We start from the raw sequence: 55941 nt of genomic DNA on the forward strand, positions 1-55941 counted from the left end.
CTCTTTCGTGAAGAAGATTAACTCTCTTTGTAGGGAGATAAGGCCAGGGCGCGTCATCCACCGCTGATACTACGGATGACGCGGGCCCTTCCCGTTCTGCGAAATCAGAACCCTAAGCTATCCAGCAAATCGTCAACCTGATCCTGGCTTGCGACGACGCCTGCGGCGCTGGTGTCCATCTGCGGGCCGTTGAGCAGGCCGTCGCCCGCGCGTTTGCTGCGCGCGTCCGGCTCCGGCATGTTTTCCAGCAGCACCATTAACAGCTGGCGCTCGATCTCCTGGATAACGTCCATCATGCGCTTGATGACCTGGCCCGTCAGATCCTGGAAGTCCTGGGCCATCATGATTTCCAGCAACTGGGCGTTGGTGAAGCTGGTGTGCTCCGGCACGCCCGACAGGTAGCTGCGGGTGTCGCTCACCAGCTCTTTGGCATCGCTCAGCTCAATCGGGTTTTCGAACCAGGCGTCCCAGCGCCCGGTGAGCGCCTTCGCGCCGGACTCGAGTTTGTTCTGGTGCGGCTGCGAAAGCTCGACGCAGTTCAGCGCGCGCTCTGCGGCCTGGGCGGTCATCTGCACCACGTAGTCCAGGCGGTCGCGGGCGTCCGGAATCGCTTCCGCCGCTTCGGCAATCGCCTGGTCCAGGCCCAGCTCGCGCAGGCTGTCGCGCAGCATGCGGGTCAGGCTGCCAATCCGCGCAATAATGTCATTTGGCGACTGATGAAGCTCCATCGCCGGGTTTGTGGATGAGTGCATCTGCGCCTCCTACATGCCAAGCTTTTCGAAGATCTTGCCCAGCTTCTCTTCAAGGGTTGCGGCGGTAAATGGCTTCACCACGTACCCGCTCGCCCCGGCCTGTGCTGCCGCGATAATGTTCTCTTTCTTCGCTTCCGCCGTGACCATCAGCACCGGCAGCGCCGCCATCGCGCCATCGGCACGGATGGTTTTCAGCAGCTCCAGCCCGTCCATGTTCGGCATGTTCCAGTCGGAGATAACGAAACCATAGCCGCCGGACTGCAGTTTATTCAGCGCGTCCACGCCGTCTTCCGCCTCTTCGACGTTGTTAAACCCCAGCTCTTTAAGCAGGTTACGCACGATGCGACGCATGGTAGAAAAGTCATCCACCACCAGAAACTTAAGCTCTTTGTCTGCCATAAAATTCGGGCTCCATTGTTAAATACGTATTGCCTGTCCGGCACTAATTTTCGCCAGCATCTGCTGGCTTATCTGGCTTAAATCGACCACTTCGCTGACGCCACCGCTGTTGATGGCCTCACGCGGCATGCCGAACACCACACAGCTTGCTTCATTCTGGGCGAGAGTCCACGCCCCGGCCTGGTGCATGGCCAGCATCCCGGCGGCACCGTCATTACCCATTCCGGTGAGGATCACCCCCACGGCGTTGCGCCCGGCAAACTTCGCCACCGAATGGAACAGCACGTCCACCGCCGGGCGATGCCGGTTTACGGGCGGGCCGTCATGTAATTTGATTTGGTAGTTTGCGCCGCTGCGCGACAGCTCCATGTGCTTATCACCGGGCGCAATATAGGCGTGACCGGGCAGCACGCGCTCGCCGTCTTCTGCTTCTTTCACCGCAATCTGGCACAGTTTGTTCAGCCGCTCCGCAAAGGAACGGGTGAAGCCAGGCGGCATATGCTGGGTAATCAGCACCGCCGGGCTTGAGAGCGGCAGCGGCTGCAGCACGTGGCGAATGGCCTCGGTTCCCCCGGTGGACGCCCCAATGGCGATCAGTTTTTCAGAGCTGAGCAGCGGCCCGGCTTTTAGCTGTGCCGGAGCAGCGGCAGGCGCGCGGGCCGCCAGTTTTGCGCGCGAGGCGGTGCGCACTTTCTCGGCGATCGTCTCGCTGTAGGCCAGCATCCCTTCACGAATGCCCAGCTGCGGCTTGGTGACAAAATCGATCGCCCCCAGCTCCAGCGCCCGCAGCGTCACCTCCGAGCCTTTGCCGGTCAGCGACGACACCATCACCACCGGCATCGGCCGCAGGCGCATCAGCTTCTCGAGGAAATCCAGCCCGTCCATGCGCGGCATCTCAACGTCCAGCGTCAGCACGTCCGGGTTAAATTTTTTGATTAAGTCACGGGCCACCAGCGGGTCCGGCGCGGTGGCCACCATCTCCATGTCGCTGTGGCTGTTAATAATTTCTGTCATGATCTGGCGCATCAGGGCGGAGTCATCGACGGACAGCACTCTTATTTTTGTCATGATCTTTCCTTACTCAGCCCGTACACCGTCTGCCCACGCAGCCAGAACTCACGACTGAGGTTACTGAAGTTCTCTGAATGCCCGGCGAACAGCAGGCCGCCGGGCTTCAGCAGAGGAACAAAGCGGCTCAGAATCTCCTGCTGCGTCGTTTTGTCGAAATAGATCATCACATTGCGACAGAATATGGCGTCGAACTGGCCGGGGATCGGCGCCTGCTTGTCCAGCAGGTTGATCGGCGCAAAGTCGATGTGGCCCGCCAGCTCGCTGCGCACCCGAACCAGGCCTTCGTGCGGCCCGGTGCCGCGCATGAAGTAGCGCTGCATCTGCTGGGGCGAGAGCGTTTTCAGCTCCTCCTGGCGATAGACGCCGCTCTGCGCTTTTTCCAGCACCTGGGTGTCGATATCGCTGGCAAAGACCTTCCAGCGCCCCGGGGCCAGTCCCAGCACGTCGGCAAGGGTAATGGCGATGGAGTAAGGCTCCTCGCCGGTTGAGGCCGCCGCGCTCCACACCCGGTATTCGCCGCCGCGCTTGCGGGCGTGGTCCGCCAGCACCGGGAAGTGGTGCCCTTCGCGGAAGAACGCCGTCAGGTTGGTGGTCAGCGAGTTAATAAACGCCTGCCACTCCGCGCTGTTAGAGTTCGCCTCGAGCAGGCCGAGGTAGCGCCCGAAATCATCCAGGCCCAGCGTGCGCAGGCGGCGGACCAGACGGTTGTAAACCATGTCCCTTTTGTGGTCCGCCAGCACAATCCCTGCGCGCTGGTAAATCAGTTGGCATATCCGACGGAAATGGGTGTCGGACAGCGGCAGACGCTGTGTCATCTGTAACATTAATGACGGTTGTCCATTAGACAGGGGTGATGTCATAGCGCCTTCTCAGTCACAATCAGGGGGTGACCAGCACCCCGGAGGTTTCAAATTCCCCGGTTTCGCGTTGGCTATCTACGCTAGCCAGTTTAAAGACGCTGACCACGCCAGACAGCTGTTCAGCCTGGTTTGCCAGCGCGTCGGTTGCGCCTGCCGCCTCTTCCACCAGGGCGGCGTTCTGCTGGGTAACCTGGTCCATCTGGCTGACCGCCAGCGCCACCTGCTCAATGCCGCGGCGCTGTTCGTCCGAAGCGGAGGCGATTTCACCCATAATGTCGTTCACCTGGGTCACGGAGCGGACGATCTCCGCCATGGTAGACGCCGCGGTATCGACGAGCTTCGAGCCCTGTTCGACACGATTCACCGACTCTTCGATCAGCACTTTGATCTCTTTGGCGGCCTGCGCGCTGCGCTGGGCCAGGTTGCGAACCTCTCCGGCAACGACGGCAAACCCCCGTCCCTGCTCGCCTGCGCGGGCGGCTTCTACCGCCGCGTTCAGCGCCAGAATATTGGTCTGGAAGGCGATACCGTCGATAACGCTGGTGATATCGCCAATTTTCTGCGAGCTGCCCGCGATGTCGTGCATGGTGCGCGCCACGTTTGCTGCCTGATCGCCGCCCTGCTTCGCGGTGTTGGCCGCGGCGCGGGAAAGCTGTGCGGCCTGGCGCGCATTTTCGGCGTTCTGCCCGACCGTGGCGGTCAGCTGCTCCATGCTGGCGGCCGTTTGCGCCAGCGACGCGGCCTGCTCTTCGGTCCGCGCGGAGAGATCGTTGTTCCCTGCCGCAATTTCAGCAATGCCGGTGTGCATCGCGCTGCTTCCCTGCCGCACCTGGCTGACCGTCTCTTTCAGCGCCTGCTGCATGTTTTTCAGGCTCTGGAAGATCTCAGAAATCTCGTTGCGCCCGAAGACCAGCACCGGGCTTGCTAAATCTCCCGCCGCAATGCGTTCGAAGTGGCTGCGCACGATGGCCAGCGGCTGCACAATCATCCTGCGTGACCAGAGAATGGAGCCGATCAGCAGCAGAATGGCAATCACCGTCGCGGAGCCGAACAGGACCGCCGAAATATGATAATTCTTCTGGCTGTCGGCGCTGGCCGCCGCCACGATGTCATTAATACTTTGCTGCCAGGCGTTGAAGTTGGCGTCAAAAATATCCTGCGACTTCTGCACCGGCGCGCCGAGGAAATCCGACAGCTGGTTGCTTTCAAGCCAGGTCGACTGGTGCTGTAAATCGTCACGATAGGCGCCGTAGCTTTGCTTCGTGGAGGCCAGCATCTCCTCGCCCTCTTTGCTGGTCGGCGGGATCGCGAGGAACTGGTTAAACAGCATGTCGGCCTGCTTCAGGCTGCCGCGCGCCGTGGCCATCAGACGCTTGATGTCTTCCGGCGGGTAGCTCAGGGCGGTCAGCGTTCCGGCACGGCTTAACGCGGTGCTGGCCTGCAGCAGCGCGGCCCGGCTTTGGGTCAGCGTATCCCGCTGCTGGTTGCTCGCCTCGACCATTTTGAGGTTCTGAAAATCATCGCGAAAAGCCCAGAAGGACAAACCATTACTGCCAATCTGCAGCGCGCCGCAGAGGATCAAAATCAGGATCAGACTGGTCGATAAACGGAGACGGTTTAACATCAAAGCTTTCCTCGGCCGGCACGTCTGCCGGCGTAATCAGTTGTCAGTGTGTAGTCAGAAAGTTTCCCAATTATCATCGCCACCGGCGGCTGCCGGTTTACGCAGGCTGAGCGCCGATGCGCTCTGCAACTCACGAGGGGCGGTTACTGCGGCAGTCCGTTGCGCGCCGCTTCCGCTTTTCAGGCGGAATGCAGCGACAGATTGAGTCAGCAGGCTGGCCTGCTCTTCGAGCGCGGCGGCGGCAGAGGCGGACTCTTCTACCAGCGAGGCGTTCTGCTGGGTTACGCGGTCCATTTCCGAAACGGCAAGCGCCACCTGGTCGATGCCGCGGCTCTGCTCGTCGGAGGCGGAAGCAATCTCCCCCATAATGTCGGTGACGCGGGTGACGGCGCTGACGATATCGCTCATGGTTTCCCCGGCGCTTTCCACCAGCACGGAGCCGGTATCCACGCGGGATACGGAGTCTTCTATCAGGGATTTGATCTCTTTGGCAGCCTGGGCGCTGCGGCTTGCCAGGTTACGGACTTCCCCTGCGACCACGGCAAAACCACGTCCCTGCTCTCCGGCCCGCGCGGCTTCTACCGCCGCGTTAAGTGCGAGAATATTGGTCTGGAAGGCGATGCCATCGATCACGCTGGTGATATCAGCAATTTTCTTTGAGGAACCCGCAATCTCGTGCATGGTCCTGACCACGCCATCAACAACTTTGCCGCCGCGAGAGGCGGTTTCCGACGCGCTTAGCGCCAGCTGCGAAGCCTGACGGGCGTTCTCGGCGTTCTGCTTCACGGTTGCGGTAAGCTGTTCCATGCTCGCGGCGGTTTCTTCCAGCGACGCGGCCTGCTGTTCGGTACGGGATGAGAGGTCGTTATTGCCCGCGGCAATTTCCGTGGCGCCGCTGTAAATCGCATCTGATCCGTCGCGCACGCTGCCGACGGTAACGATCAGCTCCTGCTGCATATGGCTGACGCTGGCGGCCAGCTGGCTGATTTCGTTGCGCCCGTCGCTGTTGATGTTTTCGGTCAGGTTGCCGTTGGCGATTTCGCGGATGTGGCCGATAACCACGGTAAGGGGTTTAAGCAGGATGCGGCGCATCCCCAGCCACACCAGCACGATAACGGCGGCCAGCGCCAGGGCAAGCCCGGCAATCTGCCATTTGGCGAAGCGGTAGTCGGCGGTGCTGGCAACGTAAGACTGCTCGTACATGCGGTCATTCAGGGCAATGTATCGTTTATAAACCTCTTCCAGCGCGTTTTGCTTACCCTGGGTGGCCTGGGCAAAATAGGCATCGAGGTTGCCGTTTTCCAGGAAACCAATCAGCTCGCCAAGCGCCTGATTATAGTTCTGAAAATCATCGTCAATGTCTTTGACTACCGCTTCCATCTCCGGGGAAATAGGCGCGATCTGCCTGAACGCCGCATAGTGCTTCTGGGCATCGGCCAGCGACGTTTTGGCGCCTTTCAGCAGTTCTGTTTTCGCCGCGCTTTGCCCGTTAGCGGCATCCATCATGGCGCGAGCCGAAGAGCGGCTGAGGTTGATGCGGGTTTGCAGCAGCAGGTTCCAGGTCTGGGTCAGCTCAGACTGCTGAACGCGCAGTTCGCGGGAGACTTTAAAGCTGTCGTTATTCTCTTTCAGAGCGTTAAAAAACATGCCGCCCGACATAAGCTGCAGCAGCGCGAAGACAATCAGCACCATCATCAGCATGGTGACAACGCGAATACGGTTCAACATATAACACCCTATGAATAACTTGATATCGGTGTTATCGGCATGGGGTGGCGGAACTTTACGTGAAATTAGCGTCAGGTGAGGCCCGCCAGCAGATAGCTGAATTCATGCCACCCGCACTGGCCATGCCACGCCAGATGAAGACTCAGTAATCAGAATGCAATATCCACCACCAGCGTATCCGTATAGGTCCCGGCAGGCGGCGTGGTCTGGGCTGTCAGCACTTTGGCGACGTAGTTGTAGCTGCGCAGCAGGCCGTCGGTGCTGACCGACGACGACACGCCGCTTGCCCAGCGCTCGGCGCCCAGGCTGCCCCAGCGGTCGGTGCCGTTGGATTTATAAACCTCATAGTTCATGAAGCTGCTGCCGCTCGCCATGCGTCTTACCGTGCCGCTGGGATGGATGCCGTTATCCAGCCCCACGGTATAGGTGCTGCCCTTGGTGCAGGTGATGCCGACGGTCTGGGAGACGCTTTTGAAGTTCTGCACCAGCGGCGCGCTGTCAAAGTTTACCGTCGGGGCGGAGATAGCGGTGCAGTCGTTGGTGACGGTCAGGGAGAGCGTGGTGGTCGGGGAGCCATTCCCCGACTGGTAGGCCAGGCAGACCGCCACCCCGAGGCTGCATATATTCCAGTCGACGCGAAAGTTAAGCACCACCCGATAGGGCCCGGCGCTGACGTTCTGCCCGGCTACCGTCCTGAAGTAGAGCGGCAGGTCGTAGCGCTTGCTGCTCAACAGGCCAAGCAGGGTCGCGCCGCTCCAGGTGTAAGTGCCGCCCACCTGCACCTCGCTGTTGTTGGCGCAGGCCGCCTGCCCACAAATAATCACGGGCACGTTATCGGTATTGGCCGGAACATCCGTTCTGCGCAGCGAGCCGCGCGTTCCGGTCGCCGCCGGGGTAGCGCTGACGTAGGTCAGCGTGACGCTGTCCGAGGTGAGCAGGTTCAGCACCGTATCGCAGCTCAGCGACAGCGTTGCCGAGGTGGACTGCACGGTGGTGTTAACCACAAACGAACTCTGCGTGCCGAACGATCCCGTATTCGACCCGCTTAAGGTGCAGGCCGCCCGCACCGGCGCTGCCAGGAACAGCAGCAGCAGCCCCAAAAGCAGGCAGATTTTTGTAGGGCGGCTAAGCGCAGCGCCATCCGCCAGCATGCCGCGGGCCGTCACGGTGCCTCCCGGCGGCAGGTCAGCGGCCCGTAGGTATTGAGCTTGTGATCGGTTTTCTGCGCCAGGGTAAGCGTGACGGTACAGCGCCTGCCGTCCGGCGTGGTGATGGTCAGCGGGTTGACGTCATGGAGATCTTCAAGGTAAGCGATGCCGTCATATCCCACCGGTACGGGCGGCTGCAGCCTGCGGTAGACCTGGCTCGATACCGGCAGCGGCCTCCCTGCTTCGTCGTGCAGCACCACGCTTGCCACCCGCTGCTGCTCCATCGGGAAATCGAGCAGGTATCCCGAGTGGCGACGCAGGGCAATACGCTGTTCGGTATGTTTCAGCGCGGTATCCGCAGGCAGGTTCAGCGTGTTAATGCTGTAGCTGGCGGGGTAGTAAGAGGAGACGCCGCTGATCAGCAGATAGCCGTCGTCGTCGGTGGTGCCCATCGGCTGGTTTTCATAATTCACCGTCACGTCACGATGGCCGTCGGTGCTCACCACCACAAACGCATCGTTAACCCGGTTAGCGGCGAACAGCGTGTTGTCCATCATCACCAGCGAGCCGGTCATTTCGCCCCACTGGGTATAGCCGTTGCGCTGGCCGTATGCGCCGCCCTGGAGTTCAACCTTATTGTTGCGCCAGCCAAGCGTAGCCTGCTGGTAGTCGTCGGTCTGGCTCTGGTGGGCATAGGCCATATTCCAGCTGAAGCCGCCGTCGCTCGGCATGGCGTGGCTGTAGTTCACCCGCTGGGTATTGCCCGCATCCGGCGTGTTTTCCACGCTGAACGCCACGTTGTCCTGGGTGCCGAACGGTACCTGCAACGAAAGCGCCATCGTCCAGCCGCTGGTCGCCGGATCGTGGCTGGCGGCGAGATAAAAGCTGCTGTTGCCCCACAGGTTTTTGCTCCACGACAGGTTGAGCAGCTGGGTTTTCTCATCGTCGAAGCTGCGCACGTCGATCCACGCCGCGCCAACGTTGCCGTAATCGCCCATGTTAAACGACAGCGAATACTGGTCGGTGCTGCGGCTCAGGCTGGCAATGGGCTGATGGTCGTCGTCGTAAAGATCGGGCGAGTCGTACAGCGCGAGGTTGCCGAAGGTGCGGTCGCGGTGGCTGTGCTGGGTGCCGATGTTAAACCAGTCGGTATTGTACTGATAACCCCAGTTTATCTGCTGGCCCCCTTTGCCGCGCATTTCGCTGCGGGAGTAAGCGCCGTTGACCACGCCGAAGCTGCCGAGCTTAACCAGCGTCCCCAGCCCGCCCAGCGCCAGAGATTCTGCCCCTTCCGCGTGGCTTTCCATCGTCCAGTAATCGCTGATGCCGTAGCGGTAAGAGCCGCTGGCCACCGCCGGGCCGTAAGAGAAGTTTTCCAGCCCGTAATCCCTGCGCAGGCTGCCGAGCGTGATGGCTCCGTCGCTGAGGCCGGGCTTCAGCAGCTCGCTGGCAACGTAGAACGGCAGCGTTGTGAAAACCTGACGGCCCAGCGCATCCGTCGTGACCAGTACCGCATCCCCCGAGCCGTTGACGTACGGCAGGTTGGTCAGGGTGAACGGGCCGGGCTGCAGGTCGGTGCTGCCGGTCCGGTAGCCGTTGATGAAGACGTCGACGGTGGAAGGCACGGCCGCCTCGCCGGAGAAGGCCGGGAGGGGATAGGTGATTAAGTCAGGGCGCAGGGTGAAGTCGCGCCCGAAAGAGACGCCGCCCATGCGCACGCTGCTGCTCCAGCTCAGGGCATCGCTGACCACGTCCCCCGCCGACCAGCTTAAAACATCGTCTTCGTCGGTGCCGGTCAGCGTGGTGTCATAGCGCCGGTAGCCGTCATTTTCACTGTCGTAGCCGGAGAATTGCTGGCGGAACGTGCCGGTGCTGGAAAGGCTGTAGCTGCCGCTGAAAATCCGCAGCTCGTGCCAGGCCGTGGCCTGGGAGCCGCCGTTTTGCGTGTTGCTGGCGTAGACGTCGTAGTTAAGCAGCGCGCCGGTTCCGCTCAGGGCTTTTACGCGCGAGTCGCGCTTGCCGAGCACCAGCGCCTGTTCGGGCAGCCAGGCGTTCGGTACCGTCAGCAGCAGCCGCTGGCCCGCGCTGTCGTAGCTGGATCTGACGGCGGCCAGCGAAGAGACGTTGACCTCCCCGACGGGGAGCTTGTCCGCCGGTAATCCGGCACGCTGCAGGTCGGCGCTGGCCACAAAGTACTGCCCGCTACTCTCGGTGACGGGCACCACCTGGCCGCTGTCCCACTGGTTAAACACCAGCGACAGATGATAGACCGTTGCGGCGTCTGACTCCTGTGCCCGCGGCGGCGGCGGTAGCACATCATCCCCGTCGTCGGCGCTGGCGCCGGGGGACAGGGAGGAGAGTAAGATCGCCATCGGCAGCAACCGGGTTAGTTGACCGGCGCGGATTGCCATACATCGTCAGGCGCATTGATCGAAGCGGACAGCTGCGTCGGACGCGTCATGGACGCAGGCAGCGGCCAGGCGCGCTCGCTGTTGGGCAGTACGTAGCCCATCAGCCCGTCCGCTAACACCCGCTGCTGGCTCCCCTGCGCAAGCGTAACTTTGCTCAGCCGCGCGTGGACGTTGCCCCGATTGGACACCTGAAGCGCGGGTTTGCCGCCGTCGTTGATGACGCGCCAGGAGAGCTGGCCGGGATCGGCGTTGGCGTGGTTGCTGGCCGCCTTTTGCGTGGCGATGCCGGGGCCGTAGGCGAACAGAGGGATGGAGTAGCGCATCTGGAGCTTCAGCCCCATCTGCGGCTTATTGTTGTCGGAAGGCTGGGGAATTTCATCCACCACGATGCGGTAGGCCTGCTCCTGATTGGGCGGCACGGTGCTTTGTTTAATCAGTCGAATAAGCTGTTTGCTGCCGCCACTGATGTTAACAATCGGCGGGCTGGCGACCACGTCCTGCTGCTGCTGATAGCGCTCGTGTCCGCCCTCCTGCTGCCAGCGCACCACCCTCACCTGCATGGTGGTGGCGCTGGTGCCCTGATTCTGGATCCACAGTTCCGCCGCCTTCGCGTCGGCGGCCAGAAACGGGTCAATGGGCCAGATGAGAACGTTGCTGGCGGCTCCCGCCTGCCAGGCGGCCAGTAAGCCCAGCGCCGCGCCGGCTCCCCTTATCCACTGCATCATGTTGCTTCTCCCTGATTACCATGACAGCGTCACGGTGAGTTGGTCGGTATAGGTTCCTGCCGGGCTGAACCCCGTTAGCTGCGCCGCGCCGAACAGGGGTAGCGTAATGTTATTGCTGTCGGTGTAGGCCACCGTCACCGCCTGGTTCACCAGAATTTCGCTGCTCGCGGTCAGCGAACTGGTGGTATACAGCCGGTACGGCACCGCGTCCGTTCCCCCGGTGCGCACCATGCGGCGCACGCTGGTGTAATTCCGCCCGCCGTCGATGGCCATGCTCAGCACCACGCCCGGCGTACAGGCAAGGGCCAGCGAACCGTTAGGCACGAAAGCCGCGCTGGTAATGCCGCTCTCGACGCCCGAGTGCGTGCCAAAGTTAAACGTCCCGAATACCGCGCCAGTCCCGGTGGTCACCGAACAGCCCGGCGTTATGGTCGCCCCTACCTGAAAAGACCGGCTGGTGACGGTCAGCGCGCTGGCAGAGGAGATAAAACACGCGGCAAGCAGCGTTAATCCGTGGATTTTAAGCAAAGCGAAGCCCCCGGCAGTCGCTGCTGCCTGTCCATTTCCTTTACAGATTGCGGTTGCTGCGTGGGCTAGTAAGTCACGCTCACGTTAATGGTGTCGGTGTAGGTGCCGGGGTTGACCGTTACGCTGTTTCCCCCGCCCTGAATGCGCCCGTAGACAATATAGTTGTCCACGCCTGCGGTAGTTGACGCTTTCGGAATAGCCGTATTGTTGGCGATCACGTTGGCAAAAGCGTTGTCGCTGTAGATGCTGTAGGCGACGCCCTGGGTCGCATCCGCCGTGTTAATCAGATAGCGGGCGGGCGTGCCCGGCGTGCCGACGGAGGTGGCTGGCGCGCCGTTGGTGCTGCCGGTCACCTGCACGGTATAGGTGGCCCCGTTAGTACATTGCACGCCGAAGCTGTTGCCCCCTGCCGCACCGGTAAGCGTAGTGGTCAGCGTTGAGAAGGTCGCCGGGCTGGTGCCGAAGTTCAGCGTACCGAAATTGATGCCGTTCTGGGCAGGCGAGCCGTTGATCAGACAGCCGTTAGTGAGGGTTAGCGTGGCGCCGATGGTCCCGCTGCTGGTCACGGCCTGAGCCGAGGTTGCGCCAAGTAACAGGCTACTGCCGCACAGCGTCAGAATAAGGATTTTATTCATTGTGTCGTCCCCAACGTGAATGAAATACAACCGCGAAGAGAAACCCAACGGTCGGCCAACGAAAACTCTCTAATAATTAGAAATTTAGTTTAGGGTCGGGGAATTAACCAGCGCGGCAGGTCAATACCAGTCGAATGGCGTATTGACACAATTAAACATTATTTTTCAGCGGGTTGGCTTGTTTTTAAGGGGCTGTAATTGCAACCTGAACAAGATATATTCATTCATGTGTGATCTGCGTCACGATATATCATCAGTGACGCTAAACAAACAAAACGAATAAAAAGTAAAAAAAAGTTGAAAATCATGTCCGGTTAATTCAATTTATTAAACGAATATATCCGAGCCAATTATAAATATTACATATGGTTCAATAAGTTAATGGGTTGTTAATCAGACAGGGGTTTCAGGCAAGTGGCAAGTTCAAACAAACTCACGCTGTTCATTATTCTTTTTATGATCGCGGGGATCTTAAGCGGTGCGGCTATTCATGAGTACGCGCCCGCAGAGTCAGTCAAAAGTTACGCCAACAACATCACGCTGTTCACCGATATTTTCTTACGCCTCATCAAAATGGTTATCGCACCGCTGGTCTTCAGCACGCTGACCGTGGGCATTATGAAGATGGGCGAAACCTCCACCATTGGCCGCATCGGCGGCAAAGCGATGGTCTGGTTTGTCTCCTCTTCCGTGCTGTCCATTCTGGTCGGCCTGTTTGTGGTGACGGTGACCCACCCCGGCGCGGGCATGAACCTGCAGGTTCCGGCGGGCGACGTGCAGACCGGCCTTGCGGTGAGCGGCATGTCCCTCAAGGCCTTTATTTCCCATACCATTCCCACCAGCATTGCCGGCGCGATGTCAGATAACGAGATCCTGCAAATCGTGGTGTTCTCTATGTTCTTCGGCATCGCGGGCGCGTCGCTGGGCGAGAAGTTCAACGCTCCGCTGGTTGCCGCCCTGGACGTGGTTTCCCATATCATGCTGAAGGTCACCGGCTACGTGATGTACGTTGCGCCGCTGGCGATTTTCGCCGCCATTTCGTCGGTGATTGCCACCGAAGGGCTGGGGATCCTGCTCAACTACGCGTCGTTTATCGGCGGCTACTATGTGGCGATTGTCCTGACCTGCCTGGTGCTGATAAGCGTGGGCTACATGGTGCTGAAGGCGGATATCTTCCGCCTGCTGACCATGCTCAAAGATCCGGTGCTGGTTGCCTTCACCACCAGCAGCTCCGAGGCGGCTTATCCTAAAACGCTCGATCAGCTCACGCGCTTCGGCTGCTCGCGCAACATCGCGTCGTTCGTGCTGCCGATTGGCTACTCCTTCAATCTGGTGGGGTCGATGGTCTACTGCTCGTTCGCGTCGATGTTCATCGCCCAGGCCTACAATATCCACCTTAGCTTCTCGGAAATCGTAGTGCTGATGCTGACGCTGATGCTCGCCTCGAAGGGGATTGCCGGCGTGCCCCGCTCCGCGCTGGTGGTGCTGGCGGCGACCATTCCGAGCTTTAATATCCCGGTGGCGGGCATTCTGCTGCTGATGGGTATCGACCACTTCCTGGACATGGGCCGTTCGGCCATTAACGTGCTGGGCAACGGCGTGGCGACGGCGATGCTTTCAAAAAATGAGGGGATGCTGGAAGAAGAGCGTTCTGCCGGAGAAGAGGTCGTCGTAAACGGCGGATGACGCTGACGCTTATCCGCCCTACGCGATAAATTGTAGGGCGGATAAGCCTGCGTCATCCGCCACAAAAATCACGCCACGCGGCTGGTCGCGATGTCCACCAGCGCCATCTCTTCGCTGTTCAGCAGCTTCTCGATGTTCACCAGGATCAGCATGCGGTCGCCCAGCGCGCCGAGGCCGGTCAGGTATTCCGTTGACAGCGTGACGGCAAACTCCGGCGCCGGACGGATCTGTTCAGCCGTCAGGGACAGCACGTCAGACACGCCGTCCACTACAATTCCCACTACCCGCTGGCCTAGGTTAAGCACGATCACCACGGTGTTTTCGTTGTACTCCACGCCCGTCTGCTCGAACTTCACGCGCAGGTCGAGAATCGGCACGATAACGCCGCGCAGGTTGGTCACGCCTTTGATAAACGGCGGCGTGTTGGCGATACGCGTCACCTGATCGTAGCCGCGGATTTCCTGCACTTTCAGGATGTCGATGCCGTACTCTTCGTCACCCAGGGTGAATACCAGGAACTCCTGCCCGGATGGCTCCCCGGTCAGTTTTGTCACATTCGTTAATCCGGTCATTTGTGTACCTATTTTCTTAACATGTTGGGAGGGCGAGCGTGCCCGCCAGACGTTGTTCACGGTTTAAAGTTTGCAGCGCGGAGACGTCCACAATCAGCGCCACGCTGCCGTCGCCGAGGATAGTGGCCGCAGAGATACCCGGCACTTTGCGGTAGTTGCTCTCAAGGTTTTTCACCACCACCTGATGCTGGCCAATCAGCTGATCGACCAGCAGCGCATAGCGGCGGCCCGCGCTTTGCAGAATAACCACGATGCCCTGCGTCGCTTCGGTTTTCGCCCCTTCCACGTCGAAGAGCTGCCAGAGTTCCACCAGCGGCAGGTATTCGCCCCGCACTTCCAGCACGCGTTCGCCGCCCGCCAGCGGGTGCAAATCATCATCCTTCGGCTGGAGGGATTCCATCACCGCGTTGAGCGGCAGGATAAAGACTTCATTGGCCACTTTGACCGACATGCCGTCGAGGATCGCCAGCGTCAGCGGCAGCATAATGCGGATAGTGGTGCCCGCCCCCGCCCTGGACTGGATCTCAACGTGGCCGCCCATCTCCTGGATATTTCGTTTCACCACGTCCATCCCCACGCCGCGGCCGGAAACGTCCGTCACCTGCTCGGCGGTGGAGAAGCCCGGGGCGAAGATCAGCATGCCCACCTCGTCGTCGGACATGCTTTCGCTGACCGCCATCCCCTGCGAGAGCGCTTTGGCAAGGATGCGTTCACGGTTAAGCCCGGCGCCGTCGTCGGTCACTTCGATGCAGATGTTGCCGCCCTGGTGTTCAGCGGAGAGCGTCAGGTTACCGACTTCGTGCTTGCCCGCCGCGCGGCGCTTATCCGGGGATTCAATGCCGTGATCGAGGCTGTTACGCACCAGGTGGGTCAGCGGGTCGATAATGCGTTCGATGAGGCTCTTGTCCAGCTCGGTGGAGCTGCCCAGCAGGGTCAGCTCAACCTGCTTGTCGAGCTTGCTCGCCAGGTCGCGGACCAGGCGCGGGAAGCGGCTGAACACGTACTCCATCGGCATCATGCGGATGGACATCACCGACTCCTGCAGGTCGCGGGCGTTGCGCTGGAGCTGGCCCATGCTGGTGATAAGCTCCCCGTGGTTTACCGGATCCAGCTCGTTGGAGCGCTGGGCCAGCATCGACTGGGTGATCACCAGCTCGCCCACCAGGTTAATCAGCTGGTCAACTTTTTCCACCGCCACGCGGATGCTGGTGGATTCACTTGCCCGCGCTGCCGGTTTCGCTTCACGTTCGGCGCGAACGGCAGGCTTAGCCACTTCAGCAACTGCCGCGGATGGCACCACGGCTACGGCTGGCGCGGTTTCTTCCACGACTTGCGCTACCGCCGCGCCGGCTGGCATCGGCAGGAATTCAATCTGTTCAGGTTCGATAACGAAGCAGAGCACGGCGGTGATGTCGTCCGCGCTGACGCTGGTTTCAAGCGTCGCCACAATGCCGGACGCGGCTTTTTCGACGTCGCTCACGGTGCCGAGGTTCGACAGCTCTTCGAGCAGCAGATCGCGCTCGCTCTCTTTCAGGCCGCTAATCGCCACGCGCAGCCTGCCGTCGCTGGCGGCTGGCGGCTCGTTTTTCTCGACCACCGTCAGTTTTGCCGGGGCCGCTGGCTGCTCGCCTTTGGCCTCAAGCGCCAGCTGGCGCAGCGCTTTGCAGATGTAGTCAAAGCTCCCGGTGTCGGGCTGTTCGGAGCTTTTATAGGCGTCCAGCTGTTCCTGCATAATATCTTTGGTTTCCAAAAACAGGTTGATGATATCGGTGTTCAGTTGCATCTCGCCCCGGCGGGCTTCGTCCAGCAGGTTTTCCATCAGATGCGTGGTTTCCTGAAGAATGCTGAAGCCAAACGTGCCCGCCCCGCCTTTAATCGAGTGGGCGGCGCGGAAGATGGCGTTCAGCTGTTCGGCATCCGGCGCCTCCGGCACGAGGCTCAGCAGATGCTGCTCCATGTCGGCCAGCAGCTCGTCGGCCTCGTCAAAAAATGTCTGATAAAAATCGCTGATATCCATACTCACGCTATCACCTCGTATCCGGTAGTGGCGGCAAAGGGCTCTGCGCCGGCGCCACGGCGGCAGGTTCTTTCAGAGTGCTCAACGGCTGGTTGTCGCTCTCTGCGTTCTCATGCACGATGGCCTGTTCGGCCTGTTTGTTCAGCACCAGCAGGCTGATGCGGCGGTTTATGGCGTCGTCCGGGCCGCGGTCGGTCACGCGCATCGTGGAGGCCATCCCCACCACGCGCAGCACTTTACCGTCGGTCAGCCCGCCGTACATCAGCTCCCGGCGCGAGGCGTTGGCGCGGTCGGCGGACAGCTCCCAGTTGCTGTAGCCCAGTTCGCCACGGGCATACGGCAGGTCGTCGGTGTGGCCCGACAGACTGATTTTGTTGGGAATATCGTTGAGCAGCGGCGCGATGCTGCGCAGGATGTCGCGCATGTAGGGTTCAACTTCGGCGCTGCCGTTTTTAAACATCGGCCGGTTCTGACTGTCGATAATCTGAATGCGCAGCCCTTCCTGCACCAGATAGATTTGCAGATGGGGCCGCAGCGCGCGCAGTTTCGGATCCGCCTCAATCAGCTGATCCAGCTCCACGCGCAGGCGCTTCAGGCGGTTGGTCTCCATGCGCTTTTTCAGCTCATCGATGTCGGGATTCTTTTTCACCTCGCCCTGCTGCTGGGTCACGTCGTCGCCGCCGCCGGGGATCGGGCTTGAGCTGTCGGCAATGCGCTGCCCGCCGGTAATGGCGGCAGAGAGCGGGGTTTTAAAATAGTCGGCGATCTGCGCCAGCTCTTTCGGGCTGGAAATTGAAATTAGCCACATCACCAGGAAGAAGGCCATCATGGCGGTCATGAAATCCGCGTAGGCGATCTTCCACGAGCCGCCGTGGTGTCCTCCGCCGTGCCCTTTGCTCTTACGCCGCCTTACGACGACGATGGGATGGGCCTGATTTTTCATACTTCTTCTTCCGTTGCCCGCGCCTGGGCGTTCGGTGAACGAACGGCGCGCACGTGCTCTTCCAGCTCGACGAACGACGGACGTTCGCTGGAGTAAAGCGTTTTACGCCCAAACTCTACGGCGATCGGCGGCGCGTAGCCGTTGAGGCTGGAAAGCAGCGTCACCTTGACGCACTGCATCATCTTGGTGGTTTCCGCGCTTTTCTGGCGCAGCACCGTTGCCAGCGGCGAGATAAACCCGTAGGCCAGTAAAATACCCAGGAAGGTCCCCACCATCGCGTGGGCTATCAGCCCGCCCAGCTCGGCGGCGGGACGGTCGGCGGAGGCCAGGGCGTGAACCACCCCCATCACCGCGGCAACAATACCGAACGCGGGCAGGGAATCCCCCATCATCGCCAGGCTGTTGGCGGGGATTTCCGTTTCGCTTTCGTGGGTTTCAATTTCTTCGTCCATCAGGGCTTCAATTTCGAATGTATTCATATTTCCGCTAATAATCAGGCGTAAATAATCAACAATGAAGTCGAGCATAGTGGCATCTGCTAAAATACGCGGGTAGCTGGCGAATATTTCACTTTCTTTCGGATTCTCAATATCCCGCTCGAGGGAAAACATTCCCTGCTGGCGGGATTTGGCCATCAGGCGATAGAGCAGCGCCATGAGATCCATATACATACTTTTGGTGTATTTCGAACGGCGAAATAACAGCGGCAGCGCTTTTAACGTGCCTTTGATAGCCTTGCCGTTATTGCCGACAATAAATGCGCCGATACCCGCGCCGCCGATGATGACAAATTCCGCAGGCTGATAGAGCGCGCCCAGATGACCTCCGGTCATCATATAGCCGCCAAATACTGTCCCGAGTACAACCAGGTAACCTATTAATATCAGCACGAGTCAGTCCTTCTGCTGTGGTGTGTGGCGAGGACTTTCAGGGAGGGGCGCGGCTCCTGCGTCGGGCAAAAAAAAGCAGCGGTAATCGCTTACCGCTGCTGGAGTGCTCGTACACACAGAGCCTGTTAAACGGCCTGTTCTACCTGTTCATCCAGCAGTTGTGGAATAATATCGGCAGTACTGGCGGAAAGTTTACGTCTTTTTACCGCTCGTGATGGCGGCTGGCACAAACTGCAGGCAAAGCTGCCGACGGGCTGGTGAGCATGGGTGATAAAGTTGCCGTCGCAGCAGTTACAGCGGCTAAGCTGGAGCATGCCGCTTTCGACAAATCTGACCAGCGTCCAGGCGCGGGTCAGCGCCAGCAGCGGACCTTCGGGCTGAGACGGGCATTGTTCCAGATAGAGGCGGTAGGCTTTAATCACGGCATCGACCCCGGTGCACTGGCCGCTGCGCAACAGGAATTGCCAGATGTTGCAGAACATCGAGGCGTGAATATTCTGCTCCCAGGTCATAAACCAGTCCGTGGAAAAAGGCAGCATGCCTTTTGGCGGTGGGCTGCCCCGCAGCTCTTTGTACAGCTTGATCAGGCGGCCGCGGCTCAGCTGCGTTTCGCTCTCAAGCATCTGCAGCCTGGCCCCCAACGTAATGAGTTCCATCGCCAGCTGGATGTCGCGCGCTTCCTGAACAATGCTTTTCTCGCTCATTTGTTATGCCCTTTTTTTCTTCGGTGCCTCGTCGCTGGCTGACACCTCATTTAATAAGCGGGTGGATAACAAAATACCCGTATGAATTTGCTGTAAATCATCCACACGCGAGTCCTGCGTTAAGCGATTAATAGTCTGGTTGTCATTAAAGCGGAACTGACAAATCAGCTGGTTGGTCTCTGCTAATTTAACCATCTGCGGCAGCGTTAATTCGCGCAGGGTAGTAGCCATATCCTCGGTGATACCCAGGCGGAACATGGCCGATGCTTTATCCTGACTAATAAGGCGTTGTGCGAGCAATAAATACGACAAATTAATGTCGTAGATATGTTTCAGTAACTCGGATGTATGCATTTTTCCCATCCCGAATAACCAACTATTATTTTATGCGGTCAGACCGCACCCCGTGATGTCGCCGGGTAGAACCCGGTAAAAGTGAAGCAAAAAGTAACGGCAAAAAATGCATTAGTTGATGTCGTGCATCGCCAGTCCTGGCTGTCGCTGAGGCAACATCCGCTTCGCTGACAGAACACTTAACGTCTTTCTTAATTTTCTTACAAAAAAACTAAGACTTTTCCTAATTCCGGCAAACTCTACTCGTAGCCCATAGCACATACAATGCAGCCAAACGCGATTTTAGAATTTATGTGACAGAGATCACATAAATTTATCATATACATTAACCAAAACCATCAGCACGGCTTTTCAATTGGCTGTTTTGCAATCAATTCAGGCGCTTCCCTTTCGTCCGAAAGGGAATAGCGTTACCGCCCTGTTACAACCTGATGACTTTTCTATGGTTTTCCCTGGCAGCGGTGATGTAAAACTGTCGCCCTGGTCACACATCATCGCCTGATAAAGTAATAATGTTCTAATTATCAGGATGTTAATTCTTATCAATGTGTCATTTTCACGCCAGTTGACCCTTGTCGATGGTTTAGTTTCATTAGGTTACTAATGATATTTGCTGATAAAAATAATTCGAAAGTTTGAGGGAAGAAGCCGGGATCTGTGCTACCCGAGAATGTTATTTATTCCTTTCATTAGAATAACTGAACTATTTTCATGAGCACGCTCACAGTTTCTGGGGGTATCAAGGTTGCTTCACTGTTAAAGATAAGGTATGAAAAATGTTAAATGCGCCTGATATGCGCCCCGGGAGGTTTAAGATGAGCTACACCCACGTGCTGGTCGCCGTCGCCGTAACGCCTGAAAGCCATCAGCTGGTTAAGAAGGCCGTCTCGATTGTTTCTCCCGTCAACGGGCGCATCACCCTGATAACGCTGGCCTCCGATCCTGAAATCTACAATCAGTTTGCCGCGCCGATGATGGAGAACATGCGCGAGTTAATGCTCGAAGAAACGCAGCTTTTCTTAAAAGAGCTGGAGGATAAGGCGGGCTATCCCATCGCCAGTACGGTTATCGCCACGGGGGAACTAAGCGAGCATATTCTGGCGCTGTGCGACAAGCACGACGTGGATTTAGTGATCTGCGGAAACCACAATCAGACCTTTTTAAGCAAAGTGATTTGTTCTGCAAAAGCGGTGGTTTCGTCGAGTAAAGTAGATGTGCTGCTGGTGCCGCTGCGGTAGTTTTCACCCTCACCCCAAACCTCTCCCTGAAAGGGAGAGGGGGAAAAGGAGTGTCACGCTAATTTAGGAAAGGTCGCCACTTTCTGCTGCATGCGGGAGGCATCATTGCCGGGCGTTACCTGCTTTAAATCCTCGATAAACCTCTCCTGCCAGTGATTGATATCATTCTTACAAATCACCTCCATCATCTCGCTGTGGCGTGAAATACGCTCCGCGAGCGGCATGGTTAGCGCGCGGTCGAGGGCGGCGGCCACGTCGTCCCTGTCATACGGGTTAACAATCAGCGCGGAGGTCAATTCATTAGCCGCACCGGCGAATTTCGACAGCACCAGCACGCCGGGGTTAGCCGGATCCTGGGCGGCAACGTACTCTTTTGCCACCAGGTTCATGCCGTCACGCAGCGGCGTCACCAGCCCAACCTCAGCGTAGCGGAAGACCTTCATCAGCAATTTGCGGTCAAAATGCTGGTTCAGATAATAGAGCGGCGTCCAGCCCAGCTGGCCGTATTTACCGTTGATGCGCCCGGCCTCGGTCTCCAGCTGATGGCGGATATCCTGATAGGCCTGCACGTCCCCGCGCGACGTCGGCGCGATCTGCGTGTAGCGGATTTTACCGTGGTGCTGCGGATAGTTTTCCAGCAGCGCCTCAAAGGCGAGGAAGCGTTCCGGTAATCCTTTGGAATAATCGAGACGCTCGACGGAAAAGATGTTTTTAATCTCTCCAAGCTCGGCCTTTAGCTGGGCAAGCTTCGGCGGCAGCGGTCCTTTAGCATTCTGCGCAATCTCCTCGGGTTCGATACCGATCGGGTAGACTTCGGTGCGGAACGACTTACCAAACGCCTGATGCTGATGCTTACCGTCGTGATCAAGGCGCGTCACGCTCGCCACGCAGTCGAGGAACGCCAGCCTGTCGTTTTCCGTCTGGAAGCCGAGCAGATCGTAGTCGCAGAGCGCTTCGATAAGCTCTTCGTGAGGCGGCAGCGCGTTGAACACTTCCGGCGTAGGGAACGGAATGTGCAGGAAGAAGCCAGTGCGGTTATTCAGCCCCTGTTTACGGCACTCGGCGGCAAACGGCAGCAGATGGTAATCGTGGATCCACAGAATGTCGTCCTTCTCGACCAGCGGCTTAAGCTTTTTCGCCAGCAGCTGATTTACCCGGTCGTAGCCCTCCCAGGCTTCGCGCTGGAAATCAACCAGATCCAGACGATAGTGGAACGCAGGCCACAGCACCGCGTTCGAGAACTGCAGATAGTACTGTTCGTAATCTTCTTCGCATAGGTTGAACGAGGCCCAGGTGATGTTGCCGCGCTTCACCTTTTTCAGCGGCGCGTCCGGGTCGCCGATCTCCCCGCTCCAGCCAAACCACAAACCTCCGGCGGCCTTCAGCGCGCCGAGAATACCGACGGCAAGACCGCCCGCCCCCGCCTTCTTGTCATCCGGTGGTGCAATGCGATTAGAGACTACCACTAAGCGACTCATAATCTTCTCCCCTTAAAGTTTCTGTCTTTTGTTGTTGTTCTATGTGATGTGTCAGTTTGCCCAGCCAGTGATACACCATCCTGACGTTAGCCAGACGATGCTGCGCCACCGTGTCGCCGGCGCCAACTTTGATGGTCAGGCCGCCCATGGCGTTGACCTGTTTAAATCCGGCTTCATCGGTGAGGTCGTCGCCGATGAAGACGGGCGTACGGCCTTTAAACGGTGATTCCTGCATAAAGGCGCGAATGGCGGCACCCTTGTTGATCCCCAGCGGCTTCAGCTCCACGACGCACTTGCCGGGCTGTAATGCCAGCTCCGGATAGCGGGCGGTCATGGTCTTCGCCAGCAGGAAGATCGCCTCTTCGGCCTCCGGCGCCTGACGGTAGTGCAGCGCAAAGGCCATACCCTTGGATTCAAGCTCGGTACCCGGCAGCTGCGCCAGGGTGGAAGAAAGCTCTTCCTGCAGCGCTTTTACCAGCGGCGCGGGAAGCGTAACAACATGGGTTTTATCATTGATATCGCGGCGCTCCGCCCCATGTACCCCTGCCAGGGGAAAATGGAATGGCGTGGCGAGCTTGTCCAGCTCCGCCATGGAACGCCCTGAAATCAACGCCAGTGCCCCATCGCTCATGACGGACATTTTTTGCAGCAGCGTGCGCACGGCGGCCGGAATATAGACCTGATCCGGGTGCGGTTTGATTTCTGCCAGAGTGCCATCGAGGTCAAAGAAAAAGGCAAGATTACCTGAAAGTAAGGGCGGTACGGATACGACTTCAGCCACCTGAGGCTCCTCCTTAAACGTGTCGTTAAACGAGCGAAACGATAACCAGTTATTATCATTAGCCATGTAAGTATAGACAGGGTGACGGGTGTCGCAATTTTATAAGATAAATCGCCAGGCCGCGCACGGCCTGACGTTGCGCTTAGGATTACTCCTAAGCGGAGGGGGAAGGATGGGTCAAACGGTGCGTTTTGCTTTCTGCTTGTAGCGGTCAAAGATAACCGCCGCCAATAGAATCAGACCGCGCACGACGTACTGGGAGAACGGGGAGATATTCAGCAGGTTCATGGCATTTTCCACCGTGCCGAGGATAAGCACCCCGGCGACCACGTAGGAGATTTTGCCGATCCCACCCTTGAGCGACACCCCGCCCAGCACGCAGGCGGAGATAACAATCAGCTCGTAGCCAATGGAGGTCATCGGCTGGCCGCTGGTCATGCGCGAGGCCAGAATAATCCCCGCAGCCGCCGATACCAGCCCGGACAGCACGAAGATAATAATCTTGGTGCGCACCACGGGAACCCCCGCCAGCCGCGCCGCCTCTTCGTTGCCGCCAATCGCCAGGGTATTGCGCCCGAACGTGGTTTTATTGAGCAGGAAGCCGAAAATTATCAGGCAGCCTACCGTCAGCCAGATTGGCGCGGGCAGGCCAAACCAGTTGGCGTAGCCGAGGGTAAAGAAACGCTCGTCTTCGATGCCCACCGCTTTACCGTCAGAGATGATATAGGCCAGGCCGCGCACGATTTGCATGGTGGCAAGCGTGGTGATCAGCGCGTTGATTTTCAGGCGTGCAATAACAAAGCCGTTCACCAGCCCGCTCAGCATGCCCAGCAGCAGCCCCGCCGCTACGCCGATCCACAGGCTTTCGGTCATGTTAATGACCACCGCGGTAGTGACGCCCGCACAGGCAATAACCGACGCGACGGACAGGTCGAAATCCCCGGAGGCCAGGCAGAACAGCATGCCGCAGGCCACCATGCCGGACATGGAAATCGCCAGCCCCAGCCCCTTCATATTGACGAACGAGGAGAAGTTGGGCACGAAGATCGCGCAGCCGATAAACAGCACGGCGAAGACCACCAGCATGCCGTAGTGATCCCAGATGCGGCCCAGGCTGAACGATGATTTCCGGGCGCTGCCGGGGGCCGCGCCGTCTGATTTAGTGAATGTAAACATTTTATTCCTCTTGCTCATGCTGCTCATGCTGCGCTTGCGCTGGTTTTCGGCATTGCCAGGCTGAGCGCCTGCTGCTCGCTCGCCTCGCCGTGCAACAGCTCGCCAGAAATCTCTCCCTCACGCATCACGATGACGCGATCCGCAAGGCCCAGCACTTCGGGTAAATCGCTCGACGCAAAAAGCACCGCCACGCCCTGCGCCGCCAGGGCATAAATCACGTTGTAAATTTCGTGCTTCGCCCCGACGTCAATACCCCGGGTCGGCTCGTCGAGCAGGATCACTTTCATCTCTTCGGACAGCCAGCGGCCAAGTATCGCCTTCTGCTGGTTGCCGCCGGACAGGTTCATGATCAGCTGCTCCGCCGACGGCGTTTTGATATTCAGCGAACGGATGTGCGCGGCGGCATTTTCGTTTTCCCACTGGTTGTTGATGAGGCAGCCCGCGCTGATGTGCCTGCGCCGGGCGCTGATGTTGATGTTGTCCTGTACCGAATGAACGGGGATGATGCCGTCCGCCTTGCGGTCTTCCGGGCACAGCATCATGCCCGCGCGAATGGCATCCGCAGGTTTACTGATGCTGATAGCTTTGCCATCGATCCACACCTGCCCGCCGGTAATGCGCGTGCCGCCGAACAGCCCTTTCATTAATTCGCTGCGCCCGGCGCCGACCAGGCCAAACAGCCCGACGATTTCGCCGCTGCGGACGCTCAGGGATACCGGCGTGCGGACGCCCGGCGCTTTTAGCTCCTCGATGCGCAGCCGCTCCGGGCCGTGCTCCCGGGGCTGCCAGCCGTAGATATCTCCCAGCTCGCGCCCGACCATCGCCTGCACCAGCGAATCGTGGTTCACCTGCTGCATATCGTCGAACGTGCGCACGTAGCGCCCGTCCTTAAAGACGGTGATCGCATCGCTGAGGGCAAAAATTTCCTCCATGCGGTGCGAGACGTAAATAATTACCCGCCCTTCCGCACGCAGCTCGCGGATCACGCGGAACAGGTTATCGATTTCACGCTTCGACAGCGAGCTGGTCGGCTCATCAAAGGCGATAACCTTGGCGTTGCGCGCCAGCGCCTTGGCAATTTCAACCATCTGCCACTGGCCGATTGAGAGATACTTAAGCGGCGTCTGCGGATCGATATCCAGACCCAGGTGCTGAAGCTGCAGCCCCGCCTCGTAGTTGAGCAGAGAGCGGTTCACAAACCCGGCCCGGTGCGGGATCTGCCCCAGATAGATGTTCTCGGCCACCGACATTTCAGGAACCAGATGCAGCTCCTGGTAAATAATCGCCACGCCCGCGTTCAGCGCCGCCGTGGTGTCGTTAAAGGCGACTTCTTCGCCCCGCAGAACAATGCTGCCCTGGGTGGGGGCATAGTTACCGCTGAGGATTTTCAGCAGCGTGGATTTCCCGGCGCCGTTCTCACCCATCAGCGCGTGAACCTGCCCGGCATAGCAGTCGAAGCTGATGTCCTGGAGAGCTTTCACGCCGGGGAAGGTTTTGCCGATACCGCGAAACGAGAGATACGGTGTCTGTTGTTGCATGACATACCCCAAAGTTAGTGTTGGCGTTGGAGAGGTTTGGGTAAGGTGGATAAGCGCAGGCGCCATCCACCACAGAAGATTACTTGCCGCCCAGCCCTTTCTTCGCCAGCTCTTCCTTAAAGTTATCGCGGGTGATCAGCACCACGTCTGTCACTTCGGTGAACTTCGGCGGCTCTGCGCCTTTGGTCACCCAGTTGTAGAGCATTTCGCTGCTCTTATAGCCGTGGACATCCGGGCTTGGTAACAGGGAGCCGTAGAAGCCGGTCGGCTGCGCTTTCGACAGCTCGCTCACCGCATCCACGCCGTTGATGCCCACGCCAATCACGTCCGGCGCTTTGAAGCCCTGACCTTCGGTGGCGCGCACGCCACCCAGCACGGTGTTGTCGTTCATGCCGACAATCAGCCAGTGTTTCACTTCAGGATGCTGAACCAGCATGGAGTTGGCGGCGTCGAACGCGCCGGGGATATCGTTAGATTTGGTCGGCACCTTGTAGATTTGCTTTTCCGGGAAGCCTGCGGCCTTCAGGGCATCCATAGAACCGCTGGTACGGCGGCGCGCGGTGTCCAGCTCATCGGCGGTAATCGCCATTACGGCTGACTCTTTCACGTCCCAGCCGCGCTTCTGCATCTCTTTGTAAAGCTCCTGGCCCTGGCGCTCGCCGATTTTCGTGGCGGCCATCATCACCAGCGGCACGGTTTCCATCGGCTTGCCTTTCGCCGTTACAAACTGATCGTCTACGGCGATAACCTTCATATCGTAGCTTTTCGCTTTCGCGACGATGGCGGAACCCAGTTTTGGATCCGGGGTACAGATGACAAAGCCCTTAGCGCCGCTCGCCGCCAGGCTATCGATGGCGTTTAACGTCTTCTCACCGTCCGGGACGGCAATTTTGATCACTTCAAAACCCAGGTCTTTGCCGGCCTTATCGGCAAATTTCCACTCCGTCTGGAACCAGGGCTCCTCCGGCTGCTTGACCAGAAAGCCCAGCTTCATGGTTTCGGCCCAGGCGGATTGTGACATAACCGCCGCCAGGCCAACGGCCGCCAACGTTTTAGTGAATATGTGCATGTGGACTCCAGCTTGATTTTATTATCTGTAGGGTAAGAACTATGTAAAACAAGGTTTTAGCGAAACCGTTTTTCAACCTGATGTTTGCGATAGTTTTAGCGGGAAATTAATCATCCATAGGAGAGCGAAATCACACGGCAGAATTACAGTGATCGCGTACATATATTCAGCAAATTAAGCCATAAAAATTGGGGTATATGTATGATGAATGTGTTACGGGTTAGCTGAATTGTCCATGAGGTCAGTTAAACGGGAAGGGGCTCCCTCTCTTAGTTATAACTTTGAGATGGTTTCTATGGGATAGCGGTGATGTTCCGTTCACCTTAAGTCAGACTTTCTATGCGACTGCCGAACCGGTGAACGTCCAGAGGGTGTTCGCCGTCACACCCTCTGGGCTCCCGACTCCCGGCAATAAATCGCCACCTGCGGCGGTAAACCTCCATTTTTGGCTCCCTGTCCGGGTCGGTTGCGATTCGTTCCCGACGATCACAACCTCCAGCCGTTCCCGACGGCTGGACCCGGCCATGAAGCCAAAAATGGAGGCGATTTAAGCCGGACCCAACACCCTCGCTTCAACTTTCTTTAATGACTTATCTTCGGTGTCGCTGTGGTGTTAAAGCAATGAATTATCTGATGTTCACCCCCCAAAACTCCTGTATTCCCCCTTTCTTCCCCGTTACCGGGTCGCAGGCGGGCATGGCGACCTTTGCCAGATGGTCTCGTACTTCGGCGGGTACCTCTTGCTGGTCGAGATACTTGTCCGGCGAGCAGCCTTCCGGGTAGGCTCCCACGCACATAAAATCTTCTGACGCTTCTATTTGCTTGTGCCCTACTCCCGCCGGGATCAGCACCGCGTCTCCCCGGCTGATATCCACGATGGGGCCGGATTCCCCGCCAAACTGAATTCTGGCGCTACCGGCGAACACACCCAGCACTTCATGGGTGTTGGAGTGGAAATGGGTGTAGGTAAAAACGGTATAGCGCCAGCGCGGCGGCCAGCCGTTGCTGGCGAACAGGCTTTCAAACGCCCCGGCCAGCTGCGCTTCGTGGGAGACATGGTGATAAAGCAGAAGCGGCAGCGCGCTGTTAGGCACGCCGCCGCTGGGCTGGTAAAGGGCCAGTGTTTCCAGTTCGGTCGCCATCGCTTTCTCCTCGGGTAAAAAAGTAAGTATAGAAACGACCGGGCTGAATGGCTTACTCCTTACCAGGGATAGTAGATGTGCTCTGCGTGATCCCGTGCCGCAGCCTCACTTCCTTCAAGGCGTGCCGCCACCGTCAGAGCAAAATCAAACACCTTGCCTAATCCCCTGCCGCTGATGAGATTACCGTCCTCTACCACGTCCGCATCGACGTATACGCCGTCCGTCACCTGCTGCCATAAGTCTCCGGAGCAGACGTAGCGGCGGCCCTTCAGCAGGCCGTTCCCGCCCAGCACGCGGGCGGCAGCGGAACAGATTGGGCAGATGAATTTGCCCAGCTCGTCGTGACGGCGCACAAACCCGATAACGCTGGCGTTTTTGGCCAGGTTCATGCTGCCGTCCGGTCCGCCGGGCAGAACAACCGCGTCGAACGTCGTGTCGAAGCTTTCTGCCAGGGTGGCGTCCGCCACCATCGGGATGTTGTGATAGCTGGTTACCGCACGGGTATCGACACAGGATATCGTCGTCACGCCGATGTTAAGACGGCGTAAAATATCAATGGTGACAATGGCTTCCCCTTCTTCGAAGCCGGGGGCCAGCAATACTGCAACGTTTTTCATACCGCTTTCCTTTGCTTAATAAATTACCAGTAGGGATACCAGATCTGACGCAGTCGGGCCAGCGCTTCCAGATAGAAATAGTCGCCCCAGCTGCAGCACTGATCCACGCCCTTGCCGCTCGCCATGTGGTAAACGGAGTGCTTCAGCAGGCCTTCGGTTGGCTCATCGTCACCGGCCAGGTAGTTATCGGTCAGCGACTGGACGATGCGCAGCGCCATCTCTTCATAGTGGGCGCGATGCTCGTCCAGCGTCGGCAGCGCTTTAACCAGCTCCAGCAGGCCGCAGGCGGCAATGGCGCAGGCAGAGCTGTCTCGTATTGCGTCCGTGCCGAGCAGGGCCAGGTCCCAGTGGCAGACATCATCTTCCGGCAGGCGGTTGATGAAGTAGTGCGCCAGGCTGCGTGAAAGCTCCACCATACTTTGGTCGCCGGTGTGCTGGTAGCTGAGCAGGAAGCCGTAGATGCCCCACGCCTGGCCGCGCGACCAGCAGGAGGTGTCGCTGTAGCCCTGGTGGGTATTGCCAAAGCGCGGCTCGCCGGTTTTCACGTCCATATAATAGGTGTGATAGGTCGATGAATCCTCGCGAACGATGTACTTCGCCGCCTGTTCAGCATGGGCCGTCGCCGCCTGCGCGTAGCGCTGGTCGCCGGTTTGTTCCGTCGCCCAGTAGAGCAGCGGCAGGTTCATGTTGCAGTCGATGATCATCCGCCCCTGCTGCTCCGGATCGTTCAAATCCCCCCACGCCTGAATGATTTTCGCCACCGGGTTAAAGCGCTCCATCAGCGTTTCGGCAGCCAGCAGCGCCGACTGGCGGGCGGCTTCATTGCCCGTTAAGCGCCATGCGCTGACGCAGGAGAGCGAATAAAGGAAGCCCAGATCGTGGGTGGCCGTATCAATGCGTTTTTCGATGCGGTTGGCAAACGAAGGCAGATAGCGTTCGGCAGCGTCACGGTATTTTTGATTGCCGGTCATCTCCCACGCCAGCCACAGCTGTCCCGGCCAGAAGCTCGTCGTCCACTCCACGTTTTCAGAGCGCGGCCAGACGCCGTTTTCGCACGCTTCGCCCGGGAACTTGTCCCCAAAAGCGACAATGTTCTTATCCAGCTTGCGCGTCACGCGGGTCAGCGCATCATCCAGCTTCTGGCGAAGGCGAAGCCTGTCCACCTGGTGCAATTCCACGGGGCGCAGGGCTTCGGTGATCACTGTCTTGGTCATAACAACTCCTGAATTAATGTCTGGACGTTTCAACGGGGGCGGCGTCTAGGGCCGGAGAAAAAGTTCGCGATTCGTCCCGCGTTGACTGGCAGCGCGAGAGCGTAAAGGCGGAAATTAAGGTAAACAGCAGCGCGCAGCAGCCCATGATCAGGTAGGTGTGCTCGAAGCCGATTTTGTCGTAGAGGTAGCCCGCGGGCGGCGCGACCACAATCGATCCCACGTAGATCATCGCCTGGTAGCCCAGCAGGTACATGGTGGCGTTAACCCGCTTGTCGAAGTGCTCGGCGATGTACTTAAAGACAGAGATCAGCAGCAGCGCAATCTCCACGCCGTAGAAGGGTTTAATGATCGAGATAATGATCGGGTCATTGGTCAGGCCCGAAGCAATCAGCCTTGCGCCCACCACGCAGCCGCAGAACAGCAGGCCGCGCTTGGCGCCAAAATGGTTAACCAGCAGCGGGATGAACATCATCATCACGAACTCCATGCCCGACTGCACCGTGCTCAGGTAGCCGTACCAGGCGTTGCCCTGCTCTTTGGTGGAGAAGAACGAGACGAAGTAGCGCGGGAACTGCTGCTCGGCGATAAACATCATCCACGCCACGCCCGCCACATAGAGGCTGAACATCCAGAACTTGCGGTTTCTCAGCAGCATCAGCACGTCGGCAAAAACGATTTTATTGGCGGAGAGCACGCTGTTGTTGCGCAGCTGTTCATCACCGATTTTCAGGCTAATGAGCACCAGCAGCATCAGCACTGACGTGGTGCTGCTGACCAGGAAGTTCGCCAGCGGCGTGAAGTTAAACAGCAGCCCGGAGACGGAGGCGGCGACGGCCCAGCCGAGCGATCCCCACATGCGGATGCGGCCAAACTCCAGCCCGTACAGGCGGCTGAAGCGGTCGGCGTAAGATTCGGATGCCGCCACGCCCGCATACCAGCCCAGGCTCAAATAGAGCGCGCCGATGACAATGCCAATCGTGGTATGGCTAAGCAGCAGCGGCTGATAGACGGTAACGAAGAACGGCGCCATTAACGCCGATACGGCGCAGACAAAATAGAGCAGCCATTTGCTCATGCCTATCTTGTCCATGATGTAGCCGTAAACCGGCTTGAGGATCACCGCAAAGACGCCGTTTATGGCAAATACGCTGCCGATGGTAACGCTGTCTAACCCTACTTTCTGGCTGAGCCACAGGGCGTAAAGCCCAAAGCTTGACGACCAGGTGAAGAAGTAGAGAAAGATAAAGGTGCTCATTTTGATCTGCGCGGTGCGCACGGTGGATGAAGCGGTCATAGGGTGTTCTCCGGGGCCAGCGTGAGAGTTCTTTCTTCCTGTGCCGTCACGAAGCGTACAGCGTCATCGCGGATGAGGGCCTGTGGGCAAGATTGCGCGTTGAAGTCGTCGGGGTTGCCTGCCCAGACGGCGCTTATCAGCAGGTGTTTGCCTGGGGGTAATTCGCCGTGAAGTACCGGAACAGCGGCGCGCTCGGCAAACAAAAGATTGCTGTTCGGCGGGGTTAAAACCTGCTCGCCGCTACGCATCTGCGGACTTAAGCAGAAGATGGCGGATGCGTCCGTTGTGGTTGTGAGCTGGCAGCTGCCCTGCCCGCCCTGCGATTCGGGCAGCGGCCGGTTCGGGATGCTGAATCCGCCTTCTGCCGTATCCAGCCCGCGGGCGGTATCAACGTGGTGAACGCGTATCTGCCAGTCGCCCAGCGGCATTAGCCAGGTATCGATGGTCACGTCGCACCACGGCTGCCAGCGGCAGTAAATCATGCCGTCCGCCGTGGTGACATTCGTGCAGTCGCGGCGTCCTCGCCAGTAGCCGTCCTTCTCGGACAGCAGAAGCATGGAGTCCGCTGCCGCGTGGCTCAGCCCGAAGCGCCCGCGCTCTACGGTGAAACCGTAGCGGGTGGAATAGGCAAACTTGCAGTATTTGGCTTCGGTATTCACGAAGTTATTCAGCTCGAGCTGGCCGGAAGTGAGCATCCACAGGTGATCGCGCTGATGAACAAGGATCTGATCGGCATGGGGAATACTGTGCTGCTTTGCCCGTTCGGGCAGAGGTAGCTCCTCCGCCTGCCAGAAGGCGTCGTTTCCGGCCAGCGCCAGCACCAGCATGGTTTTCATTCCCCAATAAGGGGAGCCGGGGGCGTTGTAATCCTCCGCCATAATCAGGTTCGGATAGCTGTAGCCGACGCTGAGCACGCCGTCGCGGTCGAACAGCGGCTGGCTGAGCCACCAGCGCAGATGGCGCAGCACGATGCCTTTCACCACGCCGGGGGAATACACCTCCAGCCCGGCAAACGCGACGGCGCTCCAGAACGCCCCCTGGGCGAAGCGGTAGGTCAGGCTGCGGCCAAACGGCACGGCGGCCCCGTCCTCGGCGAAGAAGTGGATGAAATCAGCGGCAAACAGCGTGGCGCGCTGGCGCAGTTCGGCGCAGCGGTCCGGATCTACGTCGGCCATCAGCTTCGAGTAAATCAGGCCGTAAAAATGGAAGCCCATGGAAATGTAGTAATCCCGCGGCCTGCCCGGCCCGTCGGAATACCAGCCGTCCCCCAGGTAGTACGCCTCCACGGCGGCGAAATGCTTTTCCAGCGCCTGGAAATTGGTTTCCATGCCGGCATGATGAAAGCCGACCTGCACCAGAATCGGGAAAAAGTGCCAGTTATTGTCCGGGATCGCCTGCTCTTCGCACTGTTTAAGCCAGCGCCAGAGGTTCTCTTTTTCAGGCTCGCTGAAGTGGGCCAGCACGGTGTTCCCGGCCAGCGCCAGCAGCAGACCGTAGGCGGCCATTTCCACAATGCGCTGATCGTACGGCGCCACTTCGCCCCAGTAGTCCTCATGCTGCGGGCTGGTGCCGTTTTTTATCGCCTGAATATAGAAGGAGAACTGTTGCGGCTCGCTGCCGCCCGCCAACAGCGGCGTCACGCCCCACAGCAGGCGCGAAAAGGTTTCCATATTCGCTATGTGCTGCCCGTAGTGGGCGGTGAAATTCGCCAGGTCCACGCGGCTGGCATCATTTTTAAAAAACGGCGTGACCGCGCCGAGCAGCTCGTTGACCAGCAGCTGAACATCGTTTCGACTTTTCAGCGGGTTAAGCAGGGTAATATTTTCAGGTTGCACGAGGTCCTCCCGTCATTAAACGAGAATTAGATAAGTTATTGTTATTTGGCTTTTCTAAGGATGTTTATGCGACGTCGGGGCAAGAGTAGCTGCTTTTTTGTCGCCCGCTGAGTGAGCAGGCTCACAAATTTAAACCGCCATTTCATTTTTAGTGGATATTTGCCCCTTTCGGGGCAATAAATTGCAAATGATGGCGTAAAAATTTAAATCTGTTGTCCTGGGGGATCGATGAACGAAGCGCAGCGTCTTGAGCGGATCAAGCTCGACAGCCGGGCGATTTCTTTTAACCGCATGTGGTCGACGAGCGCGGCCTATTACCACTGGCATCAGTGCGTGGAGCTGCTGTATATCTCCAGCGGCTACGGCATTGTGGTGGTCGATAACCAGCACTACACCGCGCGGCCGGGGCGCCTGTTTATCTTCCCGCCCTTCCGTCTGCACAAGGTCCAGGTGGATGACAGCGATAAAAACCATTACCACCGCACCACCATGCACATTGAACAGTCCGTAGTAGAAAGCGCGCTGGGCGAGTTTCCGCGTCACAAGGCGCAGTTTGCCGCGCTGGCCGCCAGCAACGTTCCCGCCCAGGTGTACGACCTGAGCGAACACGCGGCGTTCATGGAGCGCATACTCGGGCAGTTTCACGATTTAGGCCACGACGGCCAGACGCCAGCCTGCGAAGTGGCCTTTATGGTCATGCAAATCATGGAGTTCCTGCCCGCGCAGCCCCAGACGCTTGTCCCCGCCCCGCAGACCGTAGCCTCGCGCATCATGAGCTGGGTGGAGGCGAACTACGCCAGCAAATTCTCCCTCGACGACCTTGCCTCGGCGATGGGCCTGTCCCGTAGCTATACCTCCAGGGTTTTTCGCCAGCAGACCGGCGGCAGCATCCATGAGTACCTGCTGACGCGCAGAATCAAACGCAGCTGCGACCTGCTGCGCAATACCATGCTGAGCGTAGACGAGATCGCGGCGTCTGTTGGCTTCAGCGAGGTGACCTATTTTATTACCTGCTTCCGCAAGCTGCTGCGCCAGACGCCGCTGCAGTATCGCAAGGCAAGCCGCACGCGCAGCCCTGCCTGAATTGTTACAGTGATGTTATCAAGCGGCTGTTTTTATTGCGTTTTAACAAATCAGACGCGGATCTCAAAGATAATCCTTACATTTTGTAATGCTTAGCGGCAGGGCAATTTTTTAAAGGATTATCATGATTACCATCGAGTTTATCGTCATCATTTTATGTCTGCTGGTCGGCACCCGCTTTGGCGGCATGGGGCTGGGGCTAATCAGCGGCATCGGCCTGTTTATCCTGACCTTTATCTTCGGGCTGGAACCGGGCAAGCCGCCGGTCGACGTCATGCTGACCATCCTTGCGGTTATCGGCTGCGCCGCCACGCTGCAAACGGCGGGCGGGCTCAACGTCATGATGCAGTTTGCCGAACGCCTGCTGCGCAGGCACCCTCAGCACATCACCCTGCTCGCCCCCTTCACCACCTGGACGCTGACCTTCCTGTGCGGGACCGGGCACGTGGTTTACACCATGTTTCCGATAATCGGCGATATCGCACTGAAAAAAGGTATTCGCCCGGAACGGCCGATGGCGGTGGCGTCCATTGCCTCGCAGATGGCGATCACCGCCTCGCCGGTATCGGTGGCCGTTGTATCGCTGGTCTCCATTCTTGCTGCGGGACACGGGATCGGGCGGGTCTGGGGCATCCTGGAAATTCTTTCCGTGTCGGTTCCGGCCTCGCTATTTGGCGTGCTGATAGCGGCGCTCTGGAGCCTGCGACGCGGTAAAGACCTGGCGGACGACGAAGAGTTTCAGGCCAAAATTGCCGACCCGAAACAGCGGGAGTTTATCTACGGCAGCAGTGAAACGCTGATGAACCAGACCTTCCCGAAGCAGGCGTACTGGTCAACATGGATCTTCTTTGCGGGGATTCTGGTGGTGGTTCTGCTCGGTGCCGTGCCTCAGCTGCGCCCGGCCTTCGAGGTAAAAGGCGCGCTGAAGCCGCTCTCCATGAACCTGGTGATTCAGATGATGATGCTGATTGCCGGGGCGGTGATGCTGATAACGTGTAAGGTCAACGCCACAACCATCTCCAGCGGCGCGGTGTTCAAAGCGGGGATGGTGGCGATTTTCTCGGTGTTCGGCGTGGCGTGGATGAGCGATACCTTTTTCCAGGCGCATCTTGATGAGCTGAAAATGGCGCTGGAAGGCGTGGTGAAAAGCCACCCGTGGACCTACGCGATAGTGCTGTTCCTGGTCTCGAAGCTGGTGAACAGCCAGGCCGCCGCGCTGACGGCGGTAGCGCCAATGGGGCTGATGCTGGGGGTAGAGCCAAAAATGCTGATCGCCTTCTTCCCGGCCTCCTACGGCTATTTCGTGCTGCCGACCTACCCAAGCGATCTCGCCTGCATCGGCTTTGACCGCTCGGGCACCACGCGAATCGGCAAGTTCATCATCAACCACAGCTTTATCCTGCCGGGTTTAATCGGCGTGAGCTGCGCCTGCGTGGCAAGCTACCTGCTGGTGATGACGTTCTTTTAATAGCCCCTTCTCCTGGGGGAGAAGGTTGGGATGAGGGCGTCCAAAGTTGCTGGCAAATCAGTGCTCAGCCGTTGTTTGCACTCCCTCACCCTACGCCTCTGAATGCAGAGGGTGTTGCTAGTGCGCTTCGTTCTGCGGCGTAAACTTAAGCTCAATCAGCGAAATCGCTTTCTGAATAGCACGGCGGGTCACCGGGTCTGCCGCTGCGGGCTGGCTGGCAAAATCAATCGACTTCAGCTGCGCGGCCATTTTGTCGCGTACTTCCACCGGCGCTATCACATCAATCACGTCGAGGATCTGTTTAATAACCAGCTGGCAGGCCACCACGTCGGAAACCAGTTCCTGGTCGGCAGAGAGTTGTTCAGACATTTTTAATCTCCTGTTTCAGTATGCGCGCCATAGTACCCGCGGCAGCAATCGCGAGGCAAGATTCCATTCCGGAGAGCATCGTTTAAATCTTCAGTATGTTTTTCAAAGTGGCTGCTGAAGAAAAGCTGCGAATTTCAGGCACAAAAAAACCTGCCGCGGCAGGTTTTTTTATCTCGGGACCAGCTTAGAACATGGCGCCCGGCGGTACATCTTTGAAGGTCTTGCAGTAGTTTTCGAACATGCTTTTCAGGATTTTGCGCAGTTTCATGGGTGTGCTCCGGTTTTTAATTATGCAGGTGTTGCTCGTTATGCGTCCATAATATGACTTCCATCACACAAATCAACCATTATGTGAGCTGAATCACATAATTTCAGTGGGGATTTTACAGCTCGTTCACATAAAACAGCTTGCAGATCCAACACTTAACGGGTTATTTGTAGCTTTAAATTTTTAAAACATTATTTTGATTTCGGATGGCAACCATGTCTGACTCCCCTTCCCCGCAGCAAAAACGCGGCCTCTCCCCTACCGCACTGCTGGTTGCCGGCGCCTTTTTCATGGAGTTTCTGGACGGGACCGTGATTGCCACCGCGCTGCCGGAAATGGCCAGAACTTTTGCCGTGGACGCGGTGGATCTGAATATCGGCATGAGCGCCTACCTGCTGACGCTGGCGGTACTGATCCCGGCCAGCGGCTGGATTGCCGACCGCTTCGGTGCCAGAAAGGTCTTTACCCTCGCGCTGGGCATTTTTACCCTCGCCTCCGTGCTTTGCGGGCTGGCAAACAGCCTTGAGCAGTTTGTTGCCATGCGCGTTTTACAGGGCGTGGGCGGCGCGCTGATGGTGCCGGTCGGCCGCCTCGCCGTTTTGAGAAGCACGCCAAAGCACCAGCTGATTACCGCGATTGCCACCCTGACCTGGCCTGCCCTTGTTGCGCCGATTATTGGCCCGCCGCTGGGCGGGTTTATTACCAGCTACGCGTCATGGCGCTGGATTTTCTATATTAATCTTCCGCTGGGCCTGGCCGCGATGGTGCTGGCCTGGCGAATAATTCCGGATATTCACGACGACGAGCGGCGCCCCTTCGACGGCATCGGCTTTGTCAGCACCGCGCTTGCCATGGTGTGCCTGGTCTACGGGCTGGAGATGCTGGGCGGCGAGCATGTTGACCTGCTGGCTACCGGCGGTCTGCTGGCGCTGGGCGCGGCGTCGCTCTGGTTTTCCCTCCGCCATTTCAGGCATGCCGCCCACCCGATGGTCAGGCTGGATGCGCTAAAAGTGCAGACCTTCGGGGTGACGATGTACGGCGGGTCGCTGTTCCGCACCTCCATCAGCGCCGTGCCGTTTTTGCTGCCGCTGCTGTTTCAGGTGGGATTTGGTATGGACGCCTTTCATTCCGGGCTGCTGGTGCTGGCGGTCTTTGCGGGAAATCTGACGATGAAACCGGGCACGACCTGGCTTATCCGCAGGCTGGGTTTTAAAAAGCTGCTGCTCGTTAACGGCCTGCTGAACGTTGCCGCCCTGCTCGCCTGCGCATTCCTGACGCCGCATACCGCAACGTGGGTGACCATTATCATTCTCTTCCTTGGCGGGATGTTCCGTTCGATGCAGTTTACCGGCATCAGCACGCTGGCCTTTGCGGATATTCCTGCAAACCAGATGAGCTACGCCAATACGCTGTTCAGCACGGCGACGCAGCTGTCGGTCGGCCTCGGCATTACGCTAGGGGCGATTGGCATCCGGCTCGGGGAAAAAATCAGCGGCTGGCTGGATCTGAGCGCCGTGCCGGGAATGAGCATTAAAATTTCGTTTGTGATGATTACGCTGATTTGTCTGCTGGGGCTGGTTGATTTGCTGCGGCTGCCGCGAGCGGCGGGAAGTACGGTGTCGAATAAAGCGTAAAAAAATGGCCAGCATGCGCTGGCCGTCTCTTCCATCAGGCAAGGATTTCGCGCACGAAGGCTTCAATCTCTTTGTTCTGACAGTTTTCGAAGAAGCATTTCTGGAAACGCTCGCCGGTAACGGCGGTTTTCACCAGCTCAGGATCGATGGCGCGCAGCGTATCGAGGTAGTTCTCTTTCACCACGGCCGCTTTAACCTGGTTAAGGATGCCCGCGTTGCGAACCTGCGGCTCTTTACGGTCCGCCGGATAGCCTTCGCCTTTACGGCCGGTGAAAGCTTTCTCAAACATATAGCGCACGTTCAGCTCTGCGCCCCAGCCAAAGCCTTTCGCGAAGGCCAGGGACAGCGCGTTACCGTTGTTGATTTGAGAGAACAGGAAAGCATCCGCCGGATCCAGGCAGTAGCCGCAGACCACGCCCGGGTGAATATTCAGAGACATCATCGCCCCCTGGCCCGTGCCGCAGCCGGTCACCACAAAATCCACCGCTTTTGAATTCAGCAGGATGCTGGCCATGATGCCCAGATGGATATAGGTCAGGTGGTGATCCTGCTCGTCGCTCATCCCCACGTTGTAAACCGGGTACTCTTTTTCAGACGCCACGGCCTGCAATTCGTTAAGGATGGTGGCGTTTTTGCCCGCCTGACTGTTTTCCATCATCAGTGCAATTTTCATCTGTTCGTCTCCTGGTTGGGCACGGGCTTTCCCGTGAACTGTAACGACTGGATAGCAAAGTATGGCCTAACCATACTATCTCGCAAACGGACTTTCAAATTTAATGAAAAATAGTTTCATAAATTTATCCGAGCTCACATTTCTCGTTCTCCCCCTTGCAGGCACGAAATCTACCCGAGGTCAAAATGGCCTTTATTAGCGAAGCAATTTGGCTTAAGAGCAGTTATTTTCGTGATTTAAAGCGAAATTTTTTCGCTTTCTGCTGCGGTTGATTTACAGAATTTCCGGCGTGCTAGACTGGCAGAAAGTGCCAGCCGAGACTTCAATTATGTACCGTTCAATTGCTTTACTGACCGCTCTGTTAATGAGCGGCTGCACCATCAATAAAACGCCTGAGCCGGTAAAAGGCAGCGAAGTGGCAGGCGTTGTGCGCCTGGGCTTCGATAAATCACCGCTGCAAAATGCCCGGGTGGATACCTTCATCGCCCAGTCGGCTGCCAGCCACCAGTGCCAGCAATGGGGCTATATCTCCGCCCTGCCCTACGGCGAGCCGATCACAACCTGTAGCGTTACCGGCGGTTCGCTGTGCCTGAGCCAGCAGGTTACGCTGGAATATCAGTGTCAGGGAGTCGGCATGGAAAAATACGTGCGGGATAATTTAATTGTGCAGTAATTTATTTGCCGCTAAATTACCGGCGGCAAATATTCAGATAAATAATAGAAGAAAGATGAATAACATTAACAACCATTCTCATTACGCTAAATTAATTAACAATCTATTTGCAATATGGACATTATAAAAATAAAGTATCGCCACTATCGGCCCTCAAAATAAAATGGAGCACGCCATGCTGAAAGCAGAAATGGTTGAGAAATTAAACGAGCAGATGAACCTTGAACTCTATTCCTCCCTGCTGTATCAGCAGATGAGCGCATGGTGCAGCTACCACAGTTTTGAAGGGGCCGCCGCCTTCCTGCGCCGCCACGCTCAGGAAGAGATGGAGCACATGCAGCGCCTGTTTGCCTATTTAACCGATACCGGAAATATGCCGCGCATTAACGCCGTACCTGCGCCAGTTAATGAATATGCTTCTCTGGACGCGCTGTTTAACGCCACCTATGAGCACGAGCAGTTAATTACCCGCCAGATTAACGAGCTGGCCCACGCCGCCATGACGTCGCAGGATTATCCAACCTTTAATTTCCTGCAGTGGTATGTTTCTGAGCAGCATGAAGAAGAGAAACTGTTTAAATCCGTGCTGGACAAACTGAGCCTGGTTGGCAAAAGCGGCGAAGGATTGTATTTCGTGGATAAAGAGCTCGCTACGCTGGACACGCAGGCCTGATATTTATAGAGGCATGACAAAAAGGCCGGGGAGAATCCCGGCCTTTTTCGTTTGTCATCAGTGCAGGTTAGCGTTCTGCTTGCTTTGCCAGTAGGCCAGGATGCTGAGCGCCGCTGGTTTGATCTTCTCAATGCTGTCTAAGAAGTCTTCATGGTTCATGGTGTCCAGGTCGTCAAACCGCTCTTCCAGACCGTGCAGGGCAATCGGCTCCATCATCGTGACCAGCTCGGCCGGCAGCGGATCGACTTCCCACAGCAGCACGCCGCGCATGTAGCCAAAGCACCACTCTTCAACGATGGTAAACTCCTGGTCTTCAACAAGGCTTATGCCAAACAGCGGTTCATACTGCTCGGGGTAGCTGCTAAGGCGCTCTGCAATGTCGTTGACGTGCCTGAAGGTCAGCTCGACAAATGTTTTCAGCTCGTCCTTAGATTCCCACAGCGGCTGATCGCCCTCTCCGCCCCAGAATGCCTCAAACGTGGCTTCCGGTCCCACGTCCTTCGGCCCGGAGAGGATGGCGGTGAGCATGCCGTCCATTTCAGCCATGTCCATGATGGAGCGCTCGGTGGCGTGCTTCATCAGCACGGCATCAAGCCATTCGATTTCTTCTTCGGTTAACGGTCCCTGGTTCATTATGCGAACTCCAGTTGGGGTAAATTTTGCCGACGCAAGCCGGTAGATGATAGGCGAATAATAGAGAAGACGGGAGAAAAGGGAAATCGCAGGCAATAAAAAACCTCCCGTAGGAGGTTTACACGACACTGCTTATCATTGATTTTATTCTTTTTATTCCCGTGGTGCCCGGGGTGGGACTTGAACCCACAAGGCCATAAGCCGAGGGATTTTAAATCCCTTGTGTATACCGATTTCACCACCCGGGCGCTGGGAAAAGTGGAGGCGCGTTCCGGAGTCGAACCGGACTAGACGGATTTGCAATCCGCTACATAACCGCTTTGCTAACGCGCCTTAATCTTTTACCTTTGCAGGCTGTAACAGCTGAACGCTATTACATAAATCTGGAGCGGGAAACGAGACTCGAACTCGCGACCCCGACCTTGGCAAGGTCGTGCTCTACCAACTGAGCTATTCCCGCAAATTTTGAATCAGTGACTGTGTTGCTAATCACTTGATTTTATTATCTTCCGACAAGCTGTGCCGCCGTTCGATGCGTTGCATTCTACTTAGATGGCGCAGTGAGTCAATGAAATTTTCCTTCCTGGCGTTTCGTTTGCTGAATTTTACGCCGCTTAGATCACGGTTCGAGCAAATCACCGCGCGCGGCGGCTAAATACTGGAACATTGACCAGAAAGTCAGCACCGCGGCAATGAAGAACAAACCGATGCCGAGGTATTCAATCCACATGTTTGGATGCCACAGCATGCCGATCAGCGCCAGCATCTGCGCCATGGTTTTGGTTTTGCCAATCCATGAGACGGCCACGCTGCTGCGCTTGCCGATTTCTGCCATCCACTCGCGCAGGGCAGAGATGATAATTTCACGGGCGATCATGGTCGCCGCAGGCAGGGTCACCCACCAGGCATGATAATGCTCCACGACCAGCACCAGCGCGACAACCACCATCACTTTATCCGCAACGGGATCGAGGAAGGCGCCAAAGCGGGTGCTCTGGTTCCAGCGGCGCGCAAGAAAACCATCAAACCAGTCCGTGATGGCTGCCAGCCAGAAGATGAAAGCGCAAAGGAACGGCGCCCAGGTGAACGGCAGATAAAAAGCCAGCACAAAGAATGGGATAAGGATGACACGGAACAGAGTAAGCAACGTTGGGATATTAAATTGCATAGTGCCGGATAACTGTCTGTCGTAAGTGGGAAATTGTCCCTATGTTGCTACAGAGACCTCAATGTTTCAACGAGTAGTAGATCTTTTCTGCCAGGGCCTGCGAGATACCGGGCACTTTTGAGATTTCTTCAACGGTCGCGTTCATTAACGGTTGCAATCCGCCCATATATTTCAACAGCATTTGGCGACGTTTTGGCCCAATGCCTTCAATTGTTTCCAGCGTGCTGGTGTTTTTAACTTTTGCCCGCTTTTTGCGGTGCCCGCTGATGGCGTGATCGTGGGACTCATCGCGAATATGCTGAATAACGTGCAGCGCGGGCGAATCCGGCGGTAATGAGAAGCCCTCGCCCTCTGGCTCGAAGAACAGCGTCTCCAGACCCGCTTTACGATCGGTGCCTTTGGCAACGCCCAGCAGCAGCGGGTGATGCTTATCCCACGCCACGTCCAGCTCCGCGAACACGGTTTTAGCCTGGCCTAACTGCCCTTTCCCGCCGTCGATAAGAATAACGTCCGGGATTTTGCTCTCTTCTATATCTTTGCCGTAGCGACGGCGCAGCACCTGGTTCATCGCCGCATAGTCATCGCCCGGCGTGATGCCCGCAATATTATAGCGGCGGTATTCGGCGCGCAGCGGACCGTTAGCATCAAACACCACGCAGGAGGCAACGGTCTGCTCCCCCATCGTATGGCTGATATCGAAACACTCCATGCGCTTAATGTCCGGCAGCTCAAGAACCTGAGCGAGGGCGTTAAGCCGCTGATGGATGGTGGACTGCTGGGAAAGTTTGGTCACCAGCGCGGTGGCGGCGTTGGTGCGGGCCAGTTTCAGATAGCGGGCACGGTCACCGCGCGGTTTGGTCTGCACGTTGATGCGACGCCCGGCGACTTCGGAAAGCGAGTCGGCCAGCAGGGTTTTGTCCGGCAGCGTAAAGTCTAGCAGGATTTCGCCCGGCAAGGTCCGCATCTGGCTGCCCTGCAAATAGAACTGACCGACAAAGGTTTCCACCACTTCGGCAAGCTCCGTGCCGCCCGGCACCTTCGGGAAATAGCTTCTGCTGCCCAGCACTTTGCCCTGGCGGATAAACAGCACATGAACGCAGGCCATGCCGGAGTCAAAGGCGACGCCGATGACGTCCAGATCGTCTCCGGTATTAGAGACAAACTGCTTCTCGGTGATGCGCCTTACCGCCTGAATCTGGTCGCGTATGCGCGCAGCCGCTTCAAATTCGAGGTTTTTGCTCGCCTGCTCCATTTGCCCGATGAGCTGGGTCAGCACCTGGTCATCTTTCCCCGCAAGGAAAAGACGGACGTACTCAACCTGCTGCGCGTACTCCTCTTCAGAGACCAGCCCCGCCACGCAGGGGCCAAGGCAGCGGCCAATCTGGTACTGCAGGCAGGGACGCGTACGGTTGCGATAAACGCCGTTCTCGCACTGGCGAACCGGAAACACCTTTTGCAGCAGCGCCAGGGTTTCTCTTACCGCGTAGCCGTTCGGGAAGGGGCCGAAATACTCACCCTTCGCGTGTTTGGCGCCACGGTGCATTGCCAGCCGGGGATGGGTGTCCGCGCTGAGAAAGATAAAGGGATAGGATTTGTCATCGCGCAGCAGCACGTTGTAGCGCGGCTGGTAGAGCTTGATGTAGTTATGTTCAAGCAGCAGCGCTTCGGTTTCGGTATGGGTGACGGTGACGTCAATATGATGGATGAGCGCCACCAGCGCTTCGGTTTTGCGGCTCGACAGATTGCTTCTGAAGTAGCTCGCCAGGCGCTTTTTAAGATCTTTGGCTTTACCGACGTAGATAACCGTGCTGCTGGCGTCGTACATACGATAGACGCCAGGTTTGCTGGTTACCGTTTTAAGGAAGGCTGCAGGCTCGAAAATTTCACTCACTACTGGTTAACGTCTCCGCGTTGAACAACCCATGGCGAATGGCCAGGTGAGTCAGCTCAACGTCGCCACTGATATTCAGTTTACTAAACATTCGGTAACGGTAGCTGTTCACCGTTTTCGGGCTCAGATTAAGCTGCTCAGAGATCTCATTGACCTTCTGACCTTTGGTGATCATTAGCATAATCTGTAATTCGCGCTCGGACAAACTGGCGAAGGGGGTTTCGCTTTTTTCCGGCTCAATCTGACTCAGGGCCATCTGCTGGGCGATATCCGAAGCAATATAGCGCTGGCCCGCATTCACCGAACGAATAGCATTCACCACATCCTGGGGCGCGGCGCCTTTGCTCAGGTAGCCGGAAGCCCCGGCCTGCATAACTTTGGCCGGCAGTGGGTTTTCCGTATGGATGGTGAGCATAATAATTTTGATGTCTGAAGAATAACGGGCAATTTTGCGCGTGGCTTCAAGTCCGCCGATGCCGGGCATATTCATGTCCATCAAAACCACATCAACCGGATGGGTGCGACACCATTTCACGGCGTCCTCACCGCAATTTGCTTCACCTGATATCTTAATCCCTTTGATATCTTCAAGAATGCGTCGTATCCCTGCGCGCACCAGTTCGTGGTCATCAACAAGAAGAACGTTGATCAAAGGAAACTCTCCAGAAAAGGGATAACGCTGATAAATGCTCAGGCGGGCATATTAACAGGTTTTGAGAGTAACTTTAAAATGTAAAAATAGAGAAAGCAGGATCGCCCGCAGTTTTCGGAACTTTAATTTTACATGCGCCGTACAGCTCACGCCCCGCATGTTAATTCTATGCAAAAACATCTATTTTCAATGAATGTTTAAAAAAGGCTATTAACTATCGTTCTCTGAAGCACTTCAATGGATTACGCTGGCTGCAATTTAACTTTTACCAAACAAATCTTAAACATTTTTGTTTTAATTAACAGTTTGTGACCTAATAAGTATGGACACGCGGTAAAGTGGCAGAAATTCTAAACATGGCTATAAACTAAACGCGGGCTTTAGCACTAATAATTGCGCGAATCTCTGTGCTATACTCCGCCGCCTTACGAAAGCCGTTGCGCTGAATGACGGTGTACTAACTGAGACTTGAGGAAAGTAAATGAGCACTCCTGATTTTTCCACCGCTGATAACCATAGCGAACTGGCTATCGAAGTCACCTGCCTGAAAGTGATGTTAACCCAGATGTTGAAAGCAATGGGCCAGGCCGATGCAGGCAAAGTCATTATCAAAATGGAAAAGCAAATCGCTCAGATGGAAGACGCGGCGCACGCTGAAGTATTTGGTAATACTGTTAAGCAAATTAAACAAGCCTATCGCCAGTAAGCGGTGAGTGACGGCGGAGTGAAGCTGGTTTCATCCGCCGTTTTCGTCTGGCACGCAGAACGTAAATTCCCTCAGATTATCCCCATCGCCGCGGCATAGCAGGCTATCTGCGTTTTATTCGGCGCGTTAAATTTCTTCTGCATATTTTTCTGATGAAAATTCACCGTATTCTCCGAGATCGATAAAATCATCGCTATCTCCGACGATGTTTTCCCCTCGCCCGTCCACTGCAAAATCTCTCTTTCCCGCCTGCTCAGCTTCAGCGACATCGGCTCAACGGAGGGATCTTCCAGCCTTGCCAGCGTCATTAAGCTCAGCTCCGCAAGATACTGCAAACGTGCGTTTAGCTGGTCGTCCGGCAGTAATTTTCCCTTTACGGATGAGCGGGATACCGACAGCAGCCCCGCCGCCCTGCTCGGGGACATCACGCACTGGGTGATGCCACGGCGCAGGCCATGATCCCGCGCGGCGTCCCAGAATTCAGGCGTGCCGCTAAAAAGCTCGTCGTTCCAGGGCAGAAAGCCACGCATAAAATTCATCGGCTGCAGCACCGGATCGATGGCGAAATAGTTTTCTTTCTGGTAATGCTCGAGCCAGGCCTGGGGGTAAGTGGAAATAACCGAGGTTTTGGGCCGGGTAAAAGGCACCGGATGCCTGACGCAAAAAGCGAAGTAATCAAATTCCAGCCGCTGCGTCTGTTGGTGAAGCGTGGTGGTAATATCGCTGGCATCAGTCATTGACTGGAAAATAGCGAGTATTTCCCGTCGCCAGCTAAAAAAGTCGCAATCCCGCATTATTTCTGGCGTATCTCCATCGCTATATATATTCATTTTTTGAATGCCTAACGCTAACACATTTAGCCGTTTTATATGTGTGATTTATTATGCGGCCGATCGGTTTGGGTGAACGCCTTTTTAAGCGTCATTATTAATGAGGGGGGAACGCCGCTTATTTAATTTTGTTCCGTGATAATGATCGGCCTTACTTCCGCCCTCTCCGGGCGGAGAGGGCAAAGCAAATTACTGGGTCAAAAACTTCTCAAGGAACTGCCGGGTGCGGGGCTGCTGCGGGCTGGCAAACAGCGCTTTGGCAGGCCCCTGCTCCACGATGCGCCCCTGATCCATGAATATGGCCCGGTCCGCTACGTCTCGGGCAAAGCTCATTTCATGGGTCACGATCACCATCGTGCGCTTTTCCTGCGCCAGCTGACGAATGGTGCTCAGCACCTCGCCCACCAGTTCAGGATCCAGCGCGGAGGTAGGCTCATCAAAAAGAATCACTTCCGGACGCATCGCCAGCGCGCGGGCGATAGCCACGCGCTGCTGCTGCCCGCCGGACAGCCGACGCGGATAGCTGGTCTCTTTCCCCGTCAGCCCTACCTTCGCCAGCAGCTCACGCGCGCGGGCCGTGGCCTGTTCTTTCGGCTCGCCTTTTACGATGACCGGTCCTTCAATAATATTTTCCAGCACCGTTCTGTGCGGGAAGAGGTTGAAGCTCTGGAACACAAAGCCAACATGCTGGCGCAGCTCGCGCACGAGGTTTTTCTGTTTGCTGAGCGACCGGGCGGCGTCAATAGTGATCTCGCCGACCTGGATCGTGCCGGATTCGGGCTGTTCGAGCAGGTTAATGCAGCGCAGCAGCGTGGTTTTACCGGAGCCGCTTGGCCCGATAATCGCCACTACCTCACCCTCTTCCACCGTCAGGTCAATGCCGTGGAGCACCGCCTGACCGTGAAACTTTTTCACCAGCTGTTTAACGTTGATAGCACTCATTTGGGATCCCTGTCCTGACGGTTAAGCTGATTTTCGAAGTAGTTCTGCAGGGCAGACAAAACGGTCGCCATCACCCAGTAAATCAGCGAGGCGGCCAGGTACATGGTGAAGACCTCCAGCGTGCGCGAGGTGATCAACTGCGCCTGGCGGAACAGTTCCGGCACCTGAATGGTCGCCGCAAGGGAGGTGTCTTTTACCAGGCTGATAAAGCTATTGCTGAGCGGCGGCAGCGCCACGCGCGCTGACTGCGGCAGAATGGCGCGACGCATGGTCTGCCAGCGCGTCATGCCGATGCTGGCGGCGGCTTCCCACTGCCCTTTATCGATAGAGGAGATAGCCGCGCGCAGCGTTTCTGAGGCGTAGGCCGCAGTATTGAGCGACAGGCCAATCATCGCCGCCGGAACAGGATCCAGCTCGATGCCGAACTGCGGCAGGCCGTAGTAGATCATAAACAGCTGGGCGATAAGCGGCGTGCCGCGGAATATCGACACGTAAAAGCGCGACAGCAGCGAGAACGGCAAAAATGCCGACAGGCGCATCATCGCCAGTATAAAACCGAGCAGCAGCCCGAAGAACATGCCGCCGATACTCAGCTGTAGCGTGAAAACGGCCCCGCGGAGGAGATAAGGTGCCGAATCGATCACCAGTTGCAGACTTTCTTGCATCGTAAATTACACCCTGTCCTGCTTGTTCTTTTTATAAAAATGGTGGATGACGCTTTGCTTATCCACCCTACAAAAACCGGTTAAACGTGCGGATGGTAGGCGAACAGCGCCGGAGCCCCACCGGTATGCACGAAAATAATCGGGCCGTTATCTTTAAAGCGCTTTTGCGCCACGCCGTCGATTAGCCCGGCCATCGCCTTTCCGGTATAGACCGGGTCAAGCAGAATGCCTTCCAGACGGGCCAGCAGCTTAATGGCCTCCAGCCCCTCTTCGTTCGGCGTGCCGTAGCCCGGCGCAAAATAATCGTCCCACAGCGTGATGGGCGCCCGGGCCGTTAAATCAAGGGAATGCGCAACGGACTGCTGTAGGGCCTCAACTTTCGGCTGCTGCTGGGCAACGGTGCGGGACACCGTCACGCCGATTAACTCAACGTCCGGCATCACCTGCTCCAGCCCAACGGCCAGCCCCGCGTGCGTTCCCGCGCTGCCGGATGCCACCACCACGGACGAGACGCTCACCGCGCTGTCGCACTGCTGGGCAATTTCCAGCGCGCTTTCCACATAGCCCAGCGCACCCAGCGCGTTCGAGCCGCCAACCGGAATAACGTAAGGGCGGAACCCCTGGGCTTCCAGCCGGATGGCAAGGTCCTCAAGCTGGGCGTCCGGCGCGTGCAGCGCGTCGCACATTTCGATTTCCGCATCGAAGAGATCGAGCAGCAGCCGGTTGCCGTTAGTGAGATAGTTTTCCGCATGCGTGGCAATTGGGTTTTCGAGCAGCGCCACGCATTTCAGCCCCAGCTTTGCCGCAACCGCCGCCGTCTGGCGCACATGGTTTGACTGGATCGCCCCCGCCGTGACCAGCGTATCGGCCCCCTCGCGCAGCGCGTCCGCCGCCAGAAACTCGAGCTTGCGCAGCTTGTTGCCCCCCAGCGCCATTGGCGTGGTGTCATCACGCTTGATGAAGATTTCCCGGCCAAGGTAGTCAGAAAAACGCGGCAGGTACTCAAGCGGCGTAGGCGCGCCGATAAACTCCAGGCGCGGGAAACGGGTCAGATTGTGCAACGACATGAGCTACTCCATTAAACCGATAGGTAAATCCACATCCTTCATTATGTACCAACACGGGCCGCCGCCCGCAAATACAAATAAAAAAGGCGGATCACGCTTTCACGTATCCGCCCGGGGATCTGCTCAGTGCTTATTTGGTGACGTCAGCACCGAACCATTTTTCAGACAGCTTTTTCATCGTGCCGTCTTTCTGCATATCGGCAATGGCCTTGTCGATAGCGGTAACCAGATCTTCGTTGCCCTTACGAACCGCAACGCCCGCTTCCTGACGGGAGAAAGCATCGCCCGCTACGGCCAGCGTGTCCTTGGTTTTCTTCACCAGATCCAGCGCCGCCAGGCGGTCAACCAGAATGGCGTCGATACGGCCTACGCGCAGATCCTGATATTTTGTCGGGTCGTCATCATAGGTGCGAACGTCTACGCCCTGCACGTTTTCACGCAGCCACTGTTCGTAGTTGGTGCCCAGACCCACGCCAACCTTTTTCCCCTTCAGGTCAGCCGCCGTTTTGATGCTGCCCTCATTGCCTTTTTTCACCAGCGCCTGGATACCGGATACGGTGTACGGCGTGGAGAAGTCATACTTCTTCTTACGTTCGTCAGAAATCGTGACCTGGTTAATCACCACATCGATACGTTTGGAGTCCAGCGATGCCAGCATGCCGTCCCATTTGGTGGGTTTCAGCGCGGCCTTCACGCCTAAATGCTGAGCAAGCTGCTCGGCGAACTCGACCTCAAAACCTGTCAGCTTGCCGTCGTCACCCTGGAAGCTGAACGGAGGATAGGTGCCTTCCAGCCCAACCAGCAGCGTGCCGCGCTCTTTAACTTTATTGAGTAAATTTTCTGCCGCGAAGGTTTTTACGCTTGCCCCGGCAACCAGCGCCACAGCCAGCACGCCCATCAGCGCCTGACGTCCTACCATTGCTATTTTCATTTTTACCCCAGCGATGCATTATTTTGTCGTAGTGTAGCGACTTGCCGTTAGCCGTCAAAACCAGTCCGCTACAACTTATTCCATATTAATATATATCTGAAGTTGCTTTATTTTCCTGCCCGCTAACGGACAGATTTGCGATCTGCATCTGAAACTGCCAGTACTTACGCAGCGCAATGCGGTAGTTGTTGGTGCTGCCAGGCGGCAGCCATGCCTCAAGGGAGTCATCCAGCAGCTGCTGTAAGCTGTCAGGCGCGGGGATGTTCTGTTCAGCAAGATGGTTGCCCAGGCGACGCAGACGCACCACATATTCGCGGATGGTGCCGTGGCTCATTTCCGTCTGCTCAAACAGATACTGCTTAAAGCCGATGATGTCGAAGTAGTTGCCCTGCTCTTTGCAGTGCAGGTCGCCGCAGAAGCGGCAAAGCGCCATCCACTGCTGCTGTTCGGTGAGCCAGGCGGCCTCGTCAATGGGCGTGTCGAGCTGCGCGATGGTCGCTTTGTTGACGATCTCTCCGCCGCGCGTCAACGTGATACGGTCAAGAAGCTTGCCGCAGTGCGCGCAGTGGGTCTGCGTGTGCTTAAAGTCTTTCAGGTAGCGGCTTAGTGGCCGTCTTTTCGGTTGCTGCACCGTCATGTTAATGTCCAGGTGGTCTGCCAGTCGTGCGGCACTCCCTACAACTTACCCAGCTTGATGCGTAAGCGTTTGATCGCCTGGCTGTGCAGTTGGCTGACCCGCGACTCCCCCACTTCCAGAACGGCGCCAATCTCTTTGAGGTTGAGCTCTTCCTGATAGTAAAGGGTCAGCACCAGCTGTTCGCGTTCCGGCAGCGCTTCAATCGCTTCCATCACCCGTCCGCGCAAATTGCTTTCCAGCAGATGCTGCAAAGGATTTGCCTGTTGGTGCTCTTCGGTAACCAGCTCGATACTGTCGCCGTGCTCTTCCCGCCACTCGTCATAAGAGAAGAGCTGGCTGTTATTGGTGTCGAGCAACATCTGACGGTACTCTTCGAGCGGGATATCCAGACGCGCCGCCACTTCCGTTTCCGTCGCGTTGCGCCCCAGCTCCTGCTCCAGTTGACCAATCGCCTGTGCCACGCCGCGGGCGTTACGCCTGACGCTGCGCGGCACCCAGTCGCGGCTGCGCAGTTCATCAAGCATTGCCCCACGGATGCGCTGCACCGCGTAGGTGGTAAATGCCGTTCCTTGCAGGGCATCATAGCGATCGACTGCGTTTAACAACCCGATGCCGCCCGCCTGTAGCAGATCGTCAAGTTCAACACTCGCCGGCAGACGAACCTGCAGGCGCAATGCTTCGTGACGCACCAGCGGAACATAACGCTGCCACAGCGAGTGTTTATCCATCACACCTTCAGCGGTATACAGTGAATTCACGATAAACAGCCCTGCGTTAGTTGAGTTATCGGCATGATTATCCGTTTCTGCAGGGGTTTTAATCGTCAGAATAGTGGGCGAAAGGGGGGGTTATTTGCGGGTATGGGAGCGGAAAAAACAAAAAACCCTGCCGGAGCAGGGTTTTACAGGTTTAAGGCGATTAGCCCTGCAGCAGGGACAGAACCTGCTGTGGCACCTGGTTAGCTTTAGCCAACACGGAGTTACCGGCCTGCTGGATGATCTGCGCTTTAGACATGTTGGACACTTCGGTCGCATAGTCGGCGTCCTGAATACGGGACTGCGCTTCAGACAGGTTGGTGGTAGTGTTGTTCAGGTTGGTTACCGCAGAATCCAGACGGTTCTGGATAGCACCCAGGGAAGAACGGAATTTATCAATTTGGCTGATAGCATCATCCAAAGCTTTCAGAGGATCAGAGGTAGATTTCTGAGAAGCTGCGGCGTCTGCACTGATCAGGGTAGTAGCACCTGCAGCAGTTTTACCTAAGAAAACAGCTTGTGTGGTGGTGGTGCCACCAGCATCAGTGAAGGAAGCAGTTACTTCGTCACCAGCTGCGTTCACGTCGTATTTCTTGCCATTGATTGACAGGGTGCTGCCTTGTTTAGTTGCGCCCTGCAGATCCAGGTCGGATTGTTTTGCAGCACGGTTATCAAGAGTTGCCGCTGTTGTTAACTGGCCAGTAGAAGCATCTGTGTAGATTGCCTGGCCACCCAATGCAGCTGATGCACCAACAGTAGAAGTACTACCAGTAGTTGACAGAGCAACATCTTTACCACCGATGGTCGCTTTAAAGGAGGCGTTACCATTAGCATCCGCATCACCAACTAAAGTCAGCTCAACGTTGTTAACGGTAATTTTATCGCCATCTTTTTTACCAACTGCTTTAGTTGCGATAGCAGTAGCATCAGCAGCGGTAGAGATTTTACCTGCGTTATCTGTAGTAGCATCGACAGTGAACGAACCATCAGCCGCGCTGATGTACTGTGCTGCGTTACCGGAAGTCACTGCCCCAGATGAAACATCTACGTTATATGTAGCAGCCCCAACTTTATAATTATCAGTACCGGTTGCGCCAAAATCAGCAATCAGAGCGCCGCCAGTGACTTTCTGAGCGCCATCTACGCTGAAGCCTGACAGGCCCAGCGTTTTGGAATCAATTTTTTTCAGATCGATAGAGATAGTTTCGCCATCGTTAGCACCAACCTGAATCTTCATGGAGCCGTCTTTAGCCAGCACGTTCACGCCGTTGAACTGGGTCTGGCCCGATACGCGGTCAATTTCGTCCAGACGGGATTTGATTTCGTCCTGGATTGAAGACAGGTCGGAATCGGAGTTAGTCCCGGTGGTAGCCTGAACGGTCAGCTCACGTACACGCTGTAAGTTGTTGTTGATTTCAGACAGCGCGCCTTCAGTTGTCTGCGCCAGAGAGATACCGTCGTTGGCGTTACGGGCAGCCTGAGTCAGACCTTTGATGTTAGAAGTGAAACGGTTAGCAATCGCCTGGCCCGCAGCGTCATCTTTCGCGCTGTTGATACGTAAGCCAGAAGACAGACGCTCAATAGAACTGGACAGAGCGGACTGGTTCTTGTTGATGTTGTTCTGAGTAATCAGCGAGAGGCTGTTGGTATTGATGACTTGTGCCATGATTTGTTTTCCTGTGTTTCAACTCTAGGGTTTATGGGTTGGGTTTCCACCCTTCGGCTCCACGCCGTTAAACCTGTTATCGTCTGGTCCCCCACAACCTTTAGATTTTTTTTCTCCTCCTGCCGTTATTTTTTTAGCGGCGGAAATACTCTTTACCGCTGCCGCTATTCCCGCCATTAAAAAAAACAAATTAATCGTAAACTTTGTGTTTTCCAGGCCGATAATCCCGGTATTCATTATATGCGTCGATACGTTAAGGAAAAAATATGGCAAGTATTTCAACGCTGGGAGTCGGGTCTGGCCTGGATCTGAGCAATATTCTGGACGGCCTGGAAGCCGCGCAAAAAGCGACCTTAAAACCTATCTCTACCCAACAGACTTCCTATACCGCAAAGCTCAGCGCTTACGGCACCTTAAAAAGCGCGCTGGAAACCTTCCAGACTGCGAATAGCGCACTGAATAAAGCCGATCTGTTTACTGCCACATCTACAAGCAGCAGTTCTGATGCATTCAGCGCAACGACAACCGGCAATGCCGTTGCCGGGAAATATACGATTAGCGTTACCCAGCTGGCCCAGGCGCAAACGCTGACGACCAAAAATTCTCAGCCGGACAGCAAAACGGCGATTGCCACCGGCGACAGCGTGCTGACTATCCAGCAGGGCGGCGATAAAAAGCCCGTCAAGATTGATATCAGCGCCGCTAACTCTTCCCTGGCCGGTATCCGAGACGCGATCAACAATGCCAAAGCGGGCGTCAGCGCCAGCATCATCAACGTCGGCGGCGGCCAGTACCGCCTGTCCGTGACCTCTGACGATACCGGCAGCGACAACGCCATGAGCCTTAGCGTCAGCGGCGACAGCGCCCTGCAATCCTTTATGGGCTACAGCGGCACCAGCACCGACGCCGGTAACGGCATGGAAGAGAGCGTTACCGCGCAGAACGCCGAGCTGACCGTTAACAACATTAAAATTACCAACAGCAGCAACACCATCAGCGATGCGCTGGAAGACATCACCCTTAACCTGAACGATGTCACCACCGGCAACCAGACGCTGACCATCACCAAAGATACGTCGAAAGCGGAAACCGCCGTTAAGGCCTGGGTCGACGCTTATAACGCGCTGCAGGATACCTTCGGCACCCTGACCAAATACACGGCGGTGGACACCGGCGCGGACGCCCAGGACACCAGCAACGGCGCCCTGCTGGGTGACAGCACCCTGCGCACCATCCAGACGCAGCTGAAAGGCCTGCTGACCAATGCGCAAAGCAGCTCTTCTTTTAAAACGCTGGCGCAGATTGGCATCACCACGGACCCGGACACCGGCAAGCTGGAGCTGGATAACAGCAAGCTGGAAACGGCGCTGAAAAAAGATGCTTCCGGCGTTAAAGACATGATTGTCGGCGATGGCAAAACCTCCGGCATTACCACCACCATCGGCAGCAACCTGACGAGCTGGCTGTCCAGCACCGGGATTATCCAGGCCGCCAAAGACGGCGTCAGCAAGACGCTGAACAACCTGACCGATCAGTACAACAAGGCCAGCGACCGCATCGACACCGAAATGGCCCGCTATAAAGCGCAGTTTACCCAGCTGGACGTGCTGATGAACTCGCTGAACTCCACCAGCAGCTATCTGACCCAGCAGTTTGAGTCAGCCAGCAGCAGTAAAAGTTAATTAACCCAGGAGAAGACATGTACGGCGCAAGAGGTACTCAGGCCTACGCAAAAATGGAAGTCGAAAGCGCGGTGATGAGCGCAAGCCAGCAGCAGCTGGTCACCATGCTGTTTGACGGTGCGCTCAACGCCTTAGTGCGCGCGCGGCTGTTTTTGCAGGACGGCAACCTGGAGGGCAAGGGCCTGTCGCTCTCCAAAGCTATTAACATCATCGATAACGGCCTGAAGGTCGGCATCGATGAAACAAGCGGCGATGAGCTGACGCAGAATCTGCTCGCGCTTTATGCCTATATGGTACGACGTATTTTTCAGGCCAACCTGCACAATGATATCGGCGCGATCGAAGAGGTCGAAAACCTGCTGAGAAACATTGCCGACGCCTGGAAAGAAGTTCAGTCGCCTAACCGGATCCAGGACGTCGTCTAATGAACCATGCACCGCAACTGTATACCCTCTATCAGCAGCTGTTAGAGCAAAGTAAGGTGATGCTGCGCAACGCCCGGGCGGGCTTGTGGGACGATCTGATCGCCAGTGAAATGGATTACGTTAAGGCGGTGCATGAACTGGCTCAATCCATGCGCGATATTAAGATCTCCACGCAAACGCAGGAACAGCTTCGCCCCGTGCTTCGCGCTATTCTCGACAACGAAAGCGAGGTGAAGCGCCTGCTGCAGGCCCGCATGGATGAGCTGGCCAAACTGGTGGGGCAATCCTCCATTCAGCAGTCCGTGCTGTCCGCCTACGGCAAACAGGGCGGGCAGATTCTGGCACCAAGAGACAGCCAGGACGTTCCCTCCTGAGCCTGAGGTGCGGCAAAGCCAGCGCTTTATCGCACCGGGCAAATTCACATAAATAAGCCATAATTGTGATCCCTGCCTCATGGAGCTCGACTATGCGCAATCCGACCTTATTACAATGTTTCCACTGGTACTATCCCGGCGGCGGTGAGCTGTGGCGTGAAGTTGAAGCGCTGGCCCCCAATCTGAATGAAATTGGCGTGAATATGATCTGGCTGCCCCCGGCCTATAAAGGCAGCTCGGGCGGTTTCTCCGTCGGTTATGACGTCTACGATCTGTTCGACCTGGGGGAGTTCGATCAAAAGGGCAGCGTTGCCACGAAATATGGCGATAAGGCTCAGCTGCTGGCCGCCCTCAAGGCGCTGAAGGAAAATAACGTCGGCGTACTGCTGGACGTGGTGGTCAACCACAAAATGGGCGCCGACGAAAAAGAGAAGGTTCGCGTTAACCGCGTCAACCAGGATAACCGCAACGAAATCTCTGATGAAGTGATTGAATGCGAGGCCTGGACCCGCTACACCTTCCCTGCCCGCGCCGGAAAATATTCCGAGTTTATCTGGGACTACAAGTGCTTCAGCGGCGTGGACCACATCGAAAACCCAACCGAAGACGGCATCTTCAAAATTATCAACGACTACACCGGGGACGGCTGGAACGACCAGGTGGACGACGAGCTGGGCAACTTCGATTACCTGATGGGCGAGAATATCGATTTCCGCAACAAGGCGGTGACCGAGGAGATCAAATACTGGGCGCGCTGGGTGATGGAGCAAACCGGCTGCAGCGGCTTCCGTCTTGATGCCGTGAAGCACATCCCGGCCTGGTTCTACAAAGAGTGGATCGAACACGTGCAGGAAGTGGCGGAGCAGCCGCTGTTTATCGTGGCCGAATACTGGTCCCACGAGGTCGATAAGCTTCAGGAATACATCGCCCAGGTAGACGGTAAAACTCTGCTGTTCGACGCCCCTCTGCAGATGAAATTCCACCAGGCCTCCAAAGAGGGCCGCGACTACGACATGAGCCAGATATTCACCGGCACCTTAGTGGAAGCAGACCCGTTCCACGCTATGACGCTGGTCACCAACCACGATACCCAGCCGCTGCAGGCGCTGGAGGCCCCGGTGGAGCCATGGTTTAAACCGCTGGCCTACGCGCTGATTCTGCTGCGTGAAAACGGTGTACCCTCCGTGTTTTATGCGGACCTGTTCGGGGCAAGCTACGACGACGAAGGCGGCGACGGCGAAACCTATCACATCGACATGCCGGTTATTGAGCAGCTCGACGACCTGATCCACGCCCGCGAGCGTTTCGCCCACGGCGTTCAGACGCTCTATTTCGACCACCCTAACTGCATTGCCTTCAGCCGCAGCGGTACGGATGAGATGCCGGGCTGCGTCGTGGTGCTGTCCAACGGCGACGAAGGCGAGAAGACCATTGAGCTTGGGGATAACTACGGCAGTAAAAACTGGCGCGATTATCTGGGCAATCGCGAAGAGACGGTCACGACGGATGAGAACGGCAGCGCCACGTTTACCTGTAACGGCGGCAGCGTCAGCGTATGGGTGATGGAGGATGTGCTGTAATTAAAGCCAGTAAAGCGTAGGGTGGATAAGCGCATGCGCCATCCACCACGCTAATCATTTCACTTCA

General features: G+C 56.9%; 56 protein-coding genes and 3 tRNA genes (1 of these 59 only partly in view). 12 read left to right on the forward strand and 47 right to left on the reverse strand.

From position 1 onward, the window contains the following. Positions 1-104: 104 nt before the first annotated feature. From cheZ to AAE045_RS11095, 11 genes are all read right to left on the reverse strand, one after another. Positions 105-752: a protein phosphatase CheZ gene (cheZ, locus tag AAE045_RS11045; protein WP_455424859.1), complete on the reverse strand. Its 648-nt coding sequence runs from the start codon at positions 750-752 to the stop codon at positions 105-107. A gap of 9 nt (positions 753-761) precedes the next feature. Then, the gene (gene cheY / locus AAE045_RS11050) at positions 762-1151 is read right to left on the reverse strand and encodes a response regulator (protein ID WP_455424860.1); all 390 of its coding nucleotides are present in this window, start codon (positions 1149-1151) and stop codon (positions 762-764) included. Positions 1152-1169: 18 nt separating this feature from the next. Further along, positions 1170-2219 carry a protein-glutamate methylesterase/protein-glutamine glutaminase gene (locus tag AAE045_RS11055; RefSeq protein WP_455424861.1) on the reverse strand — a complete coding sequence of 350 codons (1050 nt, stop codon included), beginning with the start codon at positions 2217-2219 and terminating at the stop codon, positions 1170-1172. Beyond that, entirely contained in the window at positions 2216-3082 is an 867-nt protein-coding gene (cheR, locus tag AAE045_RS11060) for a protein-glutamate O-methyltransferase CheR (RefSeq protein ID WP_455547770.1), read from the reverse strand. The genes AAE045_RS11055 and cheR overlap by 4 nt, the downstream gene beginning before the upstream one ends. Positions 3083-3101: 19 nt before the next feature. Next, complete coding sequence (locus AAE045_RS11065) at positions 3102-4706, reverse strand: methyl-accepting chemotaxis protein (protein WP_455547771.1); 1605 nt, start codon at positions 4704-4706, stop codon at positions 3102-3104. 54 nt (positions 4707-4760) lie between these two features. Beyond that, on the reverse strand, positions 4761-6434 hold the full coding sequence (tar, locus tag AAE045_RS11070; RefSeq protein WP_455547772.1) for a methyl-accepting chemotaxis protein II: 1674 nt from the start codon (positions 6432-6434) through the stop codon (positions 4761-4763). Between the two features lie 149 nt (positions 6435-6583). Next, entirely contained in the window at positions 6584-7585 is a 1002-nt protein-coding gene (locus AAE045_RS11075) for a Csu type fimbrial protein (RefSeq protein ID WP_455548052.1), read from the reverse strand. An 11-nt stretch (positions 7586-7596) separates the two neighbouring features. Continuing rightward, positions 7597-9993 (reverse strand): fimbria/pilus outer membrane usher protein, encoded by a 2397-nt coding sequence (locus tag AAE045_RS11080; protein ID WP_455547773.1) that lies wholly within the window; start codon positions 9991-9993, stop codon positions 7597-7599. Continuing rightward, complete coding sequence (locus AAE045_RS11085) at positions 9969-10715, reverse strand: fimbrial biogenesis chaperone (RefSeq protein ID WP_455548053.1); 747 nt, start codon at positions 10713-10715, stop codon at positions 9969-9971. The genes AAE045_RS11080 and AAE045_RS11085 overlap by 25 nt, the downstream gene beginning before the upstream one ends. Before the next feature lie 18 nt (positions 10716-10733). Next, on the reverse strand, positions 10734-11237 hold the full coding sequence (locus AAE045_RS11090; protein WP_455548054.1) for a Csu type fimbrial protein: 504 nt from the start codon (positions 11235-11237) through the stop codon (positions 10734-10736). A 74-nt stretch (positions 11238-11311) separates the two neighbouring features. Next, positions 11312-11881 (reverse strand): Csu type fimbrial protein, encoded by a 570-nt coding sequence (locus AAE045_RS11095; RefSeq protein WP_455424867.1) that lies wholly within the window; start codon positions 11879-11881, stop codon positions 11312-11314. A 414-nt stretch (positions 11882-12295) separates the two neighbouring features. On the opposite strand from AAE045_RS11095, the gene AAE045_RS11100 reads away from it, so the two are divergent. Further along, positions 12296-13567 (forward strand): dicarboxylate/amino acid:cation symporter, encoded by a 1272-nt coding sequence (locus AAE045_RS11100; RefSeq protein WP_455547774.1) that lies wholly within the window; start codon positions 12296-12298, stop codon positions 13565-13567. Positions 13568-13635: 68 nt separating this feature from the next. Here the strand turns inward: AAE045_RS11100 and cheW are convergent, their stop codons facing one another. From cheW to flhD, 6 genes are all read right to left on the reverse strand, one after another. Then, on the reverse strand, positions 13636-14139 hold the full coding sequence (cheW, locus tag AAE045_RS11105) for a chemotaxis protein CheW (RefSeq protein ID WP_455424869.1): 504 nt from the start codon (positions 14137-14139) through the stop codon (positions 13636-13638). A gap of 16 nt (positions 14140-14155) precedes the next feature. Further along, on the reverse strand, positions 14156-16156 hold the full coding sequence (cheA, locus tag AAE045_RS11110) for a chemotaxis protein CheA (RefSeq protein ID WP_455548055.1): 2001 nt from the start codon (positions 16154-16156) through the stop codon (positions 14156-14158). A gap of 10 nt (positions 16157-16166) precedes the next feature. Then, positions 16167-17099 carry a flagellar motor protein MotB gene (gene motB, locus AAE045_RS11115; protein ID WP_455547775.1) on the reverse strand — a complete coding sequence of 311 codons (933 nt, stop codon included), beginning with the start codon at positions 17097-17099 and terminating at the stop codon, positions 16167-16169. After that, the gene (gene motA, locus AAE045_RS11120) at positions 17096-17989 is read right to left on the reverse strand and encodes a flagellar motor stator protein MotA (protein WP_455424871.1); all 894 of its coding nucleotides are present in this window, start codon (positions 17987-17989) and stop codon (positions 17096-17098) included. Before motA ends, motB begins: the two co-directional genes overlap by 4 nt. Before the next feature lie 125 nt (positions 17990-18114). Continuing rightward, positions 18115-18693 carry a flagellar transcriptional regulator FlhC gene (flhC, locus tag AAE045_RS11125; RefSeq protein ID WP_455547776.1) on the reverse strand — a complete coding sequence of 193 codons (579 nt, stop codon included), beginning with the start codon at positions 18691-18693 and terminating at the stop codon, positions 18115-18117. A gap of 3 nt (positions 18694-18696) precedes the next feature. Next, positions 18697-19047, reverse strand: a complete 351-nt coding sequence (gene flhD, locus AAE045_RS11130) for a flagellar transcriptional regulator FlhD (RefSeq protein ID WP_455547777.1) — start codon at positions 19045-19047, stop codon at positions 18697-18699. 815 nt (positions 19048-19862) lie between these two features. Here flhD and uspC point away from each other — a divergent pair. Further along, positions 19863-20285 carry a universal stress protein UspC gene (gene uspC / locus AAE045_RS11135; RefSeq protein WP_455547778.1) on the forward strand — a complete coding sequence of 141 codons (423 nt, stop codon included), beginning with the start codon at positions 19863-19865 and terminating at the stop codon, positions 20283-20285. A 53-nt stretch (positions 20286-20338) separates the two neighbouring features. Here uspC and otsA read toward each other — a convergent pair whose 3' ends face one another. From otsA to AAE045_RS11185, 10 genes are all read right to left on the reverse strand, one after another. After that, entirely contained in the window at positions 20339-21763 is a 1425-nt protein-coding gene (gene otsA / locus AAE045_RS11140) for an alpha,alpha-trehalose-phosphate synthase (RefSeq protein WP_455547779.1), read from the reverse strand. Then, positions 21738-22544 carry a trehalose-phosphatase gene (otsB, locus tag AAE045_RS11145; RefSeq protein WP_455547780.1) on the reverse strand — a complete coding sequence of 269 codons (807 nt, stop codon included), beginning with the start codon at positions 22542-22544 and terminating at the stop codon, positions 21738-21740. The genes otsA and otsB overlap by 26 nt, the downstream gene beginning before the upstream one ends. Positions 22545-22721: 177 nt before the next feature. Continuing rightward, positions 22722-23720: an arabinose ABC transporter permease AraH gene (gene araH / locus AAE045_RS11150; RefSeq protein ID WP_455547781.1), complete on the reverse strand. Its 999-nt coding sequence runs from the start codon at positions 23718-23720 to the stop codon at positions 22722-22724. Between the two features lie 23 nt (positions 23721-23743). After that, the gene (gene araG / locus AAE045_RS11155; RefSeq protein WP_455547782.1) at positions 23744-25258 is read right to left on the reverse strand and encodes an L-arabinose ABC transporter ATP-binding protein AraG; all 1515 of its coding nucleotides are present in this window, start codon (positions 25256-25258) and stop codon (positions 23744-23746) included. 79 nt (positions 25259-25337) lie between these two features. Then, positions 25338-26327 (reverse strand): arabinose ABC transporter substrate-binding protein, encoded by a 990-nt coding sequence (locus tag AAE045_RS11160; protein ID WP_455547783.1) that lies wholly within the window; start codon positions 26325-26327, stop codon positions 25338-25340. 626 nt (positions 26328-26953) lie between these two features. After that, positions 26954-27469, reverse strand: coding sequence for a cupin (locus AAE045_RS11165; protein WP_455547784.1), 516 nt, complete (start codon positions 27467-27469; stop codon positions 26954-26956). Between the two features lie 59 nt (positions 27470-27528). Beyond that, positions 27529-28086 carry a DJ-1/PfpI family protein gene (locus tag AAE045_RS11170; protein ID WP_455547785.1) on the reverse strand — a complete coding sequence of 186 codons (558 nt, stop codon included), beginning with the start codon at positions 28084-28086 and terminating at the stop codon, positions 27529-27531. Between the two features lie 23 nt (positions 28087-28109). Beyond that, positions 28110-29300 carry a glycoside hydrolase family 88 protein gene (locus tag AAE045_RS11175; RefSeq protein ID WP_455547786.1) on the reverse strand — a complete coding sequence of 397 codons (1191 nt, stop codon included), beginning with the start codon at positions 29298-29300 and terminating at the stop codon, positions 28110-28112. Positions 29301-29313: 13 nt separating this feature from the next. Next, positions 29314-30594 (reverse strand): oligosaccharide MFS transporter, encoded by a 1281-nt coding sequence (locus AAE045_RS11180; RefSeq protein ID WP_455547787.1) that lies wholly within the window; start codon positions 30592-30594, stop codon positions 29314-29316. Then, complete coding sequence (locus tag AAE045_RS11185; RefSeq protein ID WP_455547788.1) at positions 30591-32429, reverse strand: DUF2264 domain-containing protein; 1839 nt, start codon at positions 32427-32429, stop codon at positions 30591-30593. Before AAE045_RS11185 ends, AAE045_RS11180 begins: the two co-directional genes overlap by 4 nt. Positions 32430-32657: 228 nt before the next feature. On the opposite strand from AAE045_RS11185, the gene AAE045_RS11190 reads away from it, so the two are divergent. Beyond that, a complete protein-coding gene (locus AAE045_RS11190; RefSeq protein ID WP_455547789.1) occupies positions 32658-33512 on the forward strand; it encodes a helix-turn-helix domain-containing protein in 855 nt (284 codons plus the stop codon). A 124-nt stretch (positions 33513-33636) separates the two neighbouring features. Beyond that, complete coding sequence (locus AAE045_RS11195; RefSeq protein WP_455547790.1) at positions 33637-34980, forward strand: anaerobic C4-dicarboxylate transporter; 1344 nt, start codon at positions 33637-33639, stop codon at positions 34978-34980. Between the two features lie 117 nt (positions 34981-35097). Here the strand turns inward: AAE045_RS11195 and AAE045_RS11200 are convergent, their stop codons facing one another. Both AAE045_RS11200 and azuC read right to left on the reverse strand, forming a co-directional pair. After that, a complete protein-coding gene (locus AAE045_RS11200) occupies positions 35098-35349 on the reverse strand; it encodes a DUF2766 family protein (protein WP_202300844.1) in 252 nt (83 codons plus the stop codon). A 184-nt stretch (positions 35350-35533) separates the two neighbouring features. After that, positions 35534-35617, reverse strand: a complete 84-nt coding sequence (gene azuC / locus AAE045_RS11205) for a stress response protein AzuC (RefSeq protein WP_014229869.1) — start codon at positions 35615-35617, stop codon at positions 35534-35536. 215 nt (positions 35618-35832) lie between these two features. On the opposite strand from azuC, the gene AAE045_RS11210 reads away from it, so the two are divergent. Next, positions 35833-37251 carry an MFS transporter gene (locus tag AAE045_RS11210; protein WP_455547791.1) on the forward strand — a complete coding sequence of 473 codons (1419 nt, stop codon included), beginning with the start codon at positions 35833-35835 and terminating at the stop codon, positions 37249-37251. 34 nt (positions 37252-37285) lie between these two features. Here the strand turns inward: AAE045_RS11210 and AAE045_RS11215 are convergent, their stop codons facing one another. Continuing rightward, positions 37286-37924 carry an RpiB/LacA/LacB family sugar-phosphate isomerase gene (locus tag AAE045_RS11215; RefSeq protein WP_455424887.1) on the reverse strand — a complete coding sequence of 213 codons (639 nt, stop codon included), beginning with the start codon at positions 37922-37924 and terminating at the stop codon, positions 37286-37288. Between the two features lie 328 nt (positions 37925-38252). Between AAE045_RS11215 and yecR the strand changes: the two genes are divergently transcribed. Together yecR and ftnA are read left to right on the forward strand one after the other, a co-directional pair. Beyond that, entirely contained in the window at positions 38253-38597 is a 345-nt protein-coding gene (yecR, locus tag AAE045_RS11220) for a YecR family lipoprotein (protein ID WP_455547792.1), read from the forward strand. A 175-nt stretch (positions 38598-38772) separates the two neighbouring features. Beyond that, positions 38773-39270, forward strand: coding sequence for a non-heme ferritin (ftnA, locus tag AAE045_RS11225; protein ID WP_202300853.1), 498 nt, complete (start codon positions 38773-38775; stop codon positions 39268-39270). A gap of 57 nt (positions 39271-39327) precedes the next feature. Here ftnA and AAE045_RS11230 read toward each other — a convergent pair whose 3' ends face one another. The 7 genes from AAE045_RS11230 to uvrY all read right to left on the reverse strand — a co-directional run bounded on the left by AAE045_RS11230 (position 39328) and on the right by uvrY (position 43614). After that, positions 39328-39903, reverse strand: coding sequence for a UPF0149 family protein (locus AAE045_RS11230; RefSeq protein ID WP_455547793.1), 576 nt, complete (start codon positions 39901-39903; stop codon positions 39328-39330). Between the two features lie 162 nt (positions 39904-40065). After that, positions 40066-40151 (reverse strand) — tRNA-Leu (locus AAE045_RS11235). Positions 40152-40162: 11 nt separating this feature from the next. Beyond that, a tRNA-Cys gene (locus AAE045_RS11240) sits at positions 40163-40236 on the reverse strand. Positions 40237-40287: 51 nt separating this feature from the next. Then, positions 40288-40363: transfer RNA gene (locus AAE045_RS11245), tRNA-Gly, on the reverse strand. Positions 40364-40522: 159 nt separating this feature from the next. Continuing rightward, the gene (gene pgsA, locus AAE045_RS11250) at positions 40523-41071 is read right to left on the reverse strand and encodes a CDP-diacylglycerol--glycerol-3-phosphate 3-phosphatidyltransferase (RefSeq protein WP_455547794.1); all 549 of its coding nucleotides are present in this window, start codon (positions 41069-41071) and stop codon (positions 40523-40525) included. 58 nt (positions 41072-41129) lie between these two features. Continuing rightward, the gene (gene uvrC, locus AAE045_RS11255; protein WP_455547795.1) at positions 41130-42962 is read right to left on the reverse strand and encodes an excinuclease ABC subunit UvrC; all 1833 of its coding nucleotides are present in this window, start codon (positions 42960-42962) and stop codon (positions 41130-41132) included. Beyond that, complete coding sequence (gene uvrY, locus AAE045_RS11260) at positions 42955-43614, reverse strand: UvrY/SirA/GacA family response regulator transcription factor (RefSeq protein ID WP_455547796.1); 660 nt, start codon at positions 43612-43614, stop codon at positions 42955-42957. Before uvrY ends, uvrC begins: the two co-directional genes overlap by 8 nt. A gap of 481 nt (positions 43615-44095) precedes the next feature. Here uvrY and AAE045_RS11265 point away from each other — a divergent pair, with 481 nt between their 5' ends. After that, positions 44096-44320 (forward strand): DUF2594 family protein, encoded by a 225-nt coding sequence (locus tag AAE045_RS11265; protein WP_455547797.1) that lies wholly within the window; start codon positions 44096-44098, stop codon positions 44318-44320. A 71-nt stretch (positions 44321-44391) separates the two neighbouring features. On the opposite strand, the gene sdiA is transcribed toward AAE045_RS11265, so the two are convergent. From sdiA to AAE045_RS11310, 9 genes are all read right to left on the reverse strand, one after another. Beyond that, on the reverse strand, positions 44392-45114 hold the full coding sequence (gene sdiA, locus AAE045_RS11270; protein WP_455548056.1) for a transcriptional regulator SdiA: 723 nt from the start codon (positions 45112-45114) through the stop codon (positions 44392-44394). A 225-nt stretch (positions 45115-45339) separates the two neighbouring features. Further along, on the reverse strand, positions 45340-46092 hold the full coding sequence (gene tcyN / locus AAE045_RS11275) for an L-cystine ABC transporter ATP-binding protein TcyN (protein ID WP_455547798.1): 753 nt from the start codon (positions 46090-46092) through the stop codon (positions 45340-45342). Then, on the reverse strand, positions 46089-46757 hold the full coding sequence (gene tcyL / locus AAE045_RS11280; RefSeq protein ID WP_455547799.1) for a cystine ABC transporter permease: 669 nt from the start codon (positions 46755-46757) through the stop codon (positions 46089-46091). Before tcyL ends, tcyN begins: the two co-directional genes overlap by 4 nt. Before the next feature lie 80 nt (positions 46758-46837). Continuing rightward, on the reverse strand, positions 46838-47824 hold the full coding sequence (gene dcyD / locus AAE045_RS11285; protein WP_455547800.1) for a D-cysteine desulfhydrase: 987 nt from the start codon (positions 47822-47824) through the stop codon (positions 46838-46840). A 130-nt stretch (positions 47825-47954) separates the two neighbouring features. Next, positions 47955-48755: a cystine ABC transporter substrate-binding protein gene (gene tcyJ / locus AAE045_RS11290; RefSeq protein ID WP_455547801.1), complete on the reverse strand. Its 801-nt coding sequence runs from the start codon at positions 48753-48755 to the stop codon at positions 47955-47957. A gap of 85 nt (positions 48756-48840) precedes the next feature. Then, positions 48841-49392 (reverse strand): flagella biosynthesis regulatory protein FliZ, encoded by a 552-nt coding sequence (fliZ, locus tag AAE045_RS11295; protein ID WP_455547802.1) that lies wholly within the window; start codon positions 49390-49392, stop codon positions 48841-48843. Positions 49393-49430: 38 nt separating this feature from the next. Continuing rightward, complete coding sequence (locus AAE045_RS11300) at positions 49431-50150, reverse strand: RNA polymerase sigma factor FliA (RefSeq protein ID WP_455424955.1); 720 nt, start codon at positions 50148-50150, stop codon at positions 49431-49433. Between the two features lie 160 nt (positions 50151-50310). Continuing rightward, the gene (locus tag AAE045_RS11305) at positions 50311-51813 is read right to left on the reverse strand and encodes a flagellin N-terminal helical domain-containing protein (protein WP_455547803.1); all 1503 of its coding nucleotides are present in this window, start codon (positions 51811-51813) and stop codon (positions 50311-50313) included. Between the two features lie 24 nt (positions 51814-51837). After that, on the reverse strand, positions 51838-52050 hold the full coding sequence (locus AAE045_RS11310; RefSeq protein ID WP_455547804.1) for a hypothetical protein: 213 nt from the start codon (positions 52048-52050) through the stop codon (positions 51838-51840). Positions 52051-52079: 29 nt separating this feature from the next. On the opposite strand from AAE045_RS11310, the gene fliD reads away from it, so the two are divergent. From fliD to amyA, 4 genes are all read left to right on the forward strand, one after another. Next, the gene (fliD, locus tag AAE045_RS11315; RefSeq protein WP_455547805.1) at positions 52080-53495 is read left to right on the forward strand and encodes a flagellar filament capping protein FliD; all 1416 of its coding nucleotides are present in this window, start codon (positions 52080-52082) and stop codon (positions 53493-53495) included. A gap of 17 nt (positions 53496-53512) precedes the next feature. Further along, complete coding sequence (fliS, locus tag AAE045_RS11320; protein ID WP_455424959.1) at positions 53513-53920, forward strand: flagellar export chaperone FliS; 408 nt, start codon at positions 53513-53515, stop codon at positions 53918-53920. Continuing rightward, entirely contained in the window at positions 53920-54294 is a 375-nt protein-coding gene (fliT, locus tag AAE045_RS11325; protein WP_455547806.1) for a flagella biosynthesis regulatory protein FliT, read from the forward strand. The genes fliS and fliT overlap by 1 nt, the downstream gene beginning before the upstream one ends. A gap of 92 nt (positions 54295-54386) precedes the next feature. Beyond that, a complete protein-coding gene (gene amyA, locus AAE045_RS11330) occupies positions 54387-55874 on the forward strand; it encodes an alpha-amylase (protein ID WP_455547807.1) in 1488 nt (495 codons plus the stop codon). A gap of 54 nt (positions 55875-55928) precedes the next feature. Here the strand turns inward: amyA and yedD are convergent, their stop codons facing one another. Continuing rightward, positions 55929-55941, reverse strand: the end of a protein-coding gene (gene yedD, locus AAE045_RS11335) for a lipoprotein YedD (RefSeq protein ID WP_455547808.1). The gene runs 401 nt beyond the window's last position; only the last 13 of its 414 coding nucleotides appear in the window; its start codon lies off the right edge, out of view; the stop codon is at positions 55929-55931.

Source organism: Dryocola clanedunensis, assembly GCF_038405435.1.
GTDB lineage: Bacteria > Pseudomonadota > Gammaproteobacteria > Enterobacterales > Enterobacteriaceae > Dryocola > Dryocola clanedunensis_A.

What these genes read in the sequence shown, in the direction of transcription:
- cheZ (WP_455424859.1), bottom strand. Translation starts at nt 752, where the DNA reads ATGCACTCATCCACAAACCCGGCGATGGAGCTTCATCAGTCGCCAAAT.
- cheY (WP_455424860.1), bottom strand. Translation starts at nt 1,151, where the DNA reads ATGGCAGACAAAGAGCTTAAGTTTCTGGTGGTGGATGACTTTTCTACC.
- AAE045_RS11055 (WP_455424861.1), bottom strand. Translation starts at nt 2,219, where the DNA reads ATGACAAAAATAAGAGTGCTGTCCGTCGATGACTCCGCCCTGATGCGC.
- cheR (WP_455547770.1), bottom strand. Translation starts at nt 3,082, where the DNA reads ATGACATCACCCCTGTCTAATGGACAACCGTCATTAATGTTACAGATG.
- AAE045_RS11065 (WP_455547771.1), bottom strand. Translation starts at nt 4,706, where the DNA reads ATGTTAAACCGTCTCCGTTTATCGACCAGTCTGATCCTGATTTTGATC.
- tar (WP_455547772.1), bottom strand. Translation starts at nt 6,434, where the DNA reads ATGTTGAACCGTATTCGCGTTGTCACCATGCTGATGATGGTGCTGATT.
- AAE045_RS11075 (WP_455548052.1), bottom strand. Translation starts at nt 7,585, where the DNA reads ATGCTGGCGGATGGCGCTGCGCTTAGCCGCCCTACAAAAATCTGCCTG.
- AAE045_RS11080 (WP_455547773.1), bottom strand. Translation starts at nt 9,993, where the DNA reads ATGGCAATCCGCGCCGGTCAACTAACCCGGTTGCTGCCGATGGCGATC.
- AAE045_RS11085 (WP_455548053.1), bottom strand. Translation starts at nt 10,715, where the DNA reads ATGCAGTGGATAAGGGGAGCCGGCGCGGCGCTGGGCTTACTGGCCGCC.
- AAE045_RS11095 (WP_455424867.1), bottom strand. Translation starts at nt 11,881, where the DNA reads ATGAATAAAATCCTTATTCTGACGCTGTGCGGCAGTAGCCTGTTACTT.
- cheW (WP_455424869.1), bottom strand. Translation starts at nt 14,139, where the DNA reads ATGACCGGATTAACGAATGTGACAAAACTGACCGGGGAGCCATCCGGG.
- cheA (WP_455548055.1), bottom strand. Translation starts at nt 16,156, where the DNA reads ATGGATATCAGCGATTTTTATCAGACATTTTTTGACGAGGCCGACGAG.
- motB (WP_455547775.1), bottom strand. Translation starts at nt 17,099, where the DNA reads ATGAAAAATCAGGCCCATCCCATCGTCGTCGTAAGGCGGCGTAAGAGC.
- flhC (WP_455547776.1), bottom strand. Translation starts at nt 18,693, where the DNA reads ATGAGCGAGAAAAGCATTGTTCAGGAAGCGCGCGACATCCAGCTGGCG.
- flhD (WP_455547777.1), bottom strand. Translation starts at nt 19,047, where the DNA reads ATGCATACATCCGAGTTACTGAAACATATCTACGACATTAATTTGTCG.
- uspC (WP_455547778.1), top strand. Translation starts at nt 19,863, where the DNA reads ATGAGCTACACCCACGTGCTGGTCGCCGTCGCCGTAACGCCTGAAAGC.
- otsA (WP_455547779.1), bottom strand. Translation starts at nt 21,763, where the DNA reads ATGAGTCGCTTAGTGGTAGTCTCTAATCGCATTGCACCACCGGATGAC.
- araH (WP_455547781.1), bottom strand. Translation starts at nt 23,720, where the DNA reads ATGTTTACATTCACTAAATCAGACGGCGCGGCCCCCGGCAGCGCCCGG.
- araG (WP_455547782.1), bottom strand. Translation starts at nt 25,258, where the DNA reads ATGCAACAACAGACACCGTATCTCTCGTTTCGCGGTATCGGCAAAACC.
- AAE045_RS11160 (WP_455547783.1), bottom strand. Translation starts at nt 26,327, where the DNA reads ATGCACATATTCACTAAAACGTTGGCGGCCGTTGGCCTGGCGGCGGTT.
- AAE045_RS11165 (WP_455547784.1), bottom strand. Translation starts at nt 27,469, where the DNA reads ATGGCGACCGAACTGGAAACACTGGCCCTTTACCAGCCCAGCGGCGGC.
- AAE045_RS11170 (WP_455547785.1), bottom strand. Translation starts at nt 28,086, where the DNA reads ATGAAAAACGTTGCAGTATTGCTGGCCCCCGGCTTCGAAGAAGGGGAA.
- AAE045_RS11175 (WP_455547786.1), bottom strand. Translation starts at nt 29,300, where the DNA reads ATGACCAAGACAGTGATCACCGAAGCCCTGCGCCCCGTGGAATTGCAC.
- AAE045_RS11180 (WP_455547787.1), bottom strand. Translation starts at nt 30,594, where the DNA reads ATGACCGCTTCATCCACCGTGCGCACCGCGCAGATCAAAATGAGCACC.
- AAE045_RS11190 (WP_455547789.1), top strand. Translation starts at nt 32,658, where the DNA reads ATGAACGAAGCGCAGCGTCTTGAGCGGATCAAGCTCGACAGCCGGGCG.
- AAE045_RS11195 (WP_455547790.1), top strand. Translation starts at nt 33,637, where the DNA reads ATGATTACCATCGAGTTTATCGTCATCATTTTATGTCTGCTGGTCGGC.
- AAE045_RS11200 (WP_202300844.1), bottom strand. Translation starts at nt 35,349, where the DNA reads ATGTCTGAACAACTCTCTGCCGACCAGGAACTGGTTTCCGACGTGGTG.
- azuC (WP_014229869.1), bottom strand. Translation starts at nt 35,617, where the DNA reads ATGAAACTGCGCAAAATCCTGAAAAGCATGTTCGAAAACTACTGCAAG.
- AAE045_RS11210 (WP_455547791.1), top strand. Translation starts at nt 35,833, where the DNA reads ATGTCTGACTCCCCTTCCCCGCAGCAAAAACGCGGCCTCTCCCCTACC.
- AAE045_RS11215 (WP_455424887.1), bottom strand. Translation starts at nt 37,924, where the DNA reads ATGAAAATTGCACTGATGATGGAAAACAGTCAGGCGGGCAAAAACGCC.
- yecR (WP_455547792.1), top strand. Translation starts at nt 38,253, where the DNA reads ATGTACCGTTCAATTGCTTTACTGACCGCTCTGTTAATGAGCGGCTGC.
- ftnA (WP_202300853.1), top strand. Translation starts at nt 38,773, where the DNA reads ATGCTGAAAGCAGAAATGGTTGAGAAATTAAACGAGCAGATGAACCTT.
- AAE045_RS11230 (WP_455547793.1), bottom strand. Translation starts at nt 39,903, where the DNA reads ATGAACCAGGGACCGTTAACCGAAGAAGAAATCGAATGGCTTGATGCC.
- pgsA (WP_455547794.1), bottom strand. Translation starts at nt 41,071, where the DNA reads ATGCAATTTAATATCCCAACGTTGCTTACTCTGTTCCGTGTCATCCTT.
- AAE045_RS11265 (WP_455547797.1), top strand. Translation starts at nt 44,096, where the DNA reads ATGAGCACTCCTGATTTTTCCACCGCTGATAACCATAGCGAACTGGCT.
- sdiA (WP_455548056.1), bottom strand. Translation starts at nt 45,114, where the DNA reads ATGCGGGATTGCGACTTTTTTAGCTGGCGACGGGAAATACTCGCTATT.
- tcyN (WP_455547798.1), bottom strand. Translation starts at nt 46,092, where the DNA reads ATGAGTGCTATCAACGTTAAACAGCTGGTGAAAAAGTTTCACGGTCAG.
- tcyL (WP_455547799.1), bottom strand. Translation starts at nt 46,757, where the DNA reads ATGCAAGAAAGTCTGCAACTGGTGATCGATTCGGCACCTTATCTCCTC.
- dcyD (WP_455547800.1), bottom strand. Translation starts at nt 47,824, where the DNA reads ATGTCGTTGCACAATCTGACCCGTTTCCCGCGCCTGGAGTTTATCGGC.
- tcyJ (WP_455547801.1), bottom strand. Translation starts at nt 48,755, where the DNA reads ATGAAAATAGCAATGGTAGGACGTCAGGCGCTGATGGGCGTGCTGGCT.
- fliZ (WP_455547802.1), bottom strand. Translation starts at nt 49,392, where the DNA reads ATGACGGTGCAGCAACCGAAAAGACGGCCACTAAGCCGCTACCTGAAA.
- AAE045_RS11305 (WP_455547803.1), bottom strand. Translation starts at nt 51,813, where the DNA reads ATGGCACAAGTCATCAATACCAACAGCCTCTCGCTGATTACTCAGAAC.
- AAE045_RS11310 (WP_455547804.1), bottom strand. Translation starts at nt 52,050, where the DNA reads ATGAATACCGGGATTATCGGCCTGGAAAACACAAAGTTTACGATTAAT.
- fliD (WP_455547805.1), top strand. Translation starts at nt 52,080, where the DNA reads ATGGCAAGTATTTCAACGCTGGGAGTCGGGTCTGGCCTGGATCTGAGC.
- fliS (WP_455424959.1), top strand. Translation starts at nt 53,513, where the DNA reads ATGTACGGCGCAAGAGGTACTCAGGCCTACGCAAAAATGGAAGTCGAA.
- fliT (WP_455547806.1), top strand. Translation starts at nt 53,920, where the DNA reads ATGAACCATGCACCGCAACTGTATACCCTCTATCAGCAGCTGTTAGAG.
- amyA (WP_455547807.1), top strand. Translation starts at nt 54,387, where the DNA reads ATGCGCAATCCGACCTTATTACAATGTTTCCACTGGTACTATCCCGGC.